The sequence below is a fragment of the Streptomyces sp. LE64 genome, from assembly GCF_052606915.1.
Map to the genome: position 1 here is coordinate 2125001 of NZ_CP199708.1, position 56034 is coordinate 2181034.

General features: G+C 73.9%; 51 protein-coding genes (1 of these 51 running past the window's edge). 20 read left to right on the top strand and 31 right to left on the bottom strand.

Annotation, left to right across the window (positions count from 1 at the left end; translation table 11 throughout):
- Positions 1-227: 227 nt before the first annotated feature.
- Positions 228-1235, bottom strand: a complete 1008-nt coding sequence (locus ACSMX9_RS09390) for a stage II sporulation protein M (protein WP_445401554.1) — start codon at positions 1233-1235, stop codon at positions 228-230.
- Between the two features lie 101 nt (positions 1236-1336).
- Here ACSMX9_RS09390 and ACSMX9_RS09395 point away from each other — a divergent pair, with 101 nt between their 5' ends.
- Positions 1337-2302 carry an RDD family protein gene (locus ACSMX9_RS09395; RefSeq protein ID WP_445401555.1) on the top strand — a complete coding sequence of 322 codons (966 nt, stop codon included), beginning with the start codon at positions 1337-1339 and terminating at the stop codon, positions 2300-2302.
- 31 nt (positions 2303-2333) lie between these two features.
- Here ACSMX9_RS09395 and ACSMX9_RS09400 read toward each other — a convergent pair whose 3' ends face one another.
- The 8 genes from ACSMX9_RS09400 to ACSMX9_RS09435 form a co-directional block, all read right to left on the bottom strand.
- A complete protein-coding gene (locus tag ACSMX9_RS09400) occupies positions 2334-2957 on the bottom strand; it encodes a hypothetical protein (protein ID WP_445401557.1) in 624 nt (207 codons plus the stop codon).
- Positions 2958-3091: 134 nt separating this feature from the next.
- Positions 3092-4549 (bottom strand): adenosylhomocysteinase, encoded by a 1458-nt coding sequence (gene ahcY / locus ACSMX9_RS09405; RefSeq protein ID WP_351247958.1) that lies wholly within the window; start codon positions 4547-4549, stop codon positions 3092-3094.
- A 242-nt stretch (positions 4550-4791) separates the two neighbouring features.
- Positions 4792-5736 carry a cation diffusion facilitator family transporter gene (locus tag ACSMX9_RS09410; protein WP_445401559.1) on the bottom strand — a complete coding sequence of 315 codons (945 nt, stop codon included), beginning with the start codon at positions 5734-5736 and terminating at the stop codon, positions 4792-4794.
- A gap of 194 nt (positions 5737-5930) precedes the next feature.
- A complete protein-coding gene (gene manA / locus ACSMX9_RS09415; RefSeq protein ID WP_351247954.1) occupies positions 5931-7163 on the bottom strand; it encodes a mannose-6-phosphate isomerase, class I in 1233 nt (410 codons plus the stop codon).
- Between the two features lie 85 nt (positions 7164-7248).
- Entirely contained in the window at positions 7249-8463 is a 1215-nt protein-coding gene (locus ACSMX9_RS09420; RefSeq protein WP_445401561.1) for an SIS domain-containing protein, read from the bottom strand.
- 50 nt (positions 8464-8513) lie between these two features.
- Complete coding sequence (locus ACSMX9_RS09425; protein ID WP_366117098.1) at positions 8514-8684, bottom strand: Trm112 family protein; 171 nt, start codon at positions 8682-8684, stop codon at positions 8514-8516.
- Between the two features lie 157 nt (positions 8685-8841).
- Positions 8842-10203, bottom strand: a complete 1362-nt coding sequence (locus ACSMX9_RS09430; protein ID WP_445401563.1) for a phosphomannomutase/phosphoglucomutase — start codon at positions 10201-10203, stop codon at positions 8842-8844.
- 145 nt (positions 10204-10348) lie between these two features.
- Positions 10349-10771: a DUF3499 domain-containing protein gene (locus tag ACSMX9_RS09435; protein ID WP_445401565.1), complete on the bottom strand. Its 423-nt coding sequence runs from the start codon at positions 10769-10771 to the stop codon at positions 10349-10351.
- Between the two features lie 342 nt (positions 10772-11113).
- Here ACSMX9_RS09435 and ACSMX9_RS09440 point away from each other — a divergent pair, with 342 nt between their 5' ends.
- Positions 11114-11563 carry a metallopeptidase family protein gene (locus tag ACSMX9_RS09440; RefSeq protein WP_366117101.1) on the top strand — a complete coding sequence of 150 codons (450 nt, stop codon included), beginning with the start codon at positions 11114-11116 and terminating at the stop codon, positions 11561-11563.
- A 7-nt stretch (positions 11564-11570) separates the two neighbouring features.
- Here the strand turns inward: ACSMX9_RS09440 and ACSMX9_RS09445 are convergent, their stop codons facing one another.
- The 3 genes from ACSMX9_RS09445 to ACSMX9_RS09455 form a co-directional block, all read right to left on the bottom strand.
- A complete protein-coding gene (locus ACSMX9_RS09445) occupies positions 11571-13040 on the bottom strand; it encodes a DUF5719 family protein (RefSeq protein WP_445401567.1) in 1470 nt (489 codons plus the stop codon).
- Positions 13037-16786, bottom strand: coding sequence for a glycosyltransferase family 2 protein (locus ACSMX9_RS09450; protein WP_445401569.1), 3750 nt, complete (start codon positions 16784-16786; stop codon positions 13037-13039). The genes ACSMX9_RS09445 and ACSMX9_RS09450 overlap by 4 nt, the downstream gene beginning before the upstream one ends.
- A 366-nt stretch (positions 16787-17152) precedes the next feature.
- Positions 17153-17437, bottom strand: a complete 285-nt coding sequence (locus tag ACSMX9_RS09455; RefSeq protein ID WP_445401571.1) for a WhiB family transcriptional regulator — start codon at positions 17435-17437, stop codon at positions 17153-17155.
- Between the two features lie 732 nt (positions 17438-18169).
- Here ACSMX9_RS09455 and ACSMX9_RS09460 point away from each other — a divergent pair.
- From ACSMX9_RS09460 to ACSMX9_RS09475, 4 genes are all read left to right on the top strand, one after another.
- A complete protein-coding gene (locus ACSMX9_RS09460) occupies positions 18170-18667 on the top strand; it encodes a cysteine dioxygenase (RefSeq protein WP_445401573.1) in 498 nt (165 codons plus the stop codon).
- Positions 18668-18743: 76 nt separating this feature from the next.
- The gene (cofD, locus tag ACSMX9_RS09465; RefSeq protein ID WP_445401575.1) at positions 18744-19727 is read left to right on the top strand and encodes a 2-phospho-L-lactate transferase; all 984 of its coding nucleotides are present in this window, start codon (positions 18744-18746) and stop codon (positions 19725-19727) included.
- Entirely contained in the window at positions 19724-21055 is a 1332-nt protein-coding gene (locus tag ACSMX9_RS09470) for a coenzyme F420-0:L-glutamate ligase (RefSeq protein WP_445401577.1), read from the top strand. Before cofD ends, ACSMX9_RS09470 begins: the two co-directional genes overlap by 4 nt.
- A gap of 62 nt (positions 21056-21117) precedes the next feature.
- The gene (locus tag ACSMX9_RS09475; protein ID WP_445401578.1) at positions 21118-22137 is read left to right on the top strand and encodes a DNA-3-methyladenine glycosylase family protein; all 1020 of its coding nucleotides are present in this window, start codon (positions 21118-21120) and stop codon (positions 22135-22137) included.
- A gap of 32 nt (positions 22138-22169) precedes the next feature.
- Here the strand turns inward: ACSMX9_RS09475 and ACSMX9_RS09480 are convergent, their stop codons facing one another.
- Together ACSMX9_RS09480 and ACSMX9_RS09485 are read right to left on the bottom strand one after the other, a co-directional pair.
- Positions 22170-22679, bottom strand: coding sequence for an NUDIX domain-containing protein (locus tag ACSMX9_RS09480; protein ID WP_445402944.1), 510 nt, complete (start codon positions 22677-22679; stop codon positions 22170-22172).
- Between the two features lie 114 nt (positions 22680-22793).
- Complete coding sequence (locus tag ACSMX9_RS09485) at positions 22794-24128, bottom strand: transcriptional regulator (protein WP_445401580.1); 1335 nt, start codon at positions 24126-24128, stop codon at positions 22794-22796.
- Between the two features lie 139 nt (positions 24129-24267).
- Between ACSMX9_RS09485 and ACSMX9_RS09490 the strand changes: the two genes are divergently transcribed.
- The 3 genes from ACSMX9_RS09490 (at position 24268) to ACSMX9_RS09500 (ending at position 25387) form a co-directional block, all read left to right on the top strand.
- Positions 24268-24687 (top strand): hypothetical protein, encoded by a 420-nt coding sequence (locus tag ACSMX9_RS09490; protein WP_445401582.1) that lies wholly within the window; start codon positions 24268-24270, stop codon positions 24685-24687.
- Positions 24688-24755: 68 nt separating this feature from the next.
- Entirely contained in the window at positions 24756-24959 is a 204-nt protein-coding gene (locus tag ACSMX9_RS09495; RefSeq protein WP_445401584.1) for a hypothetical protein, read from the top strand.
- A complete protein-coding gene (locus ACSMX9_RS09500; RefSeq protein ID WP_445401586.1) occupies positions 24956-25387 on the top strand; it encodes a hypothetical protein in 432 nt (143 codons plus the stop codon). The genes ACSMX9_RS09495 and ACSMX9_RS09500 overlap by 4 nt, the downstream gene beginning before the upstream one ends.
- 242 nt (positions 25388-25629) lie before the next feature.
- On the opposite strand, the gene ACSMX9_RS09505 is transcribed toward ACSMX9_RS09500, so the two are convergent.
- The gene (locus tag ACSMX9_RS09505) at positions 25630-26712 is read right to left on the bottom strand and encodes a sugar phosphate nucleotidyltransferase (protein WP_445401588.1); all 1083 of its coding nucleotides are present in this window, start codon (positions 26710-26712) and stop codon (positions 25630-25632) included.
- A 121-nt stretch (positions 26713-26833) separates the two neighbouring features.
- Positions 26834-28219: a peptidoglycan recognition protein family protein gene (locus tag ACSMX9_RS09510; RefSeq protein ID WP_445401590.1), complete on the bottom strand. Its 1386-nt coding sequence runs from the start codon at positions 28217-28219 to the stop codon at positions 26834-26836.
- A gap of 195 nt (positions 28220-28414) precedes the next feature.
- On the opposite strand from ACSMX9_RS09510, the gene ACSMX9_RS09515 reads away from it, so the two are divergent.
- From ACSMX9_RS09515 to ACSMX9_RS09525, 3 genes are all read left to right on the top strand, one after another.
- Positions 28415-29170 (top strand): TIGR03089 family protein, encoded by a 756-nt coding sequence (locus ACSMX9_RS09515; RefSeq protein WP_445401592.1) that lies wholly within the window; start codon positions 28415-28417, stop codon positions 29168-29170.
- Positions 29171-29464: 294 nt separating this feature from the next.
- Entirely contained in the window at positions 29465-31294 is a 1830-nt protein-coding gene (locus ACSMX9_RS09520) for an LCP family protein (protein ID WP_445401594.1), read from the top strand.
- 71 nt (positions 31295-31365) lie between these two features.
- Positions 31366-33120: an LCP family protein gene (locus tag ACSMX9_RS09525; RefSeq protein ID WP_445401596.1), complete on the top strand. Its 1755-nt coding sequence runs from the start codon at positions 31366-31368 to the stop codon at positions 33118-33120.
- Positions 33121-33146: 26 nt separating this feature from the next.
- Here ACSMX9_RS09525 and ACSMX9_RS09530 read toward each other — a convergent pair whose 3' ends face one another.
- Positions 33147-34154 carry a glycosyltransferase family 2 protein gene (locus ACSMX9_RS09530; RefSeq protein WP_351247914.1) on the bottom strand — a complete coding sequence of 336 codons (1008 nt, stop codon included), beginning with the start codon at positions 34152-34154 and terminating at the stop codon, positions 33147-33149.
- Between the two features lie 178 nt (positions 34155-34332).
- Here ACSMX9_RS09530 and ACSMX9_RS09535 point away from each other — a divergent pair, with 178 nt between their 5' ends.
- Positions 34333-35805, top strand: a complete 1473-nt coding sequence (locus ACSMX9_RS09535) for an LCP family protein (RefSeq protein ID WP_445401598.1) — start codon at positions 34333-34335, stop codon at positions 35803-35805.
- 70 nt (positions 35806-35875) lie between these two features.
- On the opposite strand, the gene ACSMX9_RS09540 is transcribed toward ACSMX9_RS09535, so the two are convergent.
- Positions 35876-37243, bottom strand: coding sequence for an LCP family protein (locus tag ACSMX9_RS09540; protein ID WP_445401600.1), 1368 nt, complete (start codon positions 37241-37243; stop codon positions 35876-35878).
- A gap of 238 nt (positions 37244-37481) precedes the next feature.
- Here ACSMX9_RS09540 and ACSMX9_RS09545 point away from each other — a divergent pair, with 238 nt between their 5' ends.
- The gene (locus ACSMX9_RS09545; RefSeq protein ID WP_445401602.1) at positions 37482-38111 is read left to right on the top strand and encodes an acyl-CoA thioesterase; all 630 of its coding nucleotides are present in this window, start codon (positions 37482-37484) and stop codon (positions 38109-38111) included.
- A gap of 53 nt (positions 38112-38164) precedes the next feature.
- Complete coding sequence (locus tag ACSMX9_RS09550; RefSeq protein ID WP_445401604.1) at positions 38165-38542, top strand: VOC family protein; 378 nt, start codon at positions 38165-38167, stop codon at positions 38540-38542.
- 12 nt (positions 38543-38554) lie between these two features.
- Here the strand turns inward: ACSMX9_RS09550 and ACSMX9_RS09555 are convergent, their stop codons facing one another.
- From ACSMX9_RS09555 to ACSMX9_RS09570, 4 genes are all read right to left on the bottom strand, one after another.
- Positions 38555-38968, bottom strand: coding sequence for a hypothetical protein (locus ACSMX9_RS09555; RefSeq protein WP_445401606.1), 414 nt, complete (start codon positions 38966-38968; stop codon positions 38555-38557).
- A gap of 410 nt (positions 38969-39378) precedes the next feature.
- Positions 39379-40221, bottom strand: a complete 843-nt coding sequence (locus ACSMX9_RS09560; RefSeq protein WP_445401607.1) for a helix-turn-helix domain-containing protein — start codon at positions 40219-40221, stop codon at positions 39379-39381.
- Entirely contained in the window at positions 40218-40754 is a 537-nt protein-coding gene (locus ACSMX9_RS09565) for a DUF6879 family protein (RefSeq protein ID WP_445401609.1), read from the bottom strand. The genes ACSMX9_RS09560 and ACSMX9_RS09565 overlap by 4 nt, the downstream gene beginning before the upstream one ends.
- A 2-nt stretch (positions 40755-40756) precedes the next feature.
- Positions 40757-40960, bottom strand: a complete 204-nt coding sequence (locus ACSMX9_RS09570; RefSeq protein WP_445401611.1) for a hypothetical protein — start codon at positions 40958-40960, stop codon at positions 40757-40759.
- A gap of 205 nt (positions 40961-41165) precedes the next feature.
- Here ACSMX9_RS09570 and ACSMX9_RS09575 point away from each other — a divergent pair, with 205 nt between their 5' ends.
- On the top strand, positions 41166-41780 hold the full coding sequence (locus tag ACSMX9_RS09575; protein ID WP_445401613.1) for a DUF5753 domain-containing protein: 615 nt from the start codon (positions 41166-41168) through the stop codon (positions 41778-41780).
- A 68-nt stretch (positions 41781-41848) separates the two neighbouring features.
- On the opposite strand, the gene ACSMX9_RS09580 is transcribed toward ACSMX9_RS09575, so the two are convergent.
- The 4 genes from ACSMX9_RS09580 to ACSMX9_RS09595 all read right to left on the bottom strand — a co-directional run bounded on the left by ACSMX9_RS09580 (position 41849) and on the right by ACSMX9_RS09595 (position 46204).
- Complete coding sequence (locus tag ACSMX9_RS09580; RefSeq protein WP_445401615.1) at positions 41849-42838, bottom strand: malate dehydrogenase; 990 nt, start codon at positions 42836-42838, stop codon at positions 41849-41851.
- Between the two features lie 398 nt (positions 42839-43236).
- A complete protein-coding gene (locus tag ACSMX9_RS09585; protein ID WP_445401617.1) occupies positions 43237-44400 on the bottom strand; it encodes an XRE family transcriptional regulator in 1164 nt (387 codons plus the stop codon).
- A 495-nt stretch (positions 44401-44895) separates the two neighbouring features.
- A complete protein-coding gene (locus tag ACSMX9_RS09590; protein WP_445401619.1) occupies positions 44896-45351 on the bottom strand; it encodes a DUF3017 domain-containing protein in 456 nt (151 codons plus the stop codon).
- Positions 45341-46204 (bottom strand): bifunctional methylenetetrahydrofolate dehydrogenase/methenyltetrahydrofolate cyclohydrolase, encoded by an 864-nt coding sequence (locus ACSMX9_RS09595; RefSeq protein ID WP_351246955.1) that lies wholly within the window; start codon positions 46202-46204, stop codon positions 45341-45343. Before ACSMX9_RS09595 ends, ACSMX9_RS09590 begins: the two co-directional genes overlap by 11 nt.
- A gap of 250 nt (positions 46205-46454) precedes the next feature.
- Between ACSMX9_RS09595 and ACSMX9_RS09600 the strand changes: the two genes are divergently transcribed.
- Positions 46455-47096, top strand: a complete 642-nt coding sequence (locus ACSMX9_RS09600; protein ID WP_445401620.1) for a hypothetical protein — start codon at positions 46455-46457, stop codon at positions 47094-47096.
- A gap of 122 nt (positions 47097-47218) precedes the next feature.
- Here the strand turns inward: ACSMX9_RS09600 and ACSMX9_RS09605 are convergent, their stop codons facing one another.
- From ACSMX9_RS09605 to purN, 3 genes are all read right to left on the bottom strand, one after another.
- Positions 47219-48316 carry a YncE family protein gene (locus tag ACSMX9_RS09605; RefSeq protein ID WP_445401622.1) on the bottom strand — a complete coding sequence of 366 codons (1098 nt, stop codon included), beginning with the start codon at positions 48314-48316 and terminating at the stop codon, positions 47219-47221.
- Between the two features lie 217 nt (positions 48317-48533).
- A complete protein-coding gene (purH, locus tag ACSMX9_RS09610) occupies positions 48534-50114 on the bottom strand; it encodes a bifunctional phosphoribosylaminoimidazolecarboxamide formyltransferase/IMP cyclohydrolase (protein ID WP_445401624.1) in 1581 nt (526 codons plus the stop codon).
- Positions 50111-50728 (bottom strand): phosphoribosylglycinamide formyltransferase, encoded by a 618-nt coding sequence (gene purN, locus ACSMX9_RS09615; protein WP_351246963.1) that lies wholly within the window; start codon positions 50726-50728, stop codon positions 50111-50113. Before purN ends, purH begins: the two co-directional genes overlap by 4 nt.
- Positions 50729-51174: 446 nt before the next feature.
- On the opposite strand from purN, the gene ACSMX9_RS09620 reads away from it, so the two are divergent.
- Entirely contained in the window at positions 51175-52035 is an 861-nt protein-coding gene (locus ACSMX9_RS09620; RefSeq protein ID WP_445401626.1) for a hypothetical protein, read from the top strand.
- 79 nt (positions 52036-52114) lie between these two features.
- Here ACSMX9_RS09620 and ACSMX9_RS09625 read toward each other — a convergent pair whose 3' ends face one another.
- A complete protein-coding gene (locus ACSMX9_RS09625) occupies positions 52115-53548 on the bottom strand; it encodes an amidase (protein ID WP_445401628.1) in 1434 nt (477 codons plus the stop codon).
- A gap of 116 nt (positions 53549-53664) precedes the next feature.
- Here ACSMX9_RS09625 and ACSMX9_RS09630 point away from each other — a divergent pair, with 116 nt between their 5' ends.
- Positions 53665-54237, top strand: coding sequence for a TetR/AcrR family transcriptional regulator (locus ACSMX9_RS09630; protein WP_445401630.1), 573 nt, complete (start codon positions 53665-53667; stop codon positions 54235-54237).
- Here the strand turns inward: ACSMX9_RS09630 and ACSMX9_RS09635 are convergent.
- Complete coding sequence (locus ACSMX9_RS09635) at positions 54234-55544, bottom strand: cell division protein PerM (protein ID WP_445402945.1); 1311 nt, start codon at positions 55542-55544, stop codon at positions 54234-54236. The two genes, ACSMX9_RS09630 and ACSMX9_RS09635, sit on opposite strands and share 4 nt — an antisense overlap.
- 161 nt (positions 55545-55705) lie before the next feature.
- Between ACSMX9_RS09635 and ACSMX9_RS09640 the strand changes: the two genes are divergently transcribed.
- Positions 55706-56034, top strand: partial view of a sigma factor-like helix-turn-helix DNA-binding protein gene (locus ACSMX9_RS09640; protein ID WP_445401632.1) — the 5' portion only. The gene runs 1093 nt beyond the window's last position; 329 of the gene's 1422 nt are visible here — the first part of the coding sequence; the start codon lies at positions 55706-55708; its stop codon lies beyond the right edge, outside the window.

Here is a 56034-nt window from a genome sequence, read left to right on the forward strand (position 1 = left end):
AGTGGCTTGCACCACCGAATGCGTTCCGATGTGAGTCAGAAAGGCTTCCTCGGTGCGTCACCCTGAAATGGATGAGGATCGGGAAGCGGTAGATTTTCTCAAACTGCCTCACGAGCTTCGAGCTCGTTCCTAGGCAACTGTTCGAATCTACCTCCCCAGGCAGGCCGTGTCAACAGCTTTTCTGGGGACGAGGAGGACAGTAGCAGGTCTGCGGGGGCCTGTGCACATCAGGCGGCCAGGGGCACGGAGGCGCTGCGTTCCTCGCTGTCGAGGTCCCCGGTGGCGCCCTCCCGCACCGCCCGGCGGCCCAGCACGTACACGTAGGCGAGGAAGAGGAGCTCGGCGGCGATGCCGATGGCGATGCGGGCCCAGGTCGGGAGCCCCGAGGGGGTGACGAAGCCTTCGATGACGCCCGAGACGAACAGCACCAGGGCGAGGCCGATCGCCATCCCCAGCGCGGCGCGGCCCTCCTCGGCGAGCGCCGTGCGGCGGGGGCGGGGGCCGGGGTCGACGAGCGTCCAGCCGAGGCGCAGTCCGGTGCCGGCGGCCACGAAGACGGCGGTCAGTTCGAGCAGGCCGTGCGGGAGGATCAGGCCGAGGAAGACGTCGAGCCGTCCCGCCGAGGCCATCAGGCCGATGCCGACGCCCACGTTCGCCATGTTGAGCAGCAGGATCCAGAGCACCGGTACGCAGAGGAAGGCGCCGAGGACCAGGCAGAGCGCGGCGGCACGGGCGTTGTTGGTCCACACCTGGGCGGCGAAGGAGGCCGCCGGGTTGCTGGAGTAGTAGGTCTCGTACTCGCCGCCCGGGTCGGTGAGGGCGCGCAGGTCGGCCGGGGCCCCGATGCTGGCCTGCACCTCGGGGTGGGTCGCGATCCACCAGCCGATGAGCACGGCGACCAGCGTGGAGAGGACGGCGGTGGGCACCCACCAGCGGCGGGTGCGGTAGAGGGCCGCCGGGAAGCCGTGGGTGAGGAAGCGGGTCACGTCGCGCCAGGAGGCGCGGCGGGTGCCGGTGGCGGCGTTGCGGGCGCGGGCGACCAGCTGGGTGAGGCGCCCGACGAGCTGGGGGTCGGGTGCGCTGGACTGGATCAGGGAGAGGTGGGTGGCGGCGCGTTGGTAGAGGGTGATGAGTTCGTCGGCCTCGGCGCCGGTGAGACGGCCCGGGCGGCGCAGCAAACCGTCGAGGCGGTCCCATTCGGCCCGGTGGGCGGACACGAAGACGTCGAGGTCCATCGGATCGTCTGCTCCTCGGCTTCTCGTACTGCGGCAACGGGCCTCAGCTTGGCAGACTGGCCGTTCGTGGGGCGGACCAGGGCTGCGGAGGGTGCAGGAGCATGAGTGATCTCGTGACGGGCGAGGCGGTCGCGCTGGAGTTGCGGCCGGCGAGGCTGCCGAGCCGCGGTCTGGCCTTGGCGATCGACCTCACGGTGGCGCTCGGTGTCTATCTGGGAGTGACCGCTGGGCTGGTGGCGGCGACCTCGTCCTTGGACGAGGCGGCGTTCGCGGCGGTCACCGTGGCGAGTTTCGTGCTGTTGCTGGTGGGGGTGCCGATCGCGGTGGAGACCCTGAGCCGGGGGCGGTCGCTCGGGAAGCTGGTGTGCGGGTTGCGGGTGGTGCGGGACGACGGGGGGCCGATCCGGTTCCGGCACGCCTTGGTGCGGGGCGCGGTGGGGGCGGTGGAGATCCTCGGGACGTTCGGGGTGGTGGCGATGATCGCGTCGTTGGTGTCGGCGCGGGGCCGGCGGGTGGGTGACGTGCTGGCCGGGACGCTGGTGGTGCGGGAGCGGGTGCCGAAGGCGGTCGGCGGGCAGTTGCCGCCTCCGCCGCCGTGGCTGGTGGGGCGGTTCGCGGGGGTGGACCTCTCGGGGGTGCCGGACGAGGTGTGGTTGGCGGTGCGGCAGTACCTGAGCCGGATGTCGCAGTTCGATCCGCAGGCGGGTGGGGCCATGGGTCAGCGGCTGGCGTGGGAGGTGGCCCGGCTGACCGGGGCGGCGGTGCCCGAGGGGGTTCCGGCGGCGGCGTTCCTGGCCGCGGTGGTCCATGAGCGGCGGTCGCGGGACGCCTCGCGGATGGCGGCCGGTGGGGGGCCGGGCGGCGGGGCCGGTGCGTGGGCGGGGGCGGGGTACGGCCCCGGAACCGGGGCGGGTGGCGGTTTCGCGGCGCCGGGCGGGGTCGGCGGAGGGGCGGCGGTGCCTCCGGCCGCTCCCCCGGCCCCGGCCGCTCCGGCTGCGGCTCCTCCGTCGTCGCCGTCGCCGGGTGCGGGGGGCGGGTCGGGCACCGGGTTCGCTCCGCCGGGGTGAGTCGGTGGTGGGGGGTCCGCGGGCCGGTGGGTCAGGGGAAGGTCGAGGGGGGTGACTCCAGGTCCTCCAGCTCGATGCCGGGAGCCGACAGGACCACGTCGCCGGCGAGGTGGACGGTGTGCTGTTCGCCCGTGTCGAGTGCGGTGACCCGGTAGGCGTCCACGGTCAGCGGGGTGCGGTCGGCGTCCTCGGCGGCGTGGGACTCGCGGCTCACCAGGGCCCAGGACTGGTCGACGGTGCGGGGGGCCAGGACCGGTGGGGTGAGGGCGAGCAGGCGGACCCGGACGGCAGGGGCGCCGGGGGCGAGGCGCAGCAGCCGGGCGGTGGCGACGAGGAAGGCCGGTGAGGTGCCGGTGAAGGCGTGCGCGGGCGCGTTGCCCTCGTCGGCGTGTTCCCCGGCGGGGTCGGTGCGCACCCAGGTGACCCCGTCGAGTGCGCCGCCGCGCACGCGCCAGCCCGCGGCGTGCAGTTCGAGGCGGAGGGGGCGGCCGAGGCCGTCGAGGGTGAGGTCCACGGAGCCGGCGTGGTCGCCGGTGGGGGTGCGGGTCTGCGCGACGTAGCGCCAGCCGGAGGGGCCGGGGGCGCAGTGGAAGTGCTCTTCGCCGAGGGGGGTGCGGTCGTACGGGTCGTGGAGGGTGTAGTGGCCGCGGGGCATGGGGGTCCTGGTGGTCGTGGTGCTGGGGTTCCTCGGCGGCCGGTGGGTACGGGGCAGGCCCCCGGCACCGGGGTGCGGGGGGCCTGCCGGGTACGCGCGTGACGGGTCCGTTCGCCGGGTGGCGGCGGGGCGGGTCAGTAGCGGTAGTGGTCCGACTTGTAGGGGCCCTCGACCTCGACGCCGATGTAGGCGGCCTGTTCGGGGCGGAGGGTCGTGAGCTTCACGCCGAGCGCGTCGAGGTGGAGGCGGGCGACCTTCTCGTCGAGGTGCTTGGGGAGCGTGTAGACGTCGGTCGGGTAGGCGTCGGGCTTGGTGAACAGCTCGATCTGGGCCAGGGTCTGGTCCGCGAAGGAGTTGGACATCACGAACGACGGGTGCCCGGTGGCGTTGCCGAGGTTGAGCAGGCGGCCCTCGGAGAGCACGATGAGGACCTTGCCGTCGGGGTAGGTCCAGGTGTGCACCTGGGGCTTGACCTCGTCCTTGACGATGCCGGGGGTCTTGGCGAGGCCGGCCATGTCGATCTCGTTGTCGAAGTGGCCGATGTTGCCGACGATGGCCTGGTGCTTCATCTTGGCCATGTCCGCGGCCATGATGATGTCCTTGTTGCCGGTGGTGGTCACGAAGATGTCGGCGGTGGCGACGACCTCGTCGAGGGTGGTGACCTGGTAGCCGTCCATGGCGGCCTGGAGGGCGCAGATGGGGTCGATCTCGGTGACGATGACCCGGGCGCCCTGGCCGCGCAGGGACTCGGCGCAGCCCTTGCCGACGTCGCCGTAGCCGCAGACGACGGCGGTCTTGCCGCCGATGAGGACGTCGGTGGCGCGGTTGATGCCGTCGATGAGGGAGTGGCGGCAGCCGTACTTGTTGTCGAACTTCGACTTGGTGACGGCGTCGTTGACGTTGATCGCCGGGAAGAGGAGGGCGCCGTCGCGGTGCATCTCGTAGAGGCGGTGGACGCCGGTGGTGGTCTCCTCGGTGACGCCGCGGATCTCGGAGGCGAGCCGGGTCCACTTCTGCGAGCCGTCCGTGATGGTGCGGTGCAGGAGTTCGAGGATGACGCGGTGTTCGTCGGACTCGGCGGTGTCGAGGGCGGGGACCTTGCCGTCCTTCTCGTACTCGACGCCCTTGTGGACGAGGAGGGTGGCGTCGCCTCCGTCGTCGAGGATCATGTTGGGGCCGCCGGTGGGGCTGTTCGGCCAGGTCAGGGCCTGCTCGGTGCACCACCAGTACTCGTCGAGGGTCTCGCCCTTCCAGGCGAAGACGGGGACGCCCCGGGGGGCGTCGGGGGTGCCGTCGGGGCCGACGGCGATGGCCGCGGCGGCGTGGTCCTGGGTGGAGAAGATGTTGCAGGAGGCCCAGCGGACCTCGGCGCCGAGGGCGACGAGGGTCTCGATGAGGACGGCGGTCTGCACGGTCATGTGCAGGGAGCCGGTGACCCGGGCGCCGGCGAGCGGCTGCTGGGCGGCGTACTCCTTGCGGATGGCCATGAGGCCGGGCATCTCGTGCTCGGCGAGGGTGATCTCCTTGCGCCCGTAGGCGGCGAGGGAGAGGTCGGCGACCTTGAAGTCCTGTCGGTTGTCGACGGCGGTCATGGAGGGCTGCTCCTCGGGTTGGGTCGAGGTGGGTACGGCTGGTCTGCGCGGCGGGCAGGGTGGAGCCCGCGCGTTGCGCAGCGCAGTCCGTCGGAGGCCCTCTCTCCCTCGGTCGGCCCGGGGTGCGGGCCGCCCGACCGCCATCAGCAGCGACGTCTGGCACTGGTCTCGAATCTAACACCGCGGGGCGGGCGGGCCACAGGGCGCGATCGCGTTCGGCCGGATTGCCCGGGGCGAACGGCTCAGTGTGCGGGGGTGGGGTCCCCTTCGGTGCGGTCGTCGCGGTGGACGTCGGGTTCGAGGTAGATCACGCGGGCGATGGGGCAGGCGGTGCGGACGCGGGCCTCGGCGGCGTCGATGGCGGTCGCGATCCGGCCGGCGGTGCTGTTGCGGGGCACCGCGATCTTGGCGGCGACGAGGAGTTCCTCGGGGCCCAGGTGGAGGGTGCGCATGTGGATGACGCGGGTGACGGTGGTGCCGTCGACGAGGGCGGCCTCGATGGCGCGGATGTCGTCGGGGCCGGCGGCTTCGCCGAGCAGGAGGGACTTGGTCTCCACGGCGAGGACGAGGGCGATGAGGATGAGGAGGACGCCGATGCACAGGGTGCCGATGCCGTCCCAGAGGCCGTCGCCGGTGGCGAGGGCGAGGCCGACGCCGCCGAGGGCGAGGACCAGGCCGACGAGGGCGCCGAGGTCCTCCAGGAGGACGACGGGGAGTTCGGGGGCCTTGGAGCGGCGGACGAACTCCTTCCAGGAGAGGGTGCCGCGGACCTGGTTGGACTCCTTGATGGCGGTGCGGAACGAGAAGACCTCGGCGACGATCGCGAAGACGAGGACGCCCACGGGCCAGTACCAGTGTTCGACGGGGTGCGGTGCCTTGATCTTCTCGTAGCCCTCGTAGAGGGCGAACATGCCGCCGAGGGAGAAGAGCACGATGGAGACGAGGAAGGCGTAGATATAGCGCTCGCGGCCGTAGCCGAAGGGGTGTTGCGGGGTGGCTTCGCGGCGGGCGCGTTTACCGCCGAGGAGGAGCAGGCCCTGGTTGCCGGAGTCGGCGAGGGAGTGGACGCTCTCGGCGAGCATGGACGAGGAGCCGCTGAAGAGGAAGGCGACGAACTTGGCGACGGCGATGGACAGGTTGGCGGCGAGTGCCGCGACGATGGCCTTGGTCCCGCCTGAGGCGCTCATCCGTGGGGTGTCCCTTCCGCCCGGGGCGGTGCCCCGTGGGTGCCGGCTGCTGGTGGTGTTCCCGTGCCCGGTGGTGGCGGGCGCGGGGGCGCAGATGCGGGATCGTACGGGGTGGGGTGCGCCGGCGCACGGGGTTCGCGCTGAGTGTCGCCCGTCCGGGGGACGGGTCCGGGCGGGGCGGGTGGTCCGTCGGGTCAGACCGCGACGGTGGCGCGGAAGAGGGTGCCGGTGCCGGTGACTTCGGCGGCCTCGCCGGCGGGGACGAAGACGGAGGTGCCGGGGGTCAGGGTCTCGGCGGCTCCGGGGCCGCGGAGGGTGAGGGTGCCGGCGGTGCCGAGCAGGATCTGCGGGGTGCCCGCGGTGAGGTCGCCGGGCGGGGCGGTGTCGGGGCGGACGAAGCGGGAGAGCCGGAACTCGTCGATGGGCGTGTCGTAGACCTCCTCCCCGGTGGGGGAGGCTTCGGGGCGCAGGACGGCGGGGTCGGCGGCGTCGAAGCGGACGATGCGGAGCAGTTCGGGGACGTCGACGTGCTTCGGGGTGAGGCCGCAGCGCAGGACGTTGTCGGAGGTGGCCATGATCTCGACGCCGAGGCCGTGCAGATAGGCGTGGGGGACGCCGGCGCCGAGGTACAGGGCTTCGCCCGGCTGGAGCCGTACGTGGTGGAGCAGCATCGCGGCGAGGACGCCCGGGTCGCCGGGGTGGTGGTGGGCCAGTGCGGCGTAGGCGGCGTAGGCGGCTCTGCGGGCGGTGGCCGGGTCCTCGGTGGCCGGGTCCTCGTGCGGGGCGGGGGCGGGCGGGCCGGCGGCGGCGAGTCGGGCGCAGGCTTCGGCGGCCTCGGTGACGGTGGCGGCGGTCTCGGTGCGGTCGCCGGTGAGGACGGCGGTGAGCACCTCGCGCAGGGCGGCGGCTTCGGGGGTGGCGCGCAGCAGGTCGACGTAGGGCTTGAGGGAGTCGACCTCCAGGGCGGCGAGCAGGTCGGCGGTGGCGTGCGGGGCGCGGAATCCGCACAGGCCCTCGAAGGGGGTGAGCGCGCAGATCAGCTCGGGTTTGTGGTTGGGGTCCTTGTAGTTGCGGTGGGCGGCGGTGGGGTCGATGCCCCGGCGCTGTTCGCGGGCGTACCCCTCGCGGGCCTGGTCGAGGTCGGGGTGGACCTGGAGGGAGAGGGGGGCGCCGGCGGCGAGGAGTTTCAGCAGGAAGGGGAGGCGGGGGCCGAAGCGGGTGACTGCGGGGGCGCCGAGAGTGCCCCGGGGGTCGGTGTCGATGAGGTCGGCGAGGGTGCCGCGGGGGGTGCGGGAGGGGGCGCCGGGGTGGGTGCCCATCCACATCTCGGCTTGGGGTTCGCCGGTGGGGGTGGTGCCGAGGAGGGCGGGCAGGGCGGTGGGGGAACCCCAGGCATAGGGGCGGACGGGGTTGGCGAGACGGTGCATGGGTTCCTCCGTGATGCGGGTGCTACGTGCGCCGGAGCCGTGGACGGCGGCGCCGGTGCGGTGGCCGGCGGGCTCCGGCTCCAGGTCATGCCCCGGAAGCGAGCGCCAGGTAAACGGCGGCGAAATCCGTGACGGCGATCAGTTCGGCGAGTGCTTCGAGTGTGTCGCCGGGGTCGGCGCCGCGGGTGGGGGGCGCGCCGTCGGGCGCCGGGGCGTCGGTGCGGTCGTCCCGGTCGCCGTTGTCGCGGCCGTCGTCGAGTCCGGCTTCGAGTTCGCTGACGGCGGTGTCCTGGCCGAGGGCGAGGGCGCGGGCGGCCGGGGCGGCGCTGAGCGGGCCGGTGGGCCCCTCCCGCAGCAGGACGACGCGGGCGCGGAGGGCCTGGGCCTCTTCGACGCGGTCGCGGAAGAAGTCGTCGGGGTCGGCGCCGGCGGCGAGGCCGCTGGTGAGGAGCGCGCCGTGGGCGGGGAGGGCCTCGGGGAGCTGGGCGGCGAGGGCGGGGCGGCCGGCGAGTTCGCCGATGGCGGCGGCGAAGCGGCGGCCGGCGGGGCCGGCGGAGGGGCCTTCGGTCCAGATCAGCGGGAGGGCTTCGGCGAGTTCGGCGGCGAGGGTCTTGGCGGGGTTGGCGTAGGTGGCGATGGCCGGGCCGCAGCGTTCGGCGGTGCGGTCGAGGCGGTCGGCGACCCGTTCCAGGGTTTCGGCGGGGGCGCTGATGAGTCCGGTGCGGTCGAGGAGCATCAGCAGGGGGGTGAGCAGGGCCCACAGGGCGCCGGGGGCGGAGGCCGCGTCGGGTTCGTCCTGCTCGTAGGGGGCGGTGGCCATGGGCAGGGTGAGTCCGTGGACGCCGTCGACGGCCTCGCCGAGGGGGGTGCGGTCGGGGGCGACGGCGACGACGGTGCAGCCGCGGCGGTACGCCTGTTCGGCGAGGAGGGCGAGGCCGGGTTCGGTGCCGTCCGGGGTGGCGATCAGCAGCAGGTCGACGGGGCCGGCCCAGCCGGGCAGGGCCCAGCGCAGGGCGCCGGGGGCGGCGGCGACGCCGGTGGCGTCGAGGCGGACGACGGGGCTGCTGGCGCCGGCGAGGGTGCCGAGGACGTCGGCGGCGGCGTTGGCGGCGGCGCCGGGGCCGGCCATCAGGACGGCGCGGGGGCGCCCGTCCGGCCGCAGGTCGCCCACGCCGGCCTCGGTGGCGTGTCGGGCGGCGGTGCGGACGCGGGCGCCCGCCTCGGCGGCGCCCCGCAGCAGGCGGCGCCGGTCGGCCCGGGCGAGCGCTTCGGGCTCGTCCAGCAGCGATTCGTCGAGCATGGGGCGGCCTCTCCGGTCGATTCGCTGTGGGGCGGGGCGGCGGGCGGCCGTTACGCGGGGCGGCGGGCCTCGTCCACGAGGAGGACGGGGATGCCGTCGCGGATCGGGTAGGCGAGGCCGCAGTCCTGCCCGGTGCAGAGCAGTTCGGCGTCGGTCTCCGTGAAGGGGGCGTGGCAGGCGGGGCAGGCCAGGATCTCCAGGAGTCCGGCTTCGATCGGCATGGCGGGGTTCCTTCCGGCGGGGGCGCGCGGGATGGGTCCGCGGCCTGGTCAGCGTACCGCCGCGGTCGGGCGGGTGCCGGGTCGACGGTCCTGGTGGTGGGTGGTGCGCACCCCGGGTACCGGACGGTCGTCGTCCGGTACCCGGGGTGCGGCGGGGTCAGTCGCGGATCAGGGCGAGGACCTCGTCCCGGGTCTTGGCCATGGTGGCCTCGTCGCGGCCTTCGGCGTTGAGGCGGAGCAGCGGCTCGGTGTTGGAGGGGCGGACGTTGAACCACCAGTCGGCAGCGGTGACGGTGAGGCCGTCGAGCTCGTCGAGGGTGACGTCCTGGCGTTCCCGGTAGGCGTCCTTCACGGCGGCGAGCCGGGCGGCCTGGTCGTCGACGGTGGAGTTGATCTCGCCGGAGCCGACGTAGCGGTCGTACTGCCCGACCAGCCCGGAGAGCGGGCCGTCCTGTTCGCCGAGGGCGGCGAGGACGTGGAGGGCGGCGAGCATGCCGGTGTCGGCGTTCCAGAAGTCGCGGAAGTAGTAGTGGGCGGAGTGCTCGCCGCCGAAGATGGCGCCGGTGTTCGCCATCTCCTGCTTGATGAAGGAGTGGCCGACGCGGGTGCGCACCGGGGTGCCGCCGTGCTCGCGGACGACCTCGGGGACGGACCAGGAGGTGATGAGGTTGTGGATGACGGTGCCGCTGCCGCCGTGCTTGGCGAGTTCGCGGGCGGCGACCAGGGCGGTGATCGCGGACGGGGAGACGGGGTCGCCGTTCTCGTCGACGACGAAGCAGCGGTCGGCGTCGCCGTCGAAGGCGATGCCGAGGTCGGCGCCCTCGGCGCGGACCCGGGCCTGGAGGTCGACGATGTTCTTCGGGTCGAGCGGGTTGGCCTCGTGGTTCGGGAAGGTGCCGTCGAGTTCGAAGTACAGGGGCACCAGGTCCAGGGGCAGCCCGGCGAAGACGGTGGGGACGGTGTGGCCGCCCATGCCGTTGCCCGCGTCGACGACGACCTTGAGCGGGCGGATGGTGCGCAGGTCGACGAGGGACCTCAGGTGGGCCGCGTAGTCGTCCAGGGTGTCGCGCTGGTCGACCGTTCCGGGCTCGGCGGCGGGGGCGCCGTCGCCGGCGGCCCAGCCCTCGACCAGGGAACGGATCTCGGCGAGGCCGGTGTCCTGCCCGACGGGGGCGGCTCCGGCGCGGCACATCTTGATGCCGTTGTACTGGGCCGGGTTGTGGGAGGCGGTGAACATGGCGCCGGGCAGGTCGAGGGCGCCGGAGGCGTAGTAGAGCTGGTCGGTGGAGCACAGCCCGATCTCGGTGACGTCGACGCCGCGGGCGGCGGCGCCGCGGGCGAAGGCGCGGGAGAGTCCCGGGGAGGAGGGGCGCATGTCGTGCCCGATCACGATCGCCCGGGCGTCGGTCACCTGGGCGAAGGCCGCGCCGAAGAGTTCGGCGAGGGACTCGTCCCACTGGTCGGGGACCACCCCGCGGACGTCGTACGCCTTCACGATCTGCGACAGGTCAACCGTCACGGCCACACCCTCCTGGAGGTCCTCTGAGGCCCCCCAAACTACCCGCAGGGGGTGGCGGTGGGCAGGGCGGCACGGGGCCGGTGCGGGCGGGCGGCCGCTTTTCGGCCGGGCGACGTCGTCGCTGGTGGCGGGGGCGGCGCGGGGTTCAGGAGTCCGGGGAGCGCAGGACGCGCAGATGGCCGCGGCGGGCCACTTCCCTGGGGTCGGCGCCGGTGCGTCCGCCGGCCTCGGCGGCGCGGTCGTGGGGACGGGCCGCCTCGCGCACGGCGTTGGCGAGGGCTTCGAGGTCGTCGCCGCTGGGCCGGGCGGGGCCGCTGGTCTCGGCGAGGCGGACGACCTCCCAGCCGCGGGGGGCGGTGAGGCGCTCGGAGTGCTCGGCGCACAGGTCGTAGCAGTGGGGTTCGGCGTAGGTGGCGAGGGGGCCGAGGACCGCGGTCGAGTCGGCGTAGACGTACGTCAGCGTCGCGACGGCGGGACGGCCGCACGCGGTGCGCGAACAGCGACGTACAGGGCTCACGATGTTGGACGGTACCGCACTCTTGAGCGGGCCGCGACGACTCCCCCGCACGTCACCCCGCCGTGTCGTGGCGTGAACCCGCCCCCGGGGGTTTCCGGTTGTGGATCCCGGGCGGTGCGCGGCGGGGGCGGCCTGAAGGACGAAACGGGGAACGAATCAGGACCATCAGGGGCGTTCACCTCATACAGGACGTGAGCCACCCTCCTTGAAATGATCAATAGCGATCACAAGCGTGGCTGGAATGGTCAACAAGTGACATGCCCTACATCGGGGTGACGCGAGGGGCGAACGGGTCGGGCTTCCCGCGGTACGGAGCCGGACTGACACGGAACGTGACGGAACCTGGGGGACGACGCGGCGGGGAGGCCGCCGGAGGACTACGCTTCCCCGGTGATGGACGACCCCGTTTCTCCCCCTGCCGCGAACCGCGGCCCCCGGCGTCGTGACCGGCACGGCCGCGGGATGCGCGGTCCCGTCGCCCCGCCGCAGGTGCCGCTCGCCGCCAGCCGGGCCGAGCTCTTCACGGACCTGGTGCAGGACTCGGTCGAGCGGCTGGAGCGGCGGTGGCCCCAGCTCTCCGAGTTCGACTTCATGGTGCTGGAGGTGCCCCGGCTGGAGGCCGCGGACGGGGGCTGGGGCGAGGACCCGGTGCCGCTGGGCGGGATCGTCCCGGCGCGGGAGGGCCGACGGGCGCGGGTGGTGGTCTACCGGCGGCCGGTGGAGATCCGCACCAAGGGGCGCGACGAACGCGCCGCCCTGGTGCACGAGGTCGTGGTGGAGCAGGTCGCGGAGTTGCTGGGCCTGACCCCGGAGACCGTCGACCCGCACTACGACGAGGACTGACGGCGCCTCAGCCCTGGAGCACGGACAGGTCCTCCTCCGCCTTCGGCACGGCGACGGTGCCCCGGTCGTCGGCGAGGGTCTGGACGGTGAACATGGGGATGCCGTCCTCGGGCAGCTCCAGCATCCGGGACGCGTGCACCGGGCCGCCCGACAGGGTCTCGACGGTGAGCGCGTAGGAGCCTTCGAGACCCTTCGGGACGAGGTCGTCGACCCGTACGGTGGTGTCCTCCGGCACCGGGTACGTCCGGCTCACCGGCGCACCGCCCCCGCTGCCCGCCGAGGCGGTGACCCGCACCTTCGCGCCCCGCCCGGTGGACGTCAGGGCCAGCGCGCCGCCCTCGGCCCGGTTGTCGGCGACCGTCGCCCGGGCGCCGATCCCGGTGCTCGCGGGCAGGTAGGCGGTCTCCCGGCGGTCACCCTTGCCGCGGACCACCTGGAGGGCGGCCACGACCGGGGCGGAGGAGCCGTCCTTGGGCGCGAGCAGCAGGGAGCCGGGTTCGCCCCGGGTGATCTCACCGAGCTCGACGGCCGTGGTCATCCCCGCCTTGACGTGCAGCTCCTCGTTGCCGGCCGGGACGATCGGACCGTTCGGCGAGGCCACCTGGAGGGTCAGCTCCGCGTCCTGGTCGCCGGGCGCGAAGACGACCAGACGGGCCGCGGTGACGTCCTCGGGGACGCCCGGGAGCACCACCGCGGGCGCCGGGTCGGCGGCGGGCGCCAGCCAGTCGGCGCCCCGCTCGGCGTCGACGGCCCGGATCGCCGCCGCGACGCGCCCGCTGCGCACCGTGACGTGCACCGTGAGGTCGCCCTGCGGCTTGTCGGTGAGGGTGGACAGCAGCACCGGCACGCTGGCCCGCGGCTGCACCTGGATGTCCTCGCCCAGGGAGGACGCGAGGGCGCCGTCCTTCCCGTGCAACTCGATGTCGACGACGGCCGCCGCGTCGTCCGGGTTGGTGAGGTGGACGTAGTCGGTGCGGCCCTCGGCGGTGCTGGCGCCCGGCAGCCAGAACTCGGTGTCCGGGGCGGCACAGGCAAGCCCGAGGACGCCGCGGCCCTCGCCCGCGGTGACGGTGGTGGTCTGCTGGACGGTCCAGCCGGGGGCCAGCCGTCCCTCGGCGGCGCCGATCAGGGCCGGGACGTCCGCGCCCGATTCCTCGGCGGTGACCGGGGTGCCGGGCTCCGCCGGGCGGAGCGCGGGCGCGCCGGCCTTCTTCTTCGCCCGGGCGGCGGGGTCGAGCACGGCCCGGCCGGAGTCGGAGGCGCCCGGGGACTTCGGGGTGTACGAGGTGTAGGTGGTGTCCGCGAGGTCCGAGTCCGAGGGGGCCGGGCAGAGCAGGCCGGAGCGCTCCACGGGCAGCCGGGCGGCGGACGGGGCCGCGTCGTCGCCGTCCGCCCCGGGCATCGTCACCACGGCGAGCCCCGTGACGGCGGCCAGCGTGGCCGTGGTGGCGAACAGGGACAGGGTGGTGCGCTTCACTGCTGGCTCCCCTCGGGGCGCTCGCGGTCGGTGCCGTGCGGGCCGTGGTCGTGGCCGCCCGACGGGTGGCCGGGGTCGGTGCCGTAGGCGTACGGGTCGTAGGGCTGCGGCGCGGGCGGGTCGTAGCCGCCCGCGCCGAACGCGGCGGAGCCGTAGCCGTCCTGACCGTAGGTCTGCGGCGGGTGCACGGGCTGGTCGTAGGGGGCGTAGCCGTCCTGCGGGGCGGTCCCGGGGTGGTGGTGCGCCGGGTCGTACCCGCCGTATCCGTCGTAGCCGTACCCGTCGTACCCGCCGCCGTGGTCGGCTTGCGGGGGGACGGCGCCCGGGTGGACGGAGGGGTCCGGCGGCGGGGGGTCCCAGACCGGGGGTGCGGCCTGGTGGGGGACGGGCGGGGCGACGGGCGCCGGCGGGGGCGGCTCGGCGGGGGCGGGCTGCTCCTCGCGCAGTCGGCGGGCGCGGCGGCCCTCGGCGGGCGGGGGCGGGGGCGGCGTCTCACCGGGGAGGTCGTCGTCCACCTGCCGGCGGCGGCCGGGCAGGGCGAGGACGACGAGGACGAGGACGAGGGCGGCCTGGGTCCACTGCCAGGCGGTGTGGGTCAACGGCGTGGCGTAGGTGACGTCCAGGCGTCCGCCGGAGGCGGGGAGCCGGAAGCCCTGGGCCCAGCCGTCGACGGTGACCGCGGTGAGGGGCTCCCCGTCCAGGGTGGCCGTCCAGCCGGGGGCGGCGGAGTCGGCGAGGCGCAGGACGCGGCCCTCCGGTCCGGGGCGGAGCTCGGTGTGGATCTCCACGGGGCCGGCGGCGACGGGTTGGGGGTCGCCGGAGGCGGGCACGACGGCGGCGCGGGAGACCTGCCGGTCGACGCGCCAGAGGGAGTCGCCGTCCTGTTCGCTGAGTCGGGACAGGCCGGGGGTGGTGTCGAGGACGCGGCTCATGGTGCGGGGGGCGCCGTCGCGGACGAGGACGTAGCGCACCGCGTAGCCGCCGAGTTCGTCGGCCTGGTCGGCGCCGGAGCCGGCGACGAGGTGGGCCACGACCCGGTCGAGCCGGGGGTCGGCGGGTGCGGCGGCGGCGAGTTCGGCGTCGCCGAGGCGGGCGCCGGAGCCGCGGACCAGGGTGTAGGCCACCCGGTCGGGGCCATCGCCGTCGAGGACGAGGGTGCGGGCCTGGTCCTGGGTGCGGCTCTCCTCGGCGACGAACGCGGGGACCTGGACGGGGTCGCGCCGTTCGAGGGGGCCGTGGGCGCCGCCGATCATCCAGCCGGCGGCGGCGAGGAAGGTGCCCGCGGCGGCGGCGAAGGCGATGAGCGCGGCGACCGGCTGGCGCCAGCCGAAGCTCTGCTCGGCCACCCGGTGGCGGGCCCCGTCGGCGCCCAGGATCGCGGCGCCCAGCAGGGCGAGGCCGTACACGAGGGTGGCGGGGCCGGCCCAGGTGGCGCCGTTGGAGAGGGCGGCGAGGACGAGGGCGACCAGGGCGGTGGTCCAGGCCGCGAGGACGCCGGTGCGGCGTTCGGTGCGCAGCAGGGCGGCGAGCGCGGCGAGGACCACCCCGGTCAGCAGGAGTCCGCCCACGGTGCCGGAGCCGCCCGGGGACGCGCCCAGCAGGTCGAGGGCGTCGGAGGCGGGGCCGGCGTGGTCGAGTCCGGCTTCGGTGAGGAAGCCGGTGGGCAGCAGGGTCAGCGACCAGGGCGCGAGGACCAGCAGCGGGGTGGCGAGGGCGACGAGCGCCCGGGCGCCGTGCGCCAGCAGGTCGCGGCGGCGCACGGCGAGCAGCACCAGGCCGAGCGCCAGCGCGAGGGGCCACACCACCGGGGTGAACGCGGTGGTGACGGTCAGCAGCAGGGCGAAGGCCCAGGTGGCCCGCCAGCTTCCGGCGGTGCCGGGGCGAGCCAGGCCGCTGGCGGCGACGCCCGCGCGGGCCAGCAGCGGCAGCAGCACGGCGAGGACGGCGGTGCCGATCCGGCCGCCGGCGACGGCGCCGGTGACGGCGGGCAGGAAGGCGTAGGCGACCGCGGCCCAGGCGCGCAGCAGGCGCGACATGACCAGCGGGCGGGAGGCGAGGTAGGCGGTGACGCCGGCGAGCGGGACGGCGCCGAGGAGGACGACGCTGACCGCGAGGCCGGTGGAGCCGAAGAGGACGCTGCCGAGCAGGGCGAGGAAGGCGAGGTGGGGGGGCGCGGACTGGGTGCCGCCGGTGCCCACCGGGTGCCAGGCGTCGGTGTAGCGGGCCCAGAGGTCGGCGGCGTCGGCGGGGGCGGGCAGCAGGGCGCCGCCGGTGAGGGCGCCGGTGCCGAGCAGGGCACGGGTGGCGACCAGGGTGCACAGCAGCAGGAGCGCGAAGAGCACCGGGCCGGGTTTGCGGCCGACGCGCTTGAGGCGGGCGAACTGTTCGACTTCCAGGAAGTCGGCGTCGTCGCCGCCGGGTCCGGATTCGACGGCGCCGTGGCGTCCGCCGCGGCCGGTGTCGGTGTCGGAGGCGCCGACCAGGTTGCCGGTGAGTTGGTCGAGGGCGGCGCGGAGGGTGGCGCCGGGCGGCGGGAACAGGGGCCGCAGTTCGTTCCGGTCGGTCCGCGGGCGTCCGCGGCTGCGGCGGGCGGCGAGGACGCGGCCGGGGCGCAGCAGGGTGGCGGCGAGGCCGGTGACCTCGTCGAGGGCCTGCCCGGGGACCTTGCCGACGAGGTAGGCGAGGGCGCGCAGGACGGTGCCGAGGACGAGTCTGACGAGGACCCAGGGCAGGGCGGCGGTGCGGGTGTTGGCCAGCAGCGCGTAGGAGGCGCCGGCCTTGTCGACCTTGTGCGGGGAGCTGGTGCCGCGGCCGGCGCAGTCGACGCTGCGGCGTTCGCGGGAGGCGGCTTCGGCGTGCCGGACGCCCGCTTCGGGGGCGACCAGGACGCGGTGGCCGGCGTGGTGGGCGCGCCAGCAGAAGTCGACGTCGTCGCGCATCAGCGGCAGGTGGCGGTCGAAACCGCCGAGTCGGTCGAAGACCTCTCGGCGGATCAGCATGCCGGCGGTGGAGACGGCGAGCACGGGGCGGACCTGGTCGTGCTGGCCCTGGTCCTGTTCGCGGCGGTCGAGTCCGGTCCAGCGGCGCCCGCTGGGGGCGATGGTGACGCCGACTTCGAGGAGTTGGCGGCGGTCGTACCAGCCGCGGAGCTTGGGGCCGACGACGGCGATGTCCGCGGCGCCGTCGCCGGAGGGCGTGAGCGCGCGTTCGTTCTCGACGGCGCGCAGCAGGTGGTCGAGGGCGTCCGGTTCGGGGGCGCAGTCGTCGTGCAGCAGCCACAGCCACTGTTCGGGTTCGCCGTGGGGCAGCTCGGGCAGGTCGTAGGCGTCGTCGTGCCAGGTGCGGGTGGCGGGGTCCCAGCCACTGGGGCGCTTGAGGTAGGGCAGGTCGTCGGGGGTGAGGACGGGTGCGGTGCGCACGGCCTCGTCGACGGCCTGCCCGAAGCCGGTGCGGCGGGCGAGGTTCAGGACCCGGTCGGCGCCGAGGGCTTCGGTGAGCAGCCGGGCGGAGTCGTCGGCGCTTCCGGTGTCGGCGGCGACGACGTTCTGCACGGGGCGGGTCTGACCGAGGAGTCCGGCGAGGGTCTCGGGCAGCCATCGTGCGCCGTCGTGCGCGACGACGACGGCGGTGACGACGTGCCGGGGGTGCTCGGGCGGGCTGGTCGGGTCGGACAGGGCCGGCCGCGGTGGAGCGGACGCGGCGGCCGTGGCGGTGTGGTGGCCGGGCGGCCGGCTGTGCAGGGACATCGTGGTGCGGGCCCCGTCGCTGGACTGTGGTCGACGCGCACGGAAATCCGCTGGCCGTGGGCTCGGTGCCGGGTGGTCGCGGAGGTCGTGGGTCTCGGACGAGCGACCACACTAACGGCTGGGCGCGGGGCCGGTCGCCGCCCGTGGACGACCCCGGTGCCGACGCTCCGCGCGCACCCGTTGCGGTGGCGGGCGGCGATGCGCCCGGGGAAGGGGTGGAAACGGGCCGGGCGCGGGGTGGGGGCCGGGTGGTGCGGTGCGGGCTCCGGGGTGGCGGAGACCGGGGGGTGTGCGGGCGGCGGGGTGGTGGGGTGCGGGCGGGCCGCCGGGCCCGGGTGGGGGTGGGTGGACCGACGGGAGTCGGGGTCAGACCGCGGCCTTCTTGAGGCGGCGGCGTTCGCGTTCGGAGAGTCCGCCCCAGATGCCGAAGCGCTCGTCGTTGGCGAGAGCGTATTCAAGACATTCCGAGCGGACCTCGCAGGCGAGGCAGACCTTCTTGGCCTCGCGGGTGGAACCGCCCTTCTCGGGGAAGAAGGACTCGGGGTCGGTCTGGGCGCACAGTGCACGCTCCTGCCAGCCGAGTTCCTCTTCGTCCATGCCCTCGACGGTGTCCACTGCTTCGATCAGCAGGTGCTGGAACAGCTCGGTCATGTAGCGCCCCTCGTCTGTTTTTGCGTCCCCGTGACGGCGTCGTCCGGCTTGTTCACCAGCGAACGACACGAGTGAAATTACAAGTGCGCCGGTCCGAGCCAGTCAAGCCGGGATCTGCTAATGCCCCCCTTATTCACTCTGCGGAACCAAGGGTATACGGTAAGTGCTCAAATCGACATAAACCGTGACAGGCTCTCGGCTGACCGTCTCCGGAGCGTCTCACCAGGAGAGACGTCCCGGAAACACACTTCGTTGCGATACCGCCCGGAAGCGAAACTGATCACACCCGCGTATGGCCCCGCAACGCCGGGGAAGACCGCCCGGGTTGCCCGACGCCCCCTGGTCAACGCGCGGCCCCACGGTCGGCAACGGGCGCCACCGGAACGGGTGAATACCAGCCAGCCGACCGGGGACTCGGTTGACATCACAGGTGTGAACCGGTTGCCTGGTGGGCATGCTCGCGAACTTGGCACTTTCCGTGACCCGCCCCGGGTCCTTCGGTGCTGCCCGCTCGCGCTGTAGCTGTTGTCCCTGCTGCTGTTGAGCCCCTCGCGCTCCAGCCACCCCGCCGACGCCCCCCGCGCCAGCGCGCCGCCCGCACCCCGGGTCGGCCGTCTCCCCGCGGGAGCACCCGCCGTCCGCGATCCGGACGGGCACCGTCGGCACGGCACCGGCCCGTAGCGGCCCCGCTCCCGCCCCTCCACACTCTCGCCGAGGACACCCCCGCACCCCATGAACAGCGACAGCGACCTCCAGATCGCCGGCGACATCCTCGAAGTTCCGCACCTCCTCCAGCCGCCGCGCGAACATCCGGTCACGGTGGCCGAGTTCGCCGGGCTCGCCCGGTCCGTCGCCGCCGACCCCGACCAGTGGGCGCACCTGGTGCGCTACGACGCCACCAGCCGCTGGTACCACCGGCTGCGCACCGGGCCCGGCTACGAGATGTGGCTGCTGTCCTGGGTGCCCGGCCAGGGCAGCGGACTCCACGACCACGGACCGTCCAGCGGTGTGCTCACCGTCCTCGCCGGCGAACTCACCGAGCGGACCCGGCGCGCCGCCCGCACCCTGCGCCCCGGTGCGCAACGGGTCTTCGCCCCCGGCTACGTCCACGAGGTCACCAACGACGCCCTCGAACCCGCGGTGAGCCTGCACGTCTACTTCCCCGGGCTGACCGAGATGCCGATGCACGCGGCGCAGTGCGCCGGCGCGAGCGCCACCGCACCCGCCTGACCGGTTCCGCACCCCTCCGCCGGCCGCGCCCCCGGCCGGGGCGGGGACGTCGGTGACGCCTGACAGACTTGTGCCCATGCGCATTGTGGTTCTGGCAGGCGGCATCGGCGGTGCCCGGTTCCTGCGCGGTCTCCGGGAGATCGCCCGGGAACGCGGGGTCACCGACATCACGGTCATCGGCAACACCGGGGACGACATCCACCTCTTCGGTCTGAAGGTCTGTCCGGACCTGGACACGGTGATGTACACCCTCGGCGGCGGCATCGACGAGGAACAGGGCTGGGGGCGCGCGGACGAGAGCTTCCGGGTCAAGGAGGAGCTCGCGGCGTACGGGGTGGGGCCCGACTGGTTCGGGCTCGGGGACCGGGACTTCGCCACCCACATCGTGCGCACCCAGATGCTCGCCGCCGGGTACCCGCTGAGCGCGGTCACCGAGGCGCTCTGCGACCGCTGGCAGCCCGGGGTGCGGCTGCTGCCGATGTCCGACGACCGGATCGAGACCCACGTGGCGATCACGGTGCCGGAGGGCGAGCCGGGCGCCGGGGAGCGCAAGGCCGTCCACTTCCAGGAGTACTGGGTGCGGCTGCGGGCCGGCGTCGAGGCGCACGCCGTGGTCCCGGTCGGCGCCGAGCGGGCCGAGCCCGCGCCGGGGGTGCTGGAGGCGATCGCCGCGGCCGACGTGGTGCTGTTCCCGCCGTCGAACCCGGTGGTCAGCATCGGCACGATCCTCGCCGTGCCCGGCATCCGGGAGGCCGTCGCCGAGGCCGGGGTCCCGGTGGTGGGCCTCTCCCCCATCGTCGGGGACGCCCCGGTGCGCGGTATGGCCGACAAGGTCCTGGCCGCGGTCGGCGTCGAAGCCACGGCCGCCGCGGTCGCCGAGCACTACGGCTCCGGGCTCCTCGACGGCTGGCTGGTGGACACCGTGGACGCGGGGGCGCTGGCCCGGGTGGAGGCCGCCGGCATCCGCTGCCGGGCGGTGCCGCTGCTGATGACGGACCTGGCCGCCACGGCGCGGATGGCCGGGGACGCCCTGGACCTGGCCGCGGAGGTGCGGGCATGAGCGGCGCACCGCGAACGGGCCCCGGCTTCCGGGTGTGGGCGGTGCCCGGGATCGGCGAGGTGGTCCCCGGGGACGACCTGGCGAAGCTGATCGCCGCCGCCGAACCCGGGCTGGCGGACGGGGACGTGGTCCTGGTCACCTCGAAGGTCGTCTCCAAGGCCGAGGGCCGGATCGTCGCGGCGACCGACCGGGAGGCCGCCATCGACGCCGAGACGGTACGGGTGGTCGCCCGCCGCGGAACGCTGCGGATCGTGGAGAACCGGCAGGGGCTGGTGATGGCCGCCGCCGGCGTCGACGCCTCCAACACCCCCGCCGGAACCGTCCTGCTGCTGCCCGTCGACCCGGACGCCTCCGCCCGGACCATCCGCGACGGACTCCGCGAGTCCCTCGGCGTCCGGGTCGGCGTCGTCGTCACCGACACCTCCGGCCGGCCCTGGCGCTCCGGGCTCACCGACATCGCCATCGGCGCGGCCGGCGTCCGGGTCCTCGACGACCTGCGCGGCGGCACCGACACCCACGGCAACCCGCTGAACGTCACCGTGGTCGCCACCGCCGACGAACTCGCCGCCGCCGGCGACCTGGTCAAGGGCAAGACCGCCGGGCTGCCGGTGGCCGTGGTCCGCGGACTCCCGCACGCCCTGCACACCGACGCCCCCGACGGCACCGAGGAGCCGGGGGCGCGGGCGCTGGTGCGGGGCGCCCGCGGCGACCTGTTCCGGCTCGGCACCTCGGAGGCGGTCCGCGAGGCGGTCACCGGGCGGCGCACCGTGCGGTCGTTCACCGAGCAGCCGGTGGACCCGGGGGCGGTGCGCCGGGCGGTCGCGGCGGCGATCACCGCGCCCGCCCCGCACCACACCACGCCCTGGCGGTTCGTGCTGGTGGAGAGCGCCGCCACCCGGCTGCGGCTGCTGGACGCCATGCGGGACGCCTGGATCGCGGACCTGCGGCGGGACGGCAAGTCGGAGGAGTCGATCGCCCGGCGGGTGCGGCGCGGGGACGTGCTGCGCAACGCGCCGTACCTCGCGGTGCCGTGCCTGGTCACCGAGGGCGCCCACCACTACGGGCACGCCCGGCGGGACGCCGCCGAGCGGGAGATGTTCGTGGTGGCGATGGGCGCCGGCGTGCAGAACTTCCTGGTGGCGCTCGCCGGCGAACGGCTGGGTTCGGCCTGGGTGTCGTCCACGATGTTCTGCCGGGACGTCGTCCGGGAGGTGCTGGAGCTGCCCGCGGAGTGGGACCCGATGGGCGCGGTGGCGATCGGGCACCCGGCCGTGGAGCCGGCCGAGCGGCCCGCCCGCCCGGTGGAGGCGTTCGTCCGGGTGCGGTAGGGACGCGGCACCATGGAACGGGACCCCGCACCGGGGTCCACGAGGAGCACAGGACACGAGCGATGGCCGGACGGTACGAGCAGCGCCCCACCCGGGCGGGCGTGCGGGGCGGGCAGACCGTGGTGCCCGCGGCCCGGTCCGCCGGCCCGGCGCCGGCCGGGCGGACGCGGGGGTGGGCGCCGGACGGGCCGGTGGACCTGGGGCTGGTGCTCGGGCCGCTGCGCCGGGGCCCCGGTGACCCCACGTTCCGGGCGCTGCCGGACGGTTCGGTGTGGCGGGCCAGCCGGACGCCTGAGGGGCCCGGCACCCTGCGGGTGGCCCCGGAGACGGGCGGCACCGTGACGGCCACCGCGTGGGGGCCCGGCGCCGAGTGGCTGCTGGACCGGCTGCCCGGGTTGCTGGGCGGCGCGGACCGGCCGGAGGAGTTCGTGCCCCGGCACCGGATCGTCGCCGAGACCCGGCGCCGCCGGCCCGGACTGCGGCTGACCCGGACCGGGCTGGTCCTGGAGTCGCTGATCCCGTCCGTGCTGGAGCAGAAGGTCACCGCCGACGAGGCGTACCGGGCGTGGCGGCGGTTGGTGCGCGGCTTCGGGGAGCCGGCGCCTGGCCCGGCCCCGGACGGGCGCCGGGTGCCCGAACTGCGGGTGGTGCCCGCGCCGCGGACCTGGGCGCTGGTGCCGTCCTGGGAGTGGCACCGGGCCGGGGTCGACGACAAGCGGGCGGCGACGATCCTACGGGCGGTGCGGGTCGCCGCCCGCTTGGAGCAGGCGGTGGAGCTGTCGCCGGACGAGGCGTGCCGCCGGCTGGAGCTGGTGCCCGGGGTGGGGCCGTGGACCTCGGCGGAGGTGGTGCAGCGCAGCCACGGGGCGGCGGACCGGGTGACGGTCGGCGACCTGCACCTGCCGCGGATCGTCGGCTACGCACTGGCCGGTGACCGGGACGCGGACGACGCGGAGATGCTGCGCCTGCTGGAGCCCTACCGGGGCCAACGGCACCGGGCCGCCCGGCTGGTGCTGCTGTCCGGACGGACGCCGCCGCGCCGCATGCCGAAGATGCCGCGCACGGACATCGGGTTGTTGTAGGGCCCGGCCGCCGGGCGGAACGGGCCGATCCCTTACGAGGAGGGTGCCGGGCCGGGGGGCTTGTTGTCCTGACCCACCCGGCGAAGGCGGTGGAGGGTGAGGAGTGCGGACACGGTGGTGGCCGACCTGATCCGTCCGGCTGCGATCAGATCGGGCACCTTCGCCAAGGGGACCCACTCCCTGCGGGCCGACTCGATGGTGTCCACCGGTTCGCCCACGTGTTCGGCGGTGTCGGACCAGTAGACCCGGTGATGGGAGTTGGAGATGCCGGGCATGGGATCGACCGCCAGCAGCAGCCGTAGCGGCCCGGGGCGCCACCCGGTCTCCTCCTCCAACTCCCGCGCGGCGGCCACCGCCGGGTCCTCGCCCGGTTCGGCACCGCCGGACGGCAGCTCCCACCCCCAAGCACCCGTGACGAACCGGTGCCGCCACAACAACAGCACCTCGTCTGCTGCGTTCACCACAGCCGTCACGGCAACGGGCCGTACCCGGATCACCGTGTGGTCCAGACGCCTACCGTCCGGCAACTCCACATCCGCCATGTTCACCGATACCCAACGGTTCTCGAACACGGCCCGTTCACCACGCACCCGCCACTCCGACACGAAATTCCCTTTCCCTGGGGTCCCCTATCCCAACACACCGACGCGGAGGCCTCAGAGGGGAATGCGCAACGTGTCGTCGATACGGTGCACCACGTCCTGAACCGTCGTGCTGCGGGTAACAGCTAGGCGCGTGCGCACGGTTACCAGTCGTTCCGTGAGGCGGTGCGACTCCATCCCCTGCATGGTCTCCAGCATTGACCTAGCGGTGTCGGCTGCTCGATCGACCTGCCCTGCGCGCAACTCGCAGTCCGACAAGGTCGCGAGCCTATGCACCCGCCCCCGAGCATGGGTTTGTACCGCGGCTGCCTCCGATGCGTACTCGCAAGCGGGCGTGGTGTCGCCCAGGCGCATGAGGGAGTCAGCCATGGCAGTCTCCAACAGGCCCGGCTCTACGTATCCCGTCTCGTCAGGTTCCTCTTCCCGCCTGATCTGTTGGGCTGCGGTCTCCGCCTGGGCCATGGCTTGGTGGGCTCCGCTCTGGTCACCCATGCGGCTGTACGCCTTGGCCTGCATCGCATGCAGGTCACACGCCAGCGCAGGTGAGAGCGCGCGGCCACCAGCCCGTAGGGCCGCTTCCGTGAACGCGACGGCCTGCCGCAACTCCCCAGTGAAGAGCGACTGATTGACGAGCAAGGCGATGACGTACGCGCCGAATGCTCGGTCGCCACTTGCCTTGGCAAGCCTCAATGCTTGATGAAAGTAGCGCTGCGCAAGACCCTGAGCATCCGAATCGTAGGCGCAGATCCCCGCGATCGCGACGATTCCTCCTGCTGCTCGGTAGAGTTCGCGACCAACCCTGTCGCTGTAGGTTCCACGCAAGATCGGAGCCGTGTCCATGGTGAGGAACGCGGTCACGCGGGCATGAGTCGCGACTCCCCCCACTCTTCGGTACATCTGCTCGTAGTGCCCGCGAGCGACCCGGAGTGCAGCAACATCGGGTAGACCCACTCGAAGGCTGCCGCGGCGTGACACGTCAAGGTCCTCGGGCGGGTTCTCCCACTCCCACACAGGGCCCACCGCAGGCAAGCCGGTGAGAACCGGGACTCCGCGCACATCACTCCGCTGCTGCTGATCCCCACGCCACAACGCAGTGGCCTTGCCGATGAAGCGCTCCAAAGACTGTGACACCGAGCAAGCAGGTGCGGAACCCATCCCGATGTCTTCCAAGGTCACCCTGCGAGCGAGGCGCTGTGAAACGACCTCACAGATGAGGTCAGGAACCACGCCACGTGGACGCTGCCCCCTCAGCCAACGGATAACTGAGCTGTGGTCATAGTTCATGCGGTGGCCTCTAGCCCGTCCTGCCTGATTGACCCGAGTCGCGAGCCCGACCCGGGACATACCTGCTTCATCAAGAAGCGCGTCCAACAACGTGTTGGGCTCCATGACCTCCACCTGGCGGTGAGCTGGATCTACTGCCCAACAGCGTAGAGCGACAGGATCCACACAGTGTGTGAACCCATCGCAGCGGTATCCGACCCGCACTCAATTCCGCCAGCCCTTGCTCACCCCCTTCACTACCTGTATGACCGAAAGCACTCAAGGTTCGGACCTGACGATCCCCGTACCGCTCCTCACCGATCGTCTCGCTGCGTGGGCCAGCACCCGTGGTGCCACGGAGCGGGTGGCGATCGCCGCGTTGATCGAGGAGGGTGACGTCCTCGCGCGAGAGGACGTGCGGGACCTGCTCGTCGTGGACACCGGGAGGGCGGCGCACTGTGATTGGCCGCGGTTCGAGGCGCGTTACCGCAACTCTCTGGTGTTGGACGCGGGTGAGCGGGCGTTCCTGGACTTCGTGGTGGCGGTGGGCTTTCCGCGGTTGGTGCCGTTGTGGCAGGTGGAGCATCTGGGTGAGCGGCGGTTGGTGGTGGTGTTGCGGGCGTTGGCCGCACTGGCCGGTGCGGGCGACACGGTGACGGTGTCGGTGGGGGCGGGCTCGTGCTGAACCCCTGCGTCCGATGTGGTGAGCCGATCGAGGTGCGGGAGTTCTCCGACGAGGGCCCGGGAGGTGGGGTGATCCATCGGCGGTGCACCGAGCCCGCCCGGGCCGCCGAAGCCGTAGAACGGGCCGCCTGGCGTGCCTACCTGAGCCACGTCGGGACGTGTGACGACTGCCTCCCGGAGCCGATCGGTTGCCCGGAGGGCAAGCGGCTGCGGCGGGAGTGGAAGACCGCGGACCGGGCCCACTTCGCCACCCTGGAGCACCCCACCCCATGAACCACCCCCTCTCGGCGGTCCTGTCGGCGCGGGAGGTGCAGGAGCAGTGGTTGCGGCGGAGCATCGCCCTGGTGCCCTGCGGGCAGGCGTTCGCCGCGATCCGGATGCCCACCGACCTCGTCCACACCGCCGCCCGCACCCGCGAACCCGAACGGGTCCGCATCTACCTCACCCACACCCTCCACGGCCCCGTCCTCACCGACCGCACCAGCCAGTACCACTACGCCCTCGTGCCCCCGCACACACCGCAGGAGGATCCGAGCACCCGATACCTGGGCACCGACTCCTACCTCGGTCTCCCCCGCCCCGACCTCACCGACCCGATCGGCCACCACCGCTGCTACTGGGTCATCCCCCCGAACGGCCAGCGACTCTGTCCGCCCGAAGCCGTCACCGCACTCCTCCACCAAGCCACGGCAGCACGGTGAACCCCCGCACCGACCAACTCCTCTGCATACTCACCGTCGCCGCACTCCTCGGCGCACTCGCCCTCGGAGTGGCGCGTCACTGAGCTGGTGGGATGCCGGTTTCCGTACCCCGCTCGCTTCCGGGCCGCCCGTTCGGGTGCGCCGCCCCTGTTCGGGGTGGGGGCCCCGGCACCAACGGTGGCCGCGCACGGTCCTCGTCATGCGCCCCGTCCTACCACCCGGTGGCGGGCCGGGGGTCGGTGTCAGCGGTCGGAGGAGAAGCGGACGGAGCCGGCCGGGAGGGCGGCGCCGCACCACACGCGGGCGCCGTCGCGCAGTTCGTTGTCGGGGCCGATCCGGGCGTCGTCCCCGACGACGGTGTCCCGCAGGGTGGTGCGGGCGCCGATGTGGGCGCGGGCGCCGACGAGGGAGTCGGTGATGACGGTGTCGGGGGCGATGACCGCGCCGGACAGGACGGTGCTGCCGCTGATCCGGGCGCCGGCGCCGACCCGGGCGCCGTCGCCGATGACGGTGCCACCGGTGAGCTTGGCGTCCGCGGCGACCCGGGCGGTGGGCAGCACCAGCCGGTCCCCGCAGCGGCCGGGCACGGCGGGCGAGGGGGCGCGGCCGAGGACGAGGTCGGCCGAGCCGCGGACGAAGGCCCGGGGGGTGCCGAGGTCGAGCCAGTAGGTGGAGTCGACCATGCCCTGGAGGTGGGCGCCGGAGGCCAGCAGGTCGGGGAAGGTCTCCCGTTCGACGGAGACGGGTCGGCCGGCCGGGATGGTGTCGATGACGGAGCGTCGGAACACGTACGCGCCGGCGTTGATCTGGTCGGTGACGATCTCCTCGGGGCTCTGCGGCTTCTCCAGGAACGCGGTGACCCGGCCGGTGGGGTCGGTGGGCACCAGTCCGTAGGCGCGCGGGTCGGCGACCTTCGTCAGGTGCAGGGAGACGTCGGCGCCGTGTTCGGCGTGGGCGGCGAACAGGGCGCGGATGTCGAGGCCGGTGAGGATGTCCCCGTTGAAGACGGCGACGGGGTCGCCCGGTGCGGCGTGGAGGCGTTCGGCGGCGTTGCGGATCGCCCCGCCGGTGCCGAGGGGTTCGCGTTCGGTGACGTACTCCAGGCGGAGTCCTAGGGCGGAGCCGTCGCCGAAGTACGGCTCGAAGACCTCCGCGAGGTAGGAGGTGGCGAGCACGATGTGCTCGATGCCGGCGGCCCGGGCGCGGGCCAGTTGGTGGGTCAGGAAGGGCACTCCGGCCGCCGGGACCATCGGTTTGGGGGTGTTGACCGTGAGCGGGCGGAGTCTGGTGCCCTTGCCGCCCACCAGGAGGATCGCTTCTGTCACCTGTCGTCTCTGCCTTCTGCCGGGGCCGGCCGGACGCGTCGGCCGGCCGGTTGCCGTGGACCGGTTCGGTGCGGACCGGCTCCGCCCGGCAGACGCGATCGGGGTGGCCGTGGTTGCGTGATCAGCGTCCTTGGAGGCGGGCCGCGGTACTGCGTGCGGTGCCCAACTTCGCGTAGAGGCGGGCTCCGGGGCAGCCGGTGGCGACGCCGTCGCGGTGTCCGGAGATCCGGTGGAGCCGTACCTTCTCTCCTTTTCGGTAGAGATTGCCACCGGCCGAGGTGAGATATGTCTTGCCCTGCGGATTGGCCCCGGACAGCCCCAGTTTCCAGGCGGTGAGCCGAGCGACGGCCCGGACCGCGGCGGCCGGCGGGGTGGTGCTCCCGTAGGAGCCGAGGACGGCGATGCCCATGGTGTTGCCGTTGAAGCCGAGGGTGTGCGCGCCGAGCACGGCCTTGGCGACGCCGCCGGCACGGCCCTCGTAGACGGTGCCGCACTTGTCGATCAGGAAGTTGTAGCCGATGTCGCGCCAGCCGCTGCTCGTGACGTGGTAGCGGTAGATACCGCGGATGACCGAGGGTGCCTGGGCGCAGGTGTAGTTGTTGCCGGTGGCGCTGTGGTGGACGAACGCCGCCTTGACGGACCCGGTGTACGCGTAGCCCCCTTCGCGCAGGCTCTCGTCGGCGCCCCACTTCTTGCGGCTGGTGATCGCGGGGCGGGGGGCGGTGTGGGCGGCGGTGGCCAGGGCGGGTGCGACGGCGGCCGGCCGGCCGAGGGCGGCCGGGAGGGCCAGTGCGGGGCCCGCGGGCAGGTCGAGGTCGGTGAGGTCCGGAACGTCCGGTGCGGGCAGGCCCCGGGTGCCCGCGCGGTGCGACGGTTCGGGGCCGGGGTCGACGAGTTCCAGCCGGAGTCCCGCGGGCAGCGGGGAGTGGCGTTCGGTGGTGGTGCCGCGTGCGGGGCGGGTGACGCGCACCTCGACGCCGTCGCTGGCGCCGACCCAGAGCGGGGCGGTGGCCCCGCGCACCCGGGTGGAGCGGGCTTCGGCGGAGCCCGGGTCGGCGGCGTGGTCGTGGGTGTGGGCGTCGAGGGTCCGCCATGGGGACCAGGTGCCGGTGGCGGTGGCCCGGGTGCGGACCTGGACGTCGCCGTCGAGCACGGCGCGGGCGTCGCGCCAGACGATGCCCAGGAGCGAGAAGGGCCGGACGGTGCGACGGGTGAGCCCCTGCGTGTCGGTGGCGGTCGCTCGGGTTCGCGTGGCGGCTCGGGTCACCGGGGGCGTGAGGGGGGTGAGGGGCAGCGACTGGGTGCGGCCGGGGACGGCCGTGTGGCTGATGGTGTCTCGGTTACCCGTGCTGTCCGTGTTGCCCTTGAGGAGGGTGCGAGGGGCGGTGGGGGGTGCGACGTCCGTGGCACGCGGGGCGACGGCCCGGGCTCCGGTGGGGAGGGTGAGCGGGAGGGTCAGGACGACCGCGCACGTGACGCCGATGGAGGAAGCAAGGAATCCACGCATGTGCCCGATGGTGAACATGAATATATGACTATGTCCATCCGAGAAGTGACGGGTCGTCCGATCGGCCGGGGTGCGCACGCACCCGCGCGGGGTGCCGCGTTCACCCGGGCGGACCGCTCCCCCTCACCCGCCCGGTCCTCGGGCCCGGCCACCGCCCGCCTACGCCACGCACCGCGGACGCGTACCCTTGCGCGGGTGAACGCCACCGACCGCACCCCCGCCGACCTGCTGCGATCCGCGCTGGCCGCCGATCCGTCCCGCCCGCTGGTGACCTTCTACGACGATGCGACCGGGGAACGGGTCGAATTGTCCGTGGCGACCTTCGCCAATTGGGTGGCCAAGACCGCCAACCTCCTCCAGGGCGAACTCTCCGTGGAGCCCGGCGACCGGGTGGCGCTGTTGCTGCCCGCCCACTGGCAGACCGCCGTGTGGCTGCTGGCCTGCTCCTCGGTGGGCGCCGTCGCCGACGTGGGCGGCGAACCGGCCCGGGCCGACGTGGTGGTGGCCGGCCCCGACGCGCTGGAAGCGGCCCGGGCCTGCCGGGGGGAGCGGGTGGCGTTGGCGCTGCGCCCGCTGGGCGGACGCTTCCCGGTGCCGCCGGAGGGCTTCCTCGACTACGCGGTCGAGGTGCCCTCCCAGGGCGACCGGTTCGTTCCGTTCGCACCCGTGGACCCGGAGGCGGCGGCGCTGGTCGTGGCGGGCGCGGAGCACTCGGGGGCGGAGGTCGTCGAGCGGGCCGGCGCCGACGCCGAGCGGCTCGGGATCGTCGGCCCGGGCGCCCGGGTGATGTCGTTGCGCGGCTACGACACCTGGGACGGGCTGGCCGCCGGCCTGTACGGTCCGCTGGCCGCCGGGGGTTCGGTGGTGCTGTGCCGGAACGCCGGGGCGCTCGACGAGGAGGCGCTCGCCCGGCGGGTCGAGGCCGAGCACGTGACCGCCACGGCCCGCTGACCGGGCGGGCGGCGTCCGGGCCCCGGGCCCGCCCGGAGGCCCGGTGGGCGCGCCCTGGACGGCGAGCCCGCCGCACGGCACCGAGTGACACCCCACGAAGCGGGAGAATGACATGGTTTGCCCACTTATAAACACGTGGAATGTGTCACCGCCGTCGCTCTGCGCCCAATTGGGCGGATAGTGTGAGCGATCCCGGTGCCGACGGTCGGCGTGCACCGAGCACTGAGTGACCGAGCTACCGCGCGCCTTCGAGGGGGTGGCGCCGCGTGGGGCCTGACGGAGGACGTAGACAGCGTGGATGCGCAAGGCCGTGGGGCGGGGGACGAGGTCGACCCCGCTGACCAGTGGGTACTCAACCCGCAGACCGGGGAGTACGAGCTTCGGTTGGACACCTCCGTCGACCAGTCGGCGGTCCCCCCGCCGCGCAGCACCGAGCGGCGCAGACGGCGCCCCCCGGGCCCCCGCACCCCCGCGCAGGACGTGGACGGTGCGCCGCCCCGGCGCCGACCGCCCGCCGAACGGAACGCCGAGCGCGCCGGCGCGCCCCGTCGCACCGGCGGCGGCGACGTGCCCGGCCAGCGCAAGCGGCGCGGTGCGCCCCCGGAGCCGGCCGGCCGTCGCCGCGGCCGGGGTGCCGGAAAGGCGGCAGGCCGGTCCGGGAAGAAGAAGTCCCGCGGGAAGAAGGCCCTGGCCTGGACGGGCGGGGTCCTCGCCCTGGTCCTCATAGGGGCGGGCACCGCCACCTACCTCTACATCGAGCACCTCAACGACAACATCACCACCACCGACGTGGGCAGTGCCGGAGCCGGCGGCTTCAGCAAGGACAAGGCCGTCAACATCCTGCTGATCGGCACCGACAAGCGCACCGGCAAGGGCAACGCCGGCTACGGCGACTCCGGCAGCGCCGGCCACGCGGACACCACCGTGCTGCTGCACGTGTCCAAGGACCGCACCAACGCGACGGCGCTGAGCATCCCCCGCGACCTCCTCACCGACATCCCCGACTGCCCGACCAAGCAGCCGGACGGCACCGAGAAGGTGATCCCCGGGGAGAGCGGCGTCCGCTTCAACACCAGCCTCGGCCAGGGGGGGCGCGACGCCGGCTGCGCGATGCGCACCGTCGAGGAGTTGACCGGCGTCCCCGTCGACCACTTCATGCTCGCCGACTTCAACGCGGTGAAGACCCTCACCACCGCCGTGGGCGGGGTGGAGGTGTGCGTGGCCAAGGACGTCGACGACCCCAAGTCCCACCTCAAGCTGGAGGCGGGCAAGCACACCATCGAGGGCGAGCAGGCCCTCGCGTTCGTCCGGACCCGGGGCAGCTTCGGCAACAAGGGCGACCTCGACCGCATCCAGGTGCAGCAGCAGTTCCTCGGCTCGCTGATGCGCAAGCTGAAGTCGAACGACACGCTGACCAACCCCGCCCGGATGATGGACCTCGCCGAGGCCGCCACCAAGGCCCTGGAGGTGGACACCGGGATCGGCAGCATCAACAAGCTGAAGGACGTGGGCCTGGAACTGTCGAAGGTCGACCCGAAGAACATCACCTTCGCCACCCTGCCCGTCCTCGACAACCCGGCCGAGCGGATCAAGTCCACCGTCATCGTCGACACCCCCAAGGCCCTGCCGTTGTTCGCGATGATCCGTGACGACGTGTCACTGACCGAGGTCGAACGGGAGAAGAAGGCGAAGGCGAAGGAGGAGAAGGCCAGTCAGGCCAAGCTGCTGAAGGGCCCGATGGCCGACCCGGCCGACGTGCGGGTCAGCATCTACAACGGCGGCGCCCGGGCCGGCTCCGCTCAGGAAACTCTCACCTACTTGCAGAACACTGAGGGCGTGCTCAAATCCAGCCAGCTCGGCAACGCACCGGCCGACGTCCCCAGGACCCAGCTCGCCTACGCACCCGACCAGGCCGACCAGGCCCGGCGGTTGGCCAGCATCATGGGTCTGCCGGCCGCCGCCATGAAGCCGGGCGAGAGCGAGCCGAACGCGCAGGGGCTCCCCGCGATCGTGCTGACGCTCGGTCCGGACTACAAGGGCGCGGGAGTGCCGATCAGCTCTCCGAAGCAGGTGCCGGAGGGCGTCCAGAAGATCGAGGCGGACAAGGCGGTCTGCGCGAAGTAACCCTTCGGGGCTCTCGGGCGTCTCACAGAACGACCCGAACGACTTCGGCAACGCGCTGGGAGGGGTTGCGAATGGGGCGAAGTGGCATGCGGGGGGAGGGATCCCGTCCACGCGTCCGCCGTGCCGGCGCGTCCGCCCGGAGCGGAACGGAACTCGTGGACGACCCCGCGGAGGGCGACCACGCGCCGGACGGACCGGACGCCGGGGAGGGCGCCGGCGGCGGCAGCGTCGCCGCGCTCGCCCCGCGCGAACCGCGGGACCCGTCCCGGCCCGCCGGGGGCGCCGGCTCCCGCCCCGGTCCCAAGGGGCCCGGCGACGGCCGGCGCACCGGCCGCGGCGGCCGACCGGCCCGCCGCCGGCGGCGGCGCGTGCTCCGCTGGTCGGCGATGGTCCTCGCGGTCCTCATACTCGGCACCTCCGGCGCCGGCTACCTCTACTACCGCCACCTCAACGGCAACATCCGCAAGGGCGAGCTGAACATCGGCGAGCACAAGGCGCCCACCCCCACGCCCAACGCCGCCGGCCAGACCCCCCTGAACATCCTCCTCATCGGTTCCGACAGCCGGAACTCCGAGGAGAACCTGCGCCTCGGCGGCGGCCGGGACAACGTCGGCGCGGCCCCGCTCGCCGACGTCCAGATGCTGGTGCACGTCTCCGCGGACCGCTCCAACATGTCCGTGATCAGCATGCCCCGGGACACCCTCGTCGAGATCCCCACCTGCACCGACCCCGAGGGCGAGGTCCACGAGGCCAGCCGGGGGCGGGTGATGACCAACCAGTCGCTGGGTCGCGGCGGCGCCGGCTGCACGGTCGCCACCTGGGAGAAGCTCACCGACATCCACATCAACCACTTCATCCAGGTCGACTTCGCCGGCGTCGTCGACATGGCCGACGCCATCGGCGGGGTCCCCGTCTGCGTCGACAAGAACATCTACTCCCACACCGCCGACGACAAAGGCTCGGGCCTCAAGCTCCCCGAGGGCACCCACTCCGTCCAGGGCGAGCAGGCCCTCCAGTGGCTGCGCACCCGCTACGGGTTCGGGGACGGCAGCGACATAGGCCGGGCCAAGGCCCAGCACATGTACATGAGCTCCATGGTCCGGGAACTGCGGGAGAACGCGACGCTCAGCAACCCCGGCAAGCTGCGGGCGCTCGCCGAGACCGCCACCCGGGCGCTCACCGTGGACCGCGGGCTGGACACCGTGATGAAGCTGTACGACCTGGGCGAGGAACTGCGCAAGGTGCCGCCGGAGCGGATCACCATGACCACGATGCCCTTCGACTACCTCGGCCCGCGGGTGGTGCCCAAGCCGGGCGAGGCCGAGCAGTTGTTCCGGCTGGTCCGGGAGGACGTCCCGCTGGACGGCAAGGGCAAGAAGCGGAAGAAGCCGAAGGCGTCGGACGACCCGGCCGCCGTGGACTCCGAGATCGCCGTCCACGTGGTCAACGGCACCCGCACCGACGCGCTCGCCCCCGCGGCGGGCCGTGCCTCGGCGGTGGCGCAGCTCCTGGTCGCCGAGGGCTTCACCCGGTCCGCCGCGGACACCCAGCGGGCCGTCGTCGAGGACCGCACGGTGATCAGGTACCCGAGCGCGGAGCTGGAGGGCGACGCGCAGCGCGTCGCCAAGGTGATGGGCATCCCGCTGTCGTCGGTCCAGCGGTCCACGGACGTCACCGGGGTGACGCTGACGGTCGGTGCCGACTGGCGCGAGGGGAACGCCTTCCCCGAGCGGGCCGAGGACGATGCCGCACCGAAGTCCGCGGACCTGCTGAACGGCGCCGACGAGGGCACCTGCATGGAGGTCAACCCGGACTTCACCTACTGAGCCGGCGGACCTCCCCGCGCAGGGCCTCAGCGGCGGGAGGCGATGACGCGCTTGGCGAGGGACTTGGGGCTGGTGAGGAAGCCCCAGCCCCAGGACATGTGCATGGTGGCGAGGGCCACCGGAATCCGTAGCCGTGCGGCGAGCGGCAGGCCGCGGCCGGCGGGCACCGAGCCGGCGGCGATCGCGGCGAGGTAGCCCGCCGGGACGGCGAAGGCGAACGGGGTCACCAGGGCCCCGGCCACCGTGCCCGCGGCGATCGCGCACACCGCGGCGGGCGGCGCCAGGTAGCGCAGGTTGATCGAGCCCGAGTGGTAGCGGGCGACCACGTGCCGCCAACGCCCGTAGTCCTTGTACTGCTTGGCGAGGGCGCGCACGCTGGGCCGCGGGCGGTAGGAGACCCGCAGCTCGGGCGAGAACCAGATCAGCCCCCCGGCCCCGCGGATGCGGAAGTTCAGTTCCCAGTCCTGGGCGCGGATGAACTCCACGTTGTAGCCGCCCTGTTGTTCCAGGGCCTCGCGACGGAACACCCCGAGGTACACGGTCTCCGCGGGGCCGGCCTGGCCGCCGGTGTGGAAGGCCGCGTTGCCGACCCCGATCCGGGAGGTCATCGCCGCGGCGACGGCCCGTTCCCAGTCGTTCTCGCCCTCGGCGTGCATGATGCCGCCGACGTTCTGGGCGCCGGTCTCGTCCAGCAGCCGCACGGCGGTGGCGATGTAGTCCGGCGAGAGCATCCCGTGCCCGTCGACGCGGACGACGACCGGGTGCCGGGACGCCTTGATCGCGGCGTTCAGCGCGGCGGGGGTACGGCCGGTGGGGTTGGGCACGGTGTGCACCCGGGGGTCCTCGCGGACGAGTTCCGCGGCGATCTCGTCGGTGCGGTCGGTGGATGGCCCGAGAGCGATCACGACCTCCATCTCGCCCTCGTACTGCTGGGCGAGGATCGCGTGGACGGCTCCGCGCAGGTGCCGCTCCTCGTTGAGGACCGGCATGATCACGGAGACGGGAGGGTGCTGAGGGGCGGGCGTGGCGTTCATCGTCCTTCACGTTACCGCGAACGGGGGACACGGTCGCGCGCCGTCCGGCCCGATCAGGCGGGCAGCATTTCCTATGGACGTACCGTCGCCCTTGGCCGCACGGCCCCGGCCGGTCCGCGAGGCCCCGGCCCGACGGTCACGCCCACCGAACCGTGCCGTCCGCAGAGGTGTCGTCCCCGTGCCGCAGCCGCCCCGCCGTCCCGTCCGACCCGCGCCCCGGGGAGGAGGCCGCGGCCCCGCCGCCGCAGCGGCACGCCCGCGCGGACGGCGCGGACGGCACCGTTGGGTGCGGCGCACGGTCACGGCCCTGTCGGTGACGGTGCTGGCCGCGGGGGGCATCGGGCACGCCCTGATGACGGGCATCGACGCGGAGATCCAACGGGTGGACGCGTTCAAGGACATGAAGAACCGGCCGCGGGCCGGTCACGGAACCAACTTCCTGCTCGTCGGCACCGACGGCCGCGACCGGATCACCCCGGAGGAGAAGGAGAAGTACCGGCTGGGCGGGGCCCCGTGCCACTGCACCGACACCATCATGATCGTGCACCTGTCGGAGGACCTGGAGCGGGCCAGCGTGGTGAGCCTGCCCCGCGACTCGTACGCGGAGGTCCCCGAGCACCTCGACCGGACGACCGGGAAGCAGCACGCCGCGCACCCGGTGCGGCTGAACGCCGCCTACGCCGAGGGCGGACCGCCGCTGACGGTGCGCACCGTGGAGCACGTGACCGGAGTGAAGATCGACCACTACCTGGAGGTCGACTTCGTCAGCTTCATGCGGACCGTGGACGTGGTCGGCGGGGTGCGCATCTGCGCCGCGAAGCCGCTGAAGGACCGGGCCACCGGGCTGGACCTGGCCGCCGGACCGCACGAGCTGAACGGCGGCCAGGCGCTCCAGTACGTGCGGTCCCGGCACGTCGACGGCGCCGCCGACCTGGGGCGGATGCAGCGGCAACAGGCGTTCGTGGCCGCGCTGATCGCCAAGGCCACCTCGTCGGGGGTGCTGCTCAACCCGGTGCGGTTCCGCGAGCTCGCCCGGGCCTCGCTGGGTTCGCTGCGGGCCTCCGAGGGCTTCGGCACCGACGAGATGCTGACCCTGGGGCGGGCCATGCGGGGCTTCTCGCCCTCCTCGTCGGAGTTCACGACCGTGCCCATCGACGACGTGGCGTTCCCGGTCAAGGGCATCGGCTCCACCGTGAAGTGGGACGGGGCGAAGGCCGAGCGGCTCTTCCGGGCGCTGCGCGACGACCGGCCGCTCGCAGTGCGCGCGCGGTCCAAGGCGGTGAAGGTGGAGGTGGCCCCGGACCAGGTCCGGGTGCAGGTCGAGAACGGCACCGGCACGGCGGGCCTCGGCGCCGAGGTCGACGCGGAGTTGCGGTCCACCGGCTTCCGGACGACGGGGCTGGCCGCGGACGCCGCGGACCGCACCGCCGAGCGCACCGTCATCCACTACGACCCCCGGTGGGACCGTTCCGCGGCCTCGCTGGCGGCGGCGCTGCCGGGCGCGGAGCTGCGGGAGGAGGCCGGGCGCGGGCCGGTGATGCGGGTGGTGGTGGGCGCCGGGCACGAGGGCGTCACCCGGGTCCGGGTGGCGAGGGCGGCGGACGCCGGCGAGTTCGGGGCGGTCCCCGGCGACGAGGTGACCTGCGCCTGACCGGGGCCCGACGCCGCGGAGGCGGGCACCCGGTTCGGGCGCCCGCCTCCGCGTGCGGTGGGGTGCGCGGTCAGTTGCCGCGGACGGTGACCGCGTCGCCGTTCTTCAACTGCTCGACCAGCGTCTTGACCTTCGCCTGGTCCCAGACCAGGTTGCCGCCCCGGGAACCGGAGAGGGGGATGTTCATCGACACGCCGTCGCCGCCGGTGACGCCCTTCATGCCCCAGAACATCTCGGTGAGGTCGAACAGGCCCATGTCCTCGTCGACGATCAGGGTGTCCAGGCCGGCGCCCATCGTCGGGTAGAGCTTGAAGGGGTTGAGGACGGTGGAGGGCGTCGCCGTCTGGCTGGCCAGCGCGGAGAGGAACTTCTGCTGGTTCTTGGTGCGGTCCAGGTCGCTGCCGGCGAAGGCGTAGCGGGTGCGGACGAAGGCGAGCGCCTGCTGGCCGTCCAGGGTCTGCTTGCCGGCTTCGAAGTCGGCACCGGACCGCTTGTCCTTGAAGCCCTTCTCGATGTTCATCTCGACGCCGCCGACCGCGTCCACGATCTTGGCGAAGCCGCCGAAACCGATCTCCGCGTAGTGGTCGATCCGCAGTCCGGTGTTGTGCTCGACGGTGCGGACGAGGAGTTCGGGGCCGTCCATCGCGTAGGCGGCGTTCAGCTTGACCCGGCGGCCGGTGCCCTCGAACCGCTTGCCGGAGTCGGAGCCCACGAAGGAGGGGATCTCGACGTCCGAGTCGCGGGGCAGCGAGATCATCGTGTTCCCGTTGCCGCCGACGTGCAGGATCATCATGGAGTCGGTGCGCTTGCCGGCGGCGGAGCCGGTGTGCAGCTTCTCCTTCTCCTCGTCGGACATGCCCTCGCGGCTGTCGGAGCCGACGATCAGGTAGGTGGTGCCGTCGCCGCCCCCGGGGCGCTCGATGACCTTGGAGAGGTCGACCTCGCGGTTGAGCTTGGAATCGGCCCAGAAGTACGTGCCGACGGACACCACGAGCAGCACCACGAGCAGGGTCAGCGAACCGACCTTGATGCGCCGCTTCCAGTCGGGCGCCGGGCGGGGGGCGCCGCCGGGGCGGAAGTGGCCGTCGTCCCCGCCCCCGCGGCCGGCTCCGCCGCCGCCCTGGGGCGAGCCGTAGACCTGGCCGGTGTTGTAGCCGCTGTCGTAGCCCTGCGGCCCGCCGCCCTGGCGGCCGTCGTGCCCGTACCCGTGCTGCGGGGGCACGCCCTGCGGCGGTGCCGGGGGGCGTGCGGGGCGGCCGCCCCGCTGGCCTTGTTGCCCCTGTTGCCCCTGTTGCCCCCACTGAATGCCCTGGCCGCCCTGGCCTCGCTGGACGTGCCTCATCACGCGGGCACGCTCGGGCTGCTCGCTGGCGCTGCCGCGACCGTATCCTTCACCGCCGCGGCTTCGACCGCTGCGCCCCTCGGGCCATTCGCTCATGTGCACAAGTGTGCCGGCTCACAGCCGGCCGCTGACAGGGCGGGGGGAGTCTCGGAGCACCCCTGTTGCAGAGCTGATGCATTTTGCACCGTCTGCGGCCGTTCAACGGCGCCCGGGGCGTTCGGCAGGTGTTCCGGCGCCCGTACGCGTGGCCGTGCGCCGTGCGGGACGCCAGGGGTCGCGCAGGGGCGCGAGAGGGCGGGAAACGGACGCCGGCGCACGCCATACAGTGGAGGACATGACAGCGCAACCCCCCGTCGTGGAGTCCGGCGACCCCGGCGGCCACGGCTCCCCCACCGCGACCGGCGCCACCCGCGCCGAAGGCGGCTCCCCCGACCCCGGCGCACCCGGTATCCCCGGCAAGCCCACCTCGGCCTCGCGCACGACGCTGAGCCACATCATGACCCACAACGACACCAACCTCCTGGGGACGGTGCACGGCGGTGTGATCATGAAACTGGTGGACGACGCCGCGGGCGCGGTGGCCGGACGGCACTCCGGCGGCCCCGCGGTCACCGCCTCCATGGACGAGATGGTGTTCCTGGAGCCGGTCCGGGTCGGTGACCTCGTCCATGTGAAGGCACAGGTCAACTGGACCGGACGGACCTCCATGGAGGTCGGGGTCCGGGTGCTCGCCGAACGCTGGAACGAGTCGACGACCGCCACCCAGGTCGGTTCGGCGTACCTCGTCTTCACCGCCGTCGACGCGGACGGCAAACCGCGGGTCGTGCCCCCGGTGGAGCCGGAGACCGAGCGGGACCGGCGGCGCTACCAGGAGGCCCAGATCCGGCGCACCCACCGCCTCGCGCGGCGCGCGGCGATCCGCGAGCTGCGGGCCCGCCGGATCGCCGACGGCATCCTCGACTGACGCCACGCCGAAAACCCGGTGCCGGGACCCGACGCCCCTTCTAGGGTTCCGGCATGGCTTCCCTCGTGCGTCACGCAACCTTCGACTGTGCCGACCCCTACGCCCTCGCCTCCTTCTGGGCCCGGGCGCTGGACGGACGCCTCGGCGACGACGACCACCCCGGTGACCCCGAGGCACAGGTCGTCTCGGCCGGCGTCGGGCTCCTGTTCATCCGCGTCCCCGAGGGCAAGACCGTCAAGAACCGGGTCCACCTCGACCTCCAGCCCCAGGACCGCACCCGCGACGAGGAGGTCGAACGCCTCGTCGCCCTCGGCGCTACCGTCACCGGCGACCACCGCCGCCCGGACGGCTCGGGCTGGGTCACCCTCGCCGACCCGGAGGGCAACGAGCTGTGCGTGGAGCGCAGCGCAGCGGAGCGCGGCACCGGCTGACGCGCCCGCCGGTCAGCCGGCCGGGGCCGGGCAGCGGAACTCCGGGCGGGCCCGGTGCGGCGAGCAGGCCACCAGGCTCACCGAGAGGAACCGCTGTCCGGCCAGCCACCAGCCGCCCACCACGTCGTCCCCGGCGAGCAGCCGCTCCCGGGCCGCACCGATCCGGACCGGGGCGGCCGTCCGCTCCCACTCCGAGACGAACGCCTCCAGGTGCGGCAGGACCTGCGCCGCGTACCACTCCAGGGCGGCCCCGGGCTCGGACCAGGTGCCGCGCACCTGCGCGGCGGGCTTCAGCAGCCAGTGGGCCACCTCCAGGGGCGGCAGCGCATTGCCGGGGAACGTCGGGTGGGTGTCCCTGCGGGGACCGTCCCGGTGGAGCTCGAACCCGCTGCCCAGCCAGGTGTAACCGTGGTGGTGTCGTTGCACGCCGACGCTCGTCTCTCTGCGGGTGGCCCGGGCGCGGCTCCCGACCGCACGTACACGGTGCGCGCGGTGCGCCGTCGGGAGTCCGTGCCCGGACCACGGTTGGGTCAGCGACGGCCGCAGCCGTCGCCGTCGCCGCAACCGCCGTCGTCGTTGCCGCCCTTGCCGTCGTCGTCTTCGGGGTCGGCCTTGACCGGGAGCAACAGGTGCCGCATGGTGACCTCCAGCGCGCGTACGCGACGCGGGGCGGGTCCCCGCGCCGCCTTGCGGGTGCGACCCCGCGTCCGGCCGGAGTCCTTGGCGGGTACGTCGGCCGGGTGCGGGGCAACTGGGACCCTAGGGAGAACGGACCGAGCGCCGCTGCCCCATTGAGCACGATTGCTCACGTCCTGTCAGGACGAGGGGAGGGTTGCTCAACCCGATGCGAGCATGCTTCTGGCCCGTGTGATCAACCGCTGGGCTTGTGCTCCATGCACCGCCGACTCCATCAACCAGTCCCATGCCTTCTCGTACACACGGATGGTCTCGGTGTCGTCCAACCAGAGTTCGGCACCGATCGTCTCCACCACGACCACCCGACGGTCGTAGATCCAGAAGCCGTGTGAGGGTGCGCGCTTCAACGTGGCAGTCGTGGGGATGACGCCGAGCGTGACCGTGTCCAGTCCGATCACGCTCATCAGCCTGTCCAGTTGGCTGGCCATCACTTCGGGCGAGCAGGTGCGGGCGTGTAGCGCGCCCTCCCACAGAAGGAAGTGAAAGGTTCGACCAGGCTCGTAGAGCGCCTGCTGCCTGCGCAACCTGGCGCGCACGGCTTCTTCGGTGTCCTTGGGCGATTGGCGGAACTCGGCGGCCACGCTGAACACGTTGTGGGCGTACCCCGCCGTCTGCAACAACCCTGGAATGCGGACCACTTCCATGGCACGAGTGACCCTGGTGACCTGGGTCTCCAGGATGCCCAGCTCTTGGCGAGGTCGATGTCCGCTCCCCAGCTGCCTCCGCCAGGAGCGGTAGCGCGTTTCCAGACCCTTGAGCTGAGCGGTCAGCTCATCCGCCAGTCCAGGCTGCCCCACAGCCTCCGCCCAAGCGACCAGGTCGGCCGCCGAGGGAGTCTGTTTGCCGTTCTCCAGTCGACTGACCTTCGAACGTTGCCAGCCTAGAAGTTCGGCCACTCCCTTGCCGTCGAATCCCGCCTCGGTGCGCAGCTCACGGAGCCGCGCACCGAGCACGGTCCTCGCCCTCTGATAATCAGTGCTCACGCACTGGAAGGTATCCGGCGGGCGAACTCATCGGTGGGGATGGCATGGTGCCAAGCCACTTCCCTGATTTGACAGGCAGTCAGGACTTGCCGCGGTTCCTCGGTGACCTCGACCCCGAGCGTGGTGTCCTCCTGGTCGAAGTGGAACTTGACCAGGATGCGGGAATCGAACAACCAGAAGTCGAACTCGGGCAACCCCAGACGCTCGGCCTCCCCGCGGTACATGTTGCGAATGTCCTCTCCCGCCCGCACGTTGCTGATCGCGCTGGCGAGCAAGAACCTCTGCCCCTCCGTAGGGGGGTCGTCCACGAGGCGTACCCGTTCGACCCGCTTGCCCTTCGCCACCTGTGCACGAATGTTGCGGCGCCACGAGTTGTCCGGATCGCTACCGATGTTCTCCCCTCTCTGCCAGCGGCTCCACTTGTCGCTGCCGCGGTCGGACGCATAACCCCTGCGCGTTTCCAGCCTCCATGCGGAGTGTTCGAATTTCTCGAAGAGGCCGGCAACCGAGGCGAAGGGCGTCAGATCCCCCACCGTCACTCCTTCGGGCTGAACTTGACCAGCAGCTCCCTGGGAACCACTACGAAGGTCTCGGATTCCTTGACATCGCGCAGCTGGGCCAGGTGTTCGGGGTCCAGCAGACGGTCACCCTGCACGACGATCTTCCCTTCCCCCACCACCTCGTACAAGGTTGGGCAGTCTCCCTCATCCGACGTGGTGCCGAGGAACTTGAGCGTCATCGCTTTCCCTTCTCGATGGCTGGAGCACCAGAGTGCGGCAGATCCCGCGTCGGGTCCGGTCAATTGCGCGCGATTGCGAGTGAAGCGACGGTTGCACGGCACACTTGCTCATCACCGTTGGCGCCGGTCATCAGAAGGGCTCATATCCGGGGGTCGGGGACGACTCCGGGTTCGCAAGTCAGCACAGTCGGGGCAGACTTCATGCATGACGACCTCTGCAACGCCCACCTCCGAGCCGTGGTCCACGGTTCTGCAAGACGGAACCGGCCCCGTTCAGGGCGAGGTACTCGACCTGGTGCACCGCACCCGCGACTCCCAGAGCTACTGTCCCGAGCTGATCTGGGGAAATCTCCAGACGCCCGACTACGCCCGAGCCGTACTACGAAGGGTCGTGGAGTTCCACGAGGTACCCGACGACATCGAGGCCGGCGTCGCCGCGCGCACCGCACGGGCCGCGCTCATCGGGCAAGACGGGCGTACCTACCACACGCTGCTCGGCGAGCAAGCGCTCCGCCGACGGTTCGGAGGCGTGGAGGTGATGAGGGGGCAGCTGGCGCACCTCCTGGACGCCACCGAGTGGAACGGTCTGCGGCTGGGGATCATCCCCTCGCGGGCCGAACTGGTTGCGCTCCCCGAGCACGGCTTCAACATCTACGACGGCGCCCTCGTCTCGGTGGAGACCGTGGCCTCCGCCCTCGACGTCACCGAGCCGGCCGAGGTCGCGGTGTACGTGAAGGCGTTCGACTGGCTCCGGCGGTCCGCGGTCTACGGCGAGGAGGCGCGGGGGCTGATCCGGGCGGAGTTGGACGCCCTGGGGTGAGTCGCCGGAACGCCGCTGCCCCCGGCCGGGCGGCCGGGGGCAGCGGGCGGGGTGCTGCGGGGCGGGCGTCAGATGAGGCCCAGGGCGCGGACCGCTTCGCGCTCCTCGGCCAGTTCCTGGACCGAGGCGTCGATGCGGGCGCGGGAGAACTCGTTGACGTCCAGGCCCTGGACGATCTCGTAGACGCCGTCCTTGGTGGTGACCGGGAAGGACGAGATGAGGCCCTCGGGGACGCCGTAGGAGCCGTCCGAGGGGATGCCCATGGAGGTCCAGTCGCCCTCGGCGGTGCCGTTGACCCAGGTGTGGACGTGGTCGACGGCGGCGTTCGCGGCGGAGGCGGCGGAGGACGCGCCACGGGCCTCGATGATCGCGGCGCCGCGCTTGGCGACGGTCGGGATGAACTCCTCGGCCAGCCACTTCTCGTCGCCCACGACCTCGGCGGCGTTCTTGCCGCCGACGGTGGCGTGGAAGACGTCCGGGTACTGGGTGGCCGAGTGGTTGCCCCAGATGGTGAGGCGCTTGATGTCGGCGACCGTGGTGCCGGTCTTCTTGGCGAGCTGGGTGAGCGCGCGGTTGTGGTCGAGGCGGGTCATCGCGGTGAAGCGCTCGGCCGGCACGTCCGGGGCGGCGGCCTGGGCGATCAGGGCGTTGGTGTTGGCCGGGTTGCCCACCACGAGGACCTTGATGTCGTCGGCGGCGTGGTCGTTGATGGCCTTGCCCTGCGGCTTGAAGATGCCGCCGTTGGCCTCCAGCAGGTCGCCGCGCTCCATGCCCTTGGTGCGGGGGCGGGCGCCGACCAGCAGGGCCACGTTGGCGCCGTCGAAGGCGACGGTCGGGTCGTCGCTGATGTCGATGCCCTGGAGCAGCGGGAAGGCGCAGTCGTCGAGTTCCATCGCGGTGCCCTCGGCGGCCTTGAGCGCCGGGGTGATCTCCAGGAGCCGCAGCCGGACCGGCACGTCCGCGCCGAGGAGCTGGCCGGAGGCGATACGGAAGAGCAGGGCGTAACCGATCTGGCCGGCCGCGCCGGTGACGGTGACGTTCACGGGAGTGCGGGTCATGGCGTTCTCCGTATGACAGCTGGCGGTGGGGCGTCCCTGCCCCGGATGCGGGACCCCGTGCGAGCGGCCGGGTGATCGATCATCGGTTCGGATGATCGATCTCTTGGCGTCAAGAGAGATCCGCGGTCAGGCTATCGCGCCCCGGCCGACCCGGTGGGGCGGGGCCGTGTGGCCCGCCCCACAGCCCGGCCGGCGCCGCCCGCGACGGCCGGTTCCCTGCCGTCGCGGGCGCCGGGCGGGGGCTGCGGGCCCGGGCGGCGGGTGGTGGGGCGCGGGGCGGTGGGGGCGTGCGGGGCGGGGGTGCGGGGTGGGGTGCGGCCGATTCGGCCGGAAAGCGTCGACCGCACGGGCCCGGTCGGGCTCGTGCGGTCGCAGCGGCGGCGGGGTGTCGGTGGGGGCTACTCCGTGCAGCCCTTGGTGGCCGCGACGACGGCGCACGCCTTGGCGTCGTCGGCGGTCTTGACCGCCACCATCGGCGTGTAGGCGTCGCTGTCGGGCGCGGCGCCCACCTCGCCGGTCTGCTTCTTGGCGCCGGGGGCGGCGATCTCCAGGGTGTCGCCGCCGGTCGCCTGGGTGATCCGCGCCCAGGCGGCCTCGCAGGTCTTGCTGTAGCGGACCTCGACGGTGGCGGCGCCGACCCGGACGGTGCTGGCGGTGCGCGCGTACTCGCCGCCGCAGCCCATGGTCTCCGGGTCCTTGCCGGTGCAGTCGGTGCCGCTGCACTCCACCCCGGCGGGCAGCGGCTTCTTGCTGGCCGGGGCGGACGGGGTCGGTTTGGCCTCCGCCTCCTCGCCGCCGCCGAAGCCGCCGGCGAGGTAGAACGCCCCCACGACCAGGAGGACCGCGCCGACCGCGCCGGCAGCGAGGAGGGTGGCCCTCCGCTTGCCGGCAGCAGGGCCGCCGGGACGGCCGGGGCCGGGCGGGGGTCCGCCGGCGGGGCGACCGGGCGGGGGTGTGCCGGGAGGGGCGGCGTGGGCGGGACGGCGGGCGGCGGGGCCGTTGGGGACGGCCCCGCCGAGCGGGCCCTGGTAGCGGACGCTCTGGAAGGTGACGTCGGCACCGGGGGTGCCCCCGGGCGGGGTGGAGTGCTTGGGGCCGCGGGCGGCGTGGGCGCCGCCCCGGCCGGCGGGTGCTCCGCCGGGGCGTCCCGGCAGGGCGGTGGGGCCGGGGCGCGAGCCGGCGGCCTTGCGGGCGGCGGCCCGGCCGCCGGCCTCGGGGCCGCCGGTCTCGCCGAGCGCGGCCCGCGCCTGGGAGATCCGGATGGCTTCCATGGTCATGTCATGGCGCATCTCGGAGCGGCTCCACGCCCGCTCCGCCAGTTCCCACAGGGTCGTCAGGTGGACGGGGTTGGTGCCGGTGACCTCGGCGAGGGCGACGATGGCGCCCTTCGGGGCGAGCAGCCGGCCGTTCAGGTAGCGCTCCCACGACGTCTTGCTGTAGCCCGTGCGGTCGGCGAGCGCGGCGATGCCGAGCCCGCTGCGGTCGACCAGCCTGCGGAGCTGCCCGGTGAACTCCTTGACCTGCGGGTCGAGTTCCTCCGGCAAGTCCTTCCAACGAGGCATCGTGTCCCCTATCCCCCCGAACGAACCGGTACGCCGTCTACATCACTCTGTGTACACGTGAACCACGCACCCGTGCTCCCTACCGGACCGGTTACCCACAGGGATGCCCGGGCCGGGGAGACCAGTTCCCCACCCGGGGGCGCACGGAGGCGTTCGAACCACCCCGCGCGCGCCGTTCGCACGCCGAGGGGTCCGGTGCCTGCGCGCCAGTGTCCCATCGTCGGGGCCGTCCGCGATACGGAACCTGGCGTTCGGTTTCAGCGGCTTCGGCACCGGTCCGGACAGCGAATCCGGTGCCGTGCTCGGCGGTTCGTCGGGGCACCGTACCGCGTCGAGCGCGCACCGATCCCGTCCGGTGCGACGCGGATCACGTTCGGTGCGCCCGGGGACGACAGCGGCCCGCGCCCCGGGAGGGGGCGCGGGCCGCGGGCCGCACTCGAACGGCCGCCGATGCGGCCGAACGCCCGAGCGAACGAGTCGCGCCGGGCGTCCCCGTCACCTCTTGACCGTGTAGTGCAGCACGTCGTCGAGGAACGGGATCTCCAACAGCGGCTCCGGCTGGGCCATCAGCGCCAGCAGGAGGATCGATCCGCCCAGTACCCCGTAGGTGATCAGGTCGGTGAAGCGGGAGCGGACCGCCAGCATCCCCACCGAGGGCAGCGCCCAGCGCAGCACCGCCCCGCCGAGCAGCCCGATGCCGATCAGCGCCGTCCCGAGCCGGAAGAGGTCCAGCCCGGTCAGCAGCAGCCCCGCGCCGACCGTGGCGAGCACCGCGATCAGGGGCCATTGACGGGCCGGAGCGGGGGCGTCGCCGGGGGCCGCCCGGCCGCCGCCCTCGGGCCGGGCGGTGTCCCGGGTGAAGGAGAAGCGGCGGTTGCGGACCTTCACGACCCTCGGCCCGGGGGTCGGGCCGTTCGGGGTGGAGGCGGTGCCCGCAGCGTCAGCCGACACCGTTCGCGTTCCGTTCGGCCGCCTCGACGACGTTGACGAGCAGCTGCGCACGGGTCATCGGGCCGACCCCGCCCGGGTTCGGCGACAGCCAGCCCGCGACCTCGGCGACCCCGGGGTGCACATCGCCGACGATCTTGCCGTTCTCGTCCCGCGAGACGCCCACGTCCAGGACGGCGGCGCCCGGCTTCACGTCCTCCGGCTTGATCAGGTGCGGCACGCCCGCCGCGGCCACGACGATGTCGGCCCGCCGCAGGTGGGCGGCGAGGTCCCGGGTGCCGGTGTGGCACTGGGTGACCGTGGCGTTCTCGGAGCGGCGGGTGAGCAGCAGCGGCATCGGGCGGCCGATGGTGACGCCGCGGCCGACCACGACGACCTCGGCCCCGTTGATCTCCACGCCGTGCTGGCGCAGCAGCCGGACGATGCCGTACGGGGTGCAGGGCAGCGGGCCCGGCTCGTTGAGGACCAGGCGGCCCAGGTTGGTCGGGTGGAGGCCGTCCGCGTCCTTGGCGGGGTCCATGAGTTCCAGGACCCGGTTCTCGTCGATGCCCTTCGGCAGCGGGAGCTGGACGATGTAGCCGGTGCAGGAGGGGTCGTCGTTCAGTTCGCGGACGACCGCCTCGATCTCCTCCTGGGAGGCGGTGGCGGGCAGTTCGCGCTGGATGGAGGCGATGCCGACCTGCGCGCAGTCGCGGTGCTTGCCGGCCACGTACTTCTGGCTGCCCGGGTCGTCGCCGACCAGGACGGTGCCGAGCCCGGGCGTGACGCCCCGCTCCTTGAGGGCCGCCACGCGGACGGCCAGTTCGGACTTGATCGCTGCTGCGGTGGCCTTGCCATCGAGAATCTGGGCGGTCATGCCCCCATCTTCGCGGATGGCCGGCGCGGGGTTCCAATCCGGTCCGGCCGGTGGCCCGCCGCCCGGCCACCGGCGTCCGGGCGCACGGCCCGCAGGGGAACGGGGTGGACAAACGGGGAGCGGCTCGATCAGCATGGGCCGCGCAGTTCCGCGGGCAGTGTCGGGGGGTACGGGCCGCACCTGTCAGCGCTTCCTCCGGGCCGGTCCGCCCCGTTCCGCACGCCCCGACGTCACGGAGGAAGCACCCGCCATGAGTTTCGGCGCCCCGAACGCCCCCTACGGGCAACAACCCGGGCAGCCCGGGAACGGCCAGCCCCCCGGGTGGGGCCAGCAGCCACCGCCGCCGGTCGCCCAGGCCGCCCCGCCCGGCTACGGACAGCCGGTGCCCGGTCAGCACGGCTACGGGCCGCCCGGCTACGGGTACCCGCAGGCCCCGCCGCTGTACCCGCACGGCGCGGCGCCCATGAGCATGCCGGGGCTGATCATGACCGGGCGGGTGTTCCTCTTCGTCCTCAGCGCCCTCTTCATCCTGGGCGGGCTGGTCTTCGGCCTCCTGGTGGGCGCCCTCCAGGACGTCTCCAACGGCACGGGCAGCGGCGAGGAGACCGACTGGTTCGCCGGGCTCGGCTTCCTGGTCGCCGCGGTGTCCCTGGGACTGGGCGCGCTCTCCATCTTCCTGGGCGTCAAGATCGGCAGCGGCGGGACCGGCATCCGCGTCACCACCATCGTGCACGCCTGCCTGCTGGTCCTCCTCGGCGTCGGCAACATCGTCGGCGGCGAGGGGGGCACGGCGACCTTCGCGGGGGTGCTGTGGGTGGTGATGTCGGGCACCGTCCTGGTGTCGATGGTCACCCCGCAGGCCTCGGCCTGGTTCGACCGGCCGCGCCGCTGACGGTGCCCTCGCCCCCGGCGCGAATCGGGTAGCGGTCCTTCCGGGTGGCGGTTCGTCGCTCGGCGGCGCGGGCCGCGCGGAGCGTCCCGATGGGGAGCGGGGCCCGCGCGGCCCGCGGACGGTCAGAAGCCGATGATCCGCAGGTCGGGGCCGGACACGGCGTAGAAGGTGTGCCCGTCCGGGCCCAGCGCCACGTCGCTGGCGTTCAGGCCCGGGACGCCCTCGCCGGGGACGACGGCGTTGGTCGCGGTGTCGATCGCCAGGAGCGAGGCGTCCTGGGAGAGCGTGTACAGGCGGGTGCCGGCCGCGTTCACCGACAAGGTCCGCAGCCACCGGTTCGGGGTGATGTCGTAGCTCGCGGTGACGGCGTCGGTGGCGAGGTCGACGGTGAAGCCCCGGCCCGCGCTGTTCACGCCGAAGAGCCGCGTGTCGTCCGGGGACAGGGCCAGACCGGCGAAGGGGCCGCCGACGGCGCCGTTGGTGTTCTCCACGACGGGGCTGGCACCGCTGGTGTCCAGGTGCGTCAGGCCCCCGCCGCCGGCCACGTACACGTCCCCGCCGCCCGGCCGCGCGACGACGGACCCGGTGAAGTACCCGGACAGCGTCACCGCGCCGGTGAACGCCTGCTGACCGGTGTCGAACTGCAACACCCGGGTGCCCTCCGCGGTCGGACGTTGCGGGGCCGTCGGGCCGAACTGCGTCACGTACACCCGCGAGCCGTCCGCACTGACGGTCAGCTCGCTGAGGTTGCCCTCCTGATACCCCGCCGGGGTGGTCTGGGCCGGCGGCGCGACGCTGGCGACCAGGGTGTTGGTCGCGGTGTCGACCACGCCCAGCAGGGACACCGGCGAGCCGTGGCCGACCCCGTAGAGCACGTACACCCGCGAGCCGTCCGGGCTCACGGCCACATCGGCGGCGGCCGCCCGGTACCCCCCGCTCAGCAGCAGGTGCGCCGTGACGGCCCCGCTCTGCGTGTCGATCACCGCCAGGCCCGAGCCCCTGCCGCGCGACATGGTCGAGACGTACGCCCTGCGGCCGTCCGGGCTGACCGCCACCGACTGGCCTCCCGCCCCCATCTGCACGACCTGCGGGACGCCCCGCACCGGCCCGGCGCCCCCGCCCTCCGTGCGTGCACCAGCCGTGCCCGCACCGGCTACCAGCAGCGCCCCCGCGACCACCAGGGAACCTAACCAACGAGCCTTTGACACAAGCGAGTTCATGCGATCCCTCCCCTTGGACCACCGCGCCTGCCACGGCGGTCCGCACAAGCTACGGGGGAAGTCCCGCCGCGCCAACACTTTCTCCCCGCGCCGCACCCGGACCGGCCCCCCGGCAGCACTTCGCCCCGCCGCATGACGACGGGGCGAAGCATCAGGGCCGGGGATCGGGCCAACGGCGTCGGGCCGCCGGGTGCCCGGCCCCGCGCGCGGCGCGCGATCAGTGGAAGAAGTGCCGGGTGCCGGTGAGGTACATGGTGACGCCGGCCTTCTTGGCGGCCTCCACGACCAGCTCGTCACGGACCGAGCCACCGGGCTGGACCACCGCCCGGACCCCGGCCGCCAGCAGGATCTCCAGCCCGTCCGGGAACGGGAAGAACGCGTCCGAGGCGGCGAAGGAGCCCCGGGCCCGCTCGGCGCCGGCGCGCTCCACGGCGAGCTTCGCCGAGTCCACCCGGTTCACCTGGCCCATGCCGACGCCGACCGAGGCGCCGTCCTTGGCCAGCAGGATCGCGTTGGACTTGACGGCCCGGCAGGCACGCCAGGCGAAGGCGAGCTCGGCCAGCTCGCCCGGGGACAGCGCCTCGCCGGTGGCCAGGGTCCAGGACGCGGGGTCGTCGCCGTCGGCCTGGAGCCGGTCGGCGACCTGGAGCAGCCGGCCGCCGTCGACCTGCTTGACCTCGACGGTGGCGGCGGGCGCCTGGCGGGCGCGCAGCACCCGGATGTTCTTCTTGCGGGTCAGCACCTCCAGGGCGCCGTCCTCGTAGTCGGGGGCGACGATGACCTCGGTGAAGACCTCGGCGACCTGCTTCGCCATCTCCTCCGTCACCGGCCGGTTGACGGCGATGACCCCGCCGAACGCGGAGACCGGGTCGCAGGCGTGCGCCTTGCGGTGCGCCTCGGCGACGTTGGGGCCGATCGCGACGCCGCACGGGTTGGCGTGCTTGATGATCGCCACGCACGGCTCGTCGTGGTCGTACGCGGCCCGGCGCGCGGCGTCGGTGTCCGTGTAGTTGTTGTACGACATCTCCTTGCCGTGCAGCTGCTCGGCCTCCGCGAGCCCGCCGCTGCCGTCGACGTAGAGGGCGGCCGGCTGGTGCGGGTTCTCGCCGTAGCGCAGGCTGCTGCGGCGCTCGAAGGTGGCGCCGAGGAAGTCGGGGAACGCGGAGTCGTCGACGGGCGCGTACTCCGAGGCGAACCAGGAGGCGACGGCCACGTCGTAGGCGGCGGTGTGCTGGAACGCCTCGGCGGCGAGCCGCTTGCGGGCGGTCAGGTCGAAGCCGCCGCCGCGCACCGCGGCGAGCACGTCCCCGTAGCGGGCGGGGCTGGTGACCACGGCGACGGAGGGGTGGTTCTTGGCGGCGGCGCGGACCATGGAGGGGCCGCCGATGTCGATCTGCTCCACGCACTCGTCGGCGCTGGCGCCGGAGGCGACGGTCTCCCGGAACGGGTAGAGGTTCACCACCACGAGCTGGAACGGCTCGACGCCCAGCTCCGCGAGCTGGGCTCGGTGGGCGTCGAGGCGGAGGTCGGCGAGGATGCCGGCGTGCACCCGGGGGTGCAGGGTCTTGACCCGGCCGTCCAGGCACTCGGGGAAACCGGTCAGGTCCTCGACCTTGGTGACCGGGACCCCGGCGGCGGCGATCCGCGCCGCGGTGGAGCCGGTGGAGACCAGCTCGACGCCCTCGGCGTGCAGGCCGCGCGCGAGGTCCTCCAGCCCGGTCTTGTCGTAGACGCTGATCAGCGCCCGGCGGATGGCCACCTGCGCCCCGGCGGGGCTCTGCGTACCTTCGGCGGTCACGGGATCTTCACCTTTCGTCCCTCGATCGAGTAGCCGTCCCGGGCCAGCCGGCCGACGACCTCGACGAGCAGCTTGCGTTCGACTTCCTTGATGCGCTCGTGGAGCGCGGTTTCGTCGTCCTCGTCCCGGATCTCGACCACGCCCTGGGCGATGACCGGGCCGGTGTCGACGCCGTCGTCGACGAAGTGGACGGTGCACCCGGTGACCTTGGCGCCGTACGCGAGGGCGTCGCGCACGCCGTGGGCCCCGGGGAAACTGGGCAGCAGTGCGGGGTGCGTGTTGACGGTGCGCCCGCCGTAACGGGCCAGGAACTCCTTGCCCACGATCTTCATGAACCCGGCCGAGACGACCAGGTCGGGCGCGTGGGCGGCGGTGGCCTCGGCCAGCGCACGGTCCCAGGCGTCGCGGGTGGGGTAGTCCTTGACCTGCCGGACGAAGGTGGGCAGCCCCGCGCGTTCGGCGCGCTCCAGGCCGACGGTCCCCGGGCGGTCGGCGCCCACGGCGACGACCTCGGCACCGTAGTGCTCGGGTCCCGCGGCGGCGATGGCGTCGAGGAGGGCCTGAAGGTTCGTTCCTGATCCGGAGACCAGCACGACCAGGCGCTTGGCGGCCACGGTGGGGGCCCTTTCTCACGGGGGCGTTCGACGGTCGGCGAGGTGTGCCGTGGTCCGCCGCCGTCCCGCCCCGCGCACGGCGCCTTGGACGTTCGCACGAGGGTGCGGCGGGTCCGGATACGGGGAACCCTACGAAGCGGCCGACCGGCAGCAACGATACCGGCGCCGGTCGCCCGGTCGCCCCCGGGGACGGGACCGGCGGCCTCCCGGGCGCTCCCGCCCGGCGGACCGGGGCGGAACACCACGTGGGCACCGTTCGTTCCCCGGGTGTGCCCGGGCCGACGGCACGCTCCCCAGGAGGGGCCGTACGGTCGCGCACCGGGGGCGGGCCCGTACCATCACTGGGGTCCACCGCGGTCCGCGCCGTCCCGGCCGGGCCGCCCAGCCGGATCGGCGCGGACCCCGCGAGATCCACCGCGCTCCACCGAGGGGAAGTCGCACACCCGATGCCGCACCCGAGCCTCCGCCCCCTGCCGCAGCACCCGTGGCCCGCGCCCGGGTCCGTCCACGGCGCCCTCCTGCTGCGGGACCGCGGCCAGACCGAGCAGCCGGGGGCGTCCCCGTCGCACGGCGGCGAGGGCGACGGTTCCGGTGACTCCGGCGGGCGGGACCGGTCCGGCTCGGACCGGGACAACCCCTTCGCGCCGCCGCCAGCGGGCGCCCCGGACCGGCCCTGGCGGCCCCGCCGCTCGGAGGGCTCGGGCGGCTCGGGCCAGGACGGCGACGAGGGCGGCGGCGGGCGGGGCCCGTGGGGCGGCCAGTGGAGCGACCGGCAGCCCGGACGGACGTCCGGGCGGTTCGGGGACCGGCCCGGGCAGGGCTCGGGCCCCGAGGGACAGCCGCCGAACATGCGCTGGGACCCCTCCGACCCGGCGCAGCGCCGGGCCCGGTTCGCCCTGCTCACCGGCATGTGGGCGTTCTTCTTCGCCCTGTTCAGCTGGCCCTACGTGGCGCTGATGCTCGGTGCGCTCGCGGTGTACTGGGGCGTCAGCGCGGTGCGCGGCGGCCCCCGGCGGGAGCGGTCCGGCGCGGAGGCCGGGGACGGCGAACGCGCCGGCGCCAAGGGCTCCCGGAGCGCCGCCGAGGGCGGCTCCTCGGTGGCGGTGCGTTCGATGAGCACCGCGGCGATCAGCGGGCTGGTGACCGGCGGGCTGGCGCTGGCGATGGTCGCGGCCACGTTCACCGCCCAGTTGGTGTACCGGGACTACTACGTGTGCGTACGGGACGCGCTGACCGTTCCGCAGCAGGACTCCTGCGAGGACCTGCTGCCCAAGGAACTGCGTCCGCTGCTGAGCACCAAGGACTGAACCCCGCTCCGGCACCACCGACGGCGCCCCGCACCCCCCGGTGCGGGGCGCCGTCCGCCGTCCGGGCGGGGGCGACCGGTCAGCAGTCGGCGGTCCCCGCCGCCGGGAGGGGATCGACCGGGGTGAGCGTGCCGACGTACCGTTCGACGGCCTCCGCCCCGATCAGGCAGAGGTCCTCCCGGTGCATCGGGCCGATCAGCTGCACGCCCTGCGGCAGTCCGTCCGCGAGCCCGCCGGGCACGGCCACCGCGGGGAGCCCGACGAAGCTGGTCGCCGTGCACAGCCGCATCGCGCGGGTGACCCGCTCGTGCCCGTCCGCGTCCCGGGACTCCAGGCCGGGTTCGACCGGTGGTTCGGTGAAGACCGGCCCGAGGACCAGGTCGTACTGGCGCAGCAGGTGGGCCCAGTCCCGCTGGAGGCCCAGCCGGACGCCGGTCAGCCGGAGGTACTCGGCGAGTTCGACGGGCGGGGTCCGCGCCATCGACATCTCGACGTAGGCGCGGCTGCCCTCGGGCAGGATCGTGCGCACCCGCGGCCAGGCGAGCGCGAACTCGGTCATCACCAGGTGCCCGTACGCCGCCGTGGTCTCGGCGAGGCGGGGGACGTCCGGGATCTCCTCGACCCGGTGTCCGGCCGCCCGGAGCCCGTCCGCCGCCGCCTCGACGGCGGCCCGGACGTCGGGGTGCACCCCCTGGCCCCCCGGGTCGGCCACCACCGCCACCCGCAGCGGCCCGTCCGGCACCGGCCCGTGCGCCGGCGCGGGAACCACCCGGGGGTCTTGGGGGTCCGGGCCGGCCAGCACCTCGTGGACCAGCCGGAGATCGGTGACGGTACGGGCCAAGGGGCCGTCCACGGGGAGGAGTTGGGAGGCCAGCGGGGGATCGTCGGGGCCGATGCGGTGGTCGGCGGGGTAGCGGCCGTAGGAGGGTTTGAGTCCGACCGTGCCGCAGAAGGCGGCCGGGATGCGGATCGAGCCGCCCGAGTCGTTGCCCAGCCCCAGCGCCGCCATGCCGGAGGCCACGGCGGCGCCGTCACCGCCGCTGCTGCCGCCGGGGGTTCGGCCGGGGTGCCAGGGGTTGCGCGTCGAGCCGAAGAGTTCGCTGTGCGGGTGCATCCCGCCCAGGGTGAGGTCGGGCACGTTGGCGTGCCCGATCGGGACGGCGCCGGCCGCGCGCAGCCGGGCCACCGAGGGGGCGTCCGCCCGCGCCCGGGCCTCCCGGAAGTGCGCCAGACCGTGCGTGGTGGGCACGCCCCGGACGTCGAGGTTCTCCTTCACGGTGAAGGGGACACCGGCCAGCGGGCCGAGCGGCAGGCCGGCCGCCCGCTGCCGGTCGACCTCCCGCGCGTCCCGGCGGGCCTCCTCGGCGAGGGTCCGGGTGACCGCGTTGACCAGCGGGTTCACCGCGGCGATCCGGTCGAGGTGGCGCTCCGTGACCTCCTCGGCGGTGATCTCGCCCGCGGTGACCGCGGCGGCCAACTCGACGGCGGTGCGCTTCCACGGTTCCGATTCCACGGCCCTTGCCTCCCGAGGTTCCGATGCGAGTGCATCGGATCATATCCGGGATTCCGATGCGCTCGCATCGGAATAGGATCGGGCCTCGACCTCGACCCAGGACGGCGGTGCGGAACGTGCCCAGACAGGTGGACCACGACCAGCGGCGGCACCGGGTGGTCGAGGCGGTGTACGCCCTGGCCGACGAACACGGACTAGAGGGCGTGACCCTGCGCGACGTCGCGCGGCGCGCCGGGCTCTCCATGGGGGCGGTCCAGCGTTCCTTCCGCACCAAGGACGAGATGCTCGTCCTCGCCCTGACGCGGGTCAGCGAGGAGTTCACGGACCGGGCGCGGGCGCTCGCCGCCGAGCCCTCCCCCGCCGCGCTGACCCGGGTGGCCGTCGACCTCGCCCTGCTGGACGCCGAGCAACGCCCGGACGCCCAGGTCTGGTTGGCGTTCGTGGCCCGGGCCGCCGTCACCCCCGCGATGGCCCGGATCCTGCGGGAGGGCTACCCGCAGGTGCACCGACTGCTCGCCGAACTGATCCGCGGGGCGGCCGGCCCCGGGGTGGACGCCGAGCACGAGGCCCGCACCCTGCTCGCCCTGGCCGACGGCCTCACCGTCCAGACCTTGCTGGGCCAACTCGACCGGGACCGGGCCCGGGAGGTGCTCGACGCGTACGTGCGGCGGCTGGGTCCGCGCCCTTAGCCGCGGGGCCGGCGCGCCCGCCCCAGCGCCCCGAGGAAGCCGAGCCAGCCCAGCAGCGCCAGCAGCAGGGCCAGCAGGAAGGCGGTCGGCGCGGTCCAGGCGACGGCGGCGATCGCCACCCGCCACCCCACCGGGCCGACCCGGTCGAGGTCCGCGACGCCGAGGGGGCCGCCGGAGATCAGGGCCAGCGCCCCGACCGCGGCGCCGCACCACAGGGCGCCCTCCAGGGTGCGCACCGCGCACCGCCATCCGCCGTCGCCCGCGCGGGTGGCGGACCAGGCGATCGCGGCGCCGGCGGCCAACGGCACCACAAGCACCGTCCAGCGCAGCCAACCCGCGCCGTCGATCGGGCCGGGCACCGCCGCGAAGAGCGGGAAGGGCGGGAGCGAGGGGTCCGCGGAGCCCGCGGTGAACGGGCCGATCGGCGGCCAGGACGAACCGAGGTGGAAGCCGGGCCCCAGGGCGTACCCGGCGCCCCACACCGCGGCGTTCGGCACCAGCACCAGGGCCAGCAGCAGCACCGTGAACTGGCCGGACCAGCCCTCGGTGAGGCCGGGGAACGCGGCGCGGACCTCGTCCCCGTGCCACAGCAGCGACACCCCGACGAGCAGGGCACCGCCGCCCACCAGGGCCAGGGCGCCGACGGCGCCGTCCACCGCGGCGGAGCGGGTGCGCCGGCGGAGCGCGGCGCCGTGCGCGTCGCCGCGCAGCAGCGGGAGGCGGGCCGCCCAGGCGGGGCGTCGTGGCGGCCAGGTGCGGCGGGGGCGCCCGTACGCGGTGCGGATGCCGGCCGCCGCCGCGAGCCCGACCAGGGCGGGGACCCAGCCGCAGGTGCTGGCCCAGGCGGGGCGCAGGGCGCCGCCCGCGGTGTAGCCGGCGGCGGCCAGGGCGACGGTGAGGTAGCCGGCGACCACCCCCGACCAGACCAAGGGCACCGCGCCGGGCCGGGCGGCGTCCCGGGCGGCCCGGTGGACCAGCCAGACGGGGAGGGCGACCAAGAGCAGCGGGGTGACGCCGATCGGGGTGGCGAGGCCGGTGAGGGTGTCGGTGCGCAGCAGGTCGGCGCCGTGGGCGAGCAGCCACAGGGCGGCGGCGGTGCGCAGGGCGCCGCCGGGGCCGCTGTCCGGGTAGGGCGAACTGATCCACAGGGCCAGGACGAGCAGGGTGCAGAGGCTGAGGCCGAGGACGGCGGCCATCGCCCCGGAGACCAGGCAGGCGCCGAGGGCGGGGAGGCGGTCCCGCACCGGGGCGAAGGGGGGTGAGGGGGCCGGTGCTTCGGGGGCGGGCGGGGCGGGGGCGGGGGGCATCCGGGTCACGCCGTCATGCTCCCAACGACACGCGCCTTCTCCGCGTAACGAGCGATTACCGGATGTGTCGCTCAAAATACTTTTATGTTCTTTTCCGCTCGACGGCAGGGCCCGAGAACGGTGTCCGCGGGGCCGCCCCGCCCGGGTGCGGGGGGTCCGCGGTGAGCCGGCGCCCCGCCGCCCCGCTGCCGTCCCCGGGGGAACGCCGACGGCTGCGCGAGGCGGGCGGGCTCACCCCGGAGCAGGTGGCCGACCGGGTGGGGGTCACCCGGGAGACCGTGCGGTCCTGGGAGGCCGGGCGCACCGCTCCGCGCGGGCGCAAGCGCGAGGCGTACGCGGCTCTGCTCGCCGGGCTCGACGCCCGCCGCGCCGACCCCACCGGCGGCCCGGACCCCGCCGCGCCCCTCGACCCCGTCGCCCGACCGGCGGATCCGGCGGCCCCCGTGGCCTCCGCCGCCGCTCCGGGCCCCGCCCCCGCTTCGCCCCCGAC

Coding starts and splice junctions, on each gene's coding strand:
- ACSMX9_RS09460 (WP_445401573.1), top strand. CDS start 18,170: ATGAACAGCGACAGCGACCTCCAGATCGCCGGCGACATCCTCGAAGTT.
- ahcY (WP_351247958.1), bottom strand. CDS start 4,549: ATGACCGCCGTCGACAACCGACAGGACTTCAAGGTCGCCGACCTCTCC.
- ACSMX9_RS09545 (WP_445401602.1), top strand. CDS start 37,482: ATGACAGCGCAACCCCCCGTCGTGGAGTCCGGCGACCCCGGCGGCCAC.
- ACSMX9_RS09390 (WP_445401554.1), bottom strand. CDS start 1,235: ATGGACCTCGACGTCTTCGTGTCCGCCCACCGGGCCGAATGGGACCGC.
- ACSMX9_RS09455 (WP_445401571.1), bottom strand. CDS start 17,437: ATGACCGAGCTGTTCCAGCACCTGCTGATCGAAGCAGTGGACACCGTC.
- ACSMX9_RS09400 (WP_445401557.1), bottom strand. CDS start 2,957: ATGCCCCGCGGCCACTACACCCTCCACGACCCGTACGACCGCACCCCC.
- ACSMX9_RS09620 (WP_445401626.1), top strand. CDS start 51,175: ATGCCGCACCCGAGCCTCCGCCCCCTGCCGCAGCACCCGTGGCCCGCG.
- ACSMX9_RS09480 (WP_445402944.1), bottom strand. CDS start 22,679: ATGGCGGATGTGGAGTTGCCGGACGGTAGGCGTCTGGACCACACGGTG.
- ACSMX9_RS09510 (WP_445401590.1), bottom strand. CDS start 28,219: ATGCGTGGATTCCTTGCTTCCTCCATCGGCGTCACGTGCGCGGTCGTC.
- ACSMX9_RS09485 (WP_445401580.1), bottom strand. CDS start 24,128: ATGGAGCCCAACACGTTGTTGGACGCGCTTCTTGATGAAGCAGGTATG.
- ACSMX9_RS09490 (WP_445401582.1), top strand. CDS start 24,268: ATGACCGAAAGCACTCAAGGTTCGGACCTGACGATCCCCGTACCGCTC.
- ACSMX9_RS09540 (WP_445401600.1), bottom strand. CDS start 37,243: ATGAGCGAATGGCCCGAGGGGCGCAGCGGTCGAAGCCGCGGCGGTGAA.
- ACSMX9_RS09575 (WP_445401613.1), top strand. CDS start 41,166: ATGACGACCTCTGCAACGCCCACCTCCGAGCCGTGGTCCACGGTTCTG.
- ACSMX9_RS09635 (WP_445402945.1), bottom strand. CDS start 55,544: ATGCCCCCCGCCCCCGCCCCGCCCGCCCCCGAAGCACCGGCCCCCTCA.
- manA (WP_351247954.1), bottom strand. CDS start 7,163: ATGCACCGTCTCGCCAACCCCGTCCGCCCCTATGCCTGGGGTTCCCCC.
- ACSMX9_RS09580 (WP_445401615.1), bottom strand. CDS start 42,838: ATGACCCGCACTCCCGTGAACGTCACCGTCACCGGCGCGGCCGGCCAG.
- ACSMX9_RS09525 (WP_445401596.1), top strand. CDS start 31,366: ATGGGGCGAAGTGGCATGCGGGGGGAGGGATCCCGTCCACGCGTCCGC.
- ACSMX9_RS09410 (WP_445401559.1), bottom strand. CDS start 5,736: ATGAGCGCCTCAGGCGGGACCAAGGCCATCGTCGCGGCACTCGCCGCC.
- ACSMX9_RS09440 (WP_366117101.1), top strand. CDS start 11,114: ATGGACGACCCCGTTTCTCCCCCTGCCGCGAACCGCGGCCCCCGGCGT.
- cofD (WP_445401575.1), top strand. CDS start 18,744: ATGCGCATTGTGGTTCTGGCAGGCGGCATCGGCGGTGCCCGGTTCCTG.
- ACSMX9_RS09450 (WP_445401569.1), bottom strand. CDS start 16,786: ATGTCCCTGCACAGCCGGCCGCCCGGCCACCACACCGCCACGGCCGCC.
- ACSMX9_RS09500 (WP_445401586.1), top strand. CDS start 24,956: ATGAACCACCCCCTCTCGGCGGTCCTGTCGGCGCGGGAGGTGCAGGAG.
- ACSMX9_RS09595 (WP_351246955.1), bottom strand. CDS start 46,204: ATGACCGCCCAGATTCTCGATGGCAAGGCCACCGCAGCAGCGATCAAG.
- ACSMX9_RS09530 (WP_351247914.1), bottom strand. CDS start 34,154: ATGAACGCCACGCCCGCCCCTCAGCACCCTCCCGTCTCCGTGATCATG.
- ACSMX9_RS09585 (WP_445401617.1), bottom strand. CDS start 44,400: ATGCCTCGTTGGAAGGACTTGCCGGAGGAACTCGACCCGCAGGTCAAG.
- ACSMX9_RS09600 (WP_445401620.1), top strand. CDS start 46,455: ATGAGTTTCGGCGCCCCGAACGCCCCCTACGGGCAACAACCCGGGCAG.
- ACSMX9_RS09475 (WP_445401578.1), top strand. CDS start 21,118: ATGGCCGGACGGTACGAGCAGCGCCCCACCCGGGCGGGCGTGCGGGGC.
- ACSMX9_RS09550 (WP_445401604.1), top strand. CDS start 38,165: ATGGCTTCCCTCGTGCGTCACGCAACCTTCGACTGTGCCGACCCCTAC.
- ACSMX9_RS09570 (WP_445401611.1), bottom strand. CDS start 40,960: ATGACGCTCAAGTTCCTCGGCACCACGTCGGATGAGGGAGACTGCCCA.
- ACSMX9_RS09605 (WP_445401622.1), bottom strand. CDS start 48,316: ATGAACTCGCTTGTGTCAAAGGCTCGTTGGTTAGGTTCCCTGGTGGTC.
- ACSMX9_RS09470 (WP_445401577.1), top strand. CDS start 19,724: ATGAGCGGCGCACCGCGAACGGGCCCCGGCTTCCGGGTGTGGGCGGTG.
- ACSMX9_RS09420 (WP_445401561.1), bottom strand. CDS start 8,463: ATGCTCGACGAATCGCTGCTGGACGAGCCCGAAGCGCTCGCCCGGGCC.
- ACSMX9_RS09425 (WP_366117098.1), bottom strand. CDS start 8,684: ATGCCGATCGAAGCCGGACTCCTGGAGATCCTGGCCTGCCCCGCCTGC.
- ACSMX9_RS09395 (WP_445401555.1), top strand. CDS start 1,337: ATGAGTGATCTCGTGACGGGCGAGGCGGTCGCGCTGGAGTTGCGGCCG.